We start from the raw sequence: 42,637 nt of genomic DNA, 5'->3' as shown, positions 1-42,637 counted from the left end.
GATTTTCTACTGAGCCATAAATTCGGTTAGCCAAATAGCCGGTCCGCCCACAATTTGAATGGATAACAAGCACGAATCTTCTTTTACACATCACTTTCATGACGAACAGAACACAGAGTTTGCCCCAACTGCGAGCCTGCATTGATATTCGGTGGAAGCCAATCCTTCACTGAACTTATCCCTAACGCACAATCTGCTCCGACAAGTCGCATCCAATTGTTGCAATCCCACCCCGCCACGGGGACAAATGTATTCATTTTATTATAGAGACCTTTGCGTGAGATTGCAAACAAAACGGATGTGAAACCGATGGTATAAACCGCTCGTTTCCACACTTTCGACATCCATCTAAAAAACTTATTGATTTACAGCGACTTACAAAGCCATTTTAAAAGCTTAGGTATTGCATCCCAAAAGCTAAGCTTTTGCATCCTAAAAGCTAAGCTTTTGCAACGTGAAAGCTAAGCTTTTGCAAATCAACAGTCCATTCATCAAATTCACATTCTGTTTTCATGCCCGAAAACGACATCATTATGACATATCATCACAGAACAACTGCATAGGGTTTTCGTGTCAGCACATATCACTTTAGCCGTTTCTTACATCTACTTTTCATCATGGCAAATCATTTCATGAATCCAATCCGGCGTTTCTTCTTTGCCGGATTATTTTCCTTCAACTCACCCCAAAAAGAACATGAACAGCCTCACAAGTTCGAGAAACGCCCACATCATCAACCAAATGTTGTGTTTCTCTGAACGTGAATGGGCATTTTGTACTGTTATTAATTCTTGATTTATTTCCATAATCCAACGAAATTTCGTATCTTTGCCTATCATTATTTGAATAGAAAAATGGCAGACACTTTAGAAAAAAATAATAATTATTCCGCCAGTAACATCCAAGTCTTGGAAGGACTTGAAGCAGTACGCAAACGCCCCGCGATGTATATTGGCGACATAAGTGAGAAAGGACTTCATCACCTCATCAACGAAACTGTTGACAACTCCATTGACGAAGCAATGGCAGGCTATTGCAGCCATATAGAAGTAACTATCAACCAAGACAACTCCATCACCGTTGAGGACGATGGGCGCGGCATCCCCGTAGATGAACACGAGAAGCTGCACAAAAGTGCATTGGAAGTGGTCATGACAGTGCTCCACGCCGGAGGAAAGTTTGACAAAGGTTCCTATAAAGTCAGCGGTGGTCTGCATGGTGTGGGTGTGAGTTGCGTGAATGCCTTGTCGTCTCACATGAAATCACAGGTTTTCCGCGGGGGCAAGATTTATCAACAGGAATACGAAAAAGGCAAGCCCCTCTATCCGGTAAAAATCATTGGCGAAACCGACAAGACCGGTACTCGTCAACAATTCTGGCCCGACAGTTCCATCTTCACCACCACCGTCTTCCAGTGGGACATCGTGGCGCGTCGCATGAGAGAGCTGGCCTTTCTGAACGCAGGCATTAAAATCACGCTGACCGACCTACGCCCCAACGAAGAGGGCAAAACACGCTGTGAAGTATTCCATGCCAAAGAGGGATTAAAGGAATTTGTGAGATATGTCGATCGCCATCGCACCCATCTTTTCGACGATGTCATTTACCTGAAAACAGAGAAGCAGGGTACTCCCATCGAGGTGGCAATCATGTATAACACCGATTACAACGAGAACATACATTCCTACGTTAATAACATCAACACCATAGAGGGAGGAACACACCTCACCGGATTTCGCACAGCACTAACGCGAACATTGAAGGCATACGCCGACAACGAACCGCAGATATCGAAACAGATTGAAAAAGCAAAGATAGAAATCACCGGCGAAGACTTCCGCGAAGGTTTGACCGCCGTTATCTCAATCAAAGTGGCAGAACCTCAGTTTGAAGGTCAGACCAAGACCAAACTGGGCAATAGCGAAGTGTCCGGAGCAGTACAGCAAGCGGTTGGAGAGGCTCTCTCCTATTATTTGGAAGAAAACCCCAACGAAGCAAAACTCATTTGCGACAAAGTTATATTGGCTGCAACAGCACGCATCGCGGCCCGCAAAGCGCGAGAGAGTGTTCAGCGAAAGAATGTCATGACCGGCGGAGGTTTGCCGGGAAAATTGGCAGACTGTTCCAACAGAGACCCAAAGGAATGTGAGATTTTCTTGGTGGAGGGCGACTCCGCCGGTGGTTCCGCCAAACAAGGTCGCGATCGCTATTCACAAGCTATCCTGCCATTGCGCGGAAAAATCCTGAATGTAGAGAAAGTACAACGCCATCGGGTATTCGAAGCAGAGTCAGTTATGAACATCATTCAATCCATCGGCGTGCGCTTTGGCGTGGAAGGAGAAGGCGATTTCGAAGCAAATACCGACAAATTGCGCTACGACAAGATTATCATCATGACCGATGCCGATGTCGATGGTTCACACATCGACACGCTCATCATGACACTTTTCTTCCGGTACATGCCCAAAGTCATAGAAGAAGGACATCTGTATATAGCCACACCCCCACTCTATAAATGCACTTTCAAGAAAGTCAGCGAATATTGCTACACGGAACAACAACGACTGCAGTTCATAGAGAAATATGCCGGGGGCGATGAGGATGCAAAATCACTTCACACACAGCGATATAAAGGTTTGGGAGAAATGAATCCGGAACAACTTTGGGAAACAACCATGAACCCACAGACTCGACTGCTGAAGCAAGTGACCATAGAAAGTGCCACCGAGGCTGACGAGATTTTCTCCATGCTGATGGGAGATGATGTTGAACCACGTCGCGAATTCATTGAAGAGAATGCTACCTACGCAAACATTGACGCGTAACCTCTTACAGCAGAACTTTCATAGGCTGAAACAACGACTCCTCTTTTGGAAAGAAGCAATCTTTCTTATAGAATAATACGCGACAAGGTGCAACATTCTGCTCTTCTTCCGAAAGAGAAGTCTTTTACCGAATGTTAATCATCTAAATTGGCAAAAAACTTTGGTTATTATAAAAATATCCGTATTTTTGCATTTAAACGCAATATCATTGGGTTAGGATATGAGAGAAATTAATGTGAAGCAAGTAGAACAGGAGTTTTCAGCCATATACAACGTGGACAACGAACTCCTGCTGTATGACAGCACTACGGGAGTGCCCCATCTGCTGGAAACATCTCGATTGAACTGCTTGGTGCTCGGTATCTGCACAAAAGGAAACATCAGTTATACCGATGACACTGAACAGCACACATTGGGTTCGGGAGATGTTTTCATACTTCCGAAAGGACAAGTCTTGGGAGATATTAAGACAGCATGCAACGCTGAGATGGTGGTTTTGGTCTTATCTTATAACTACCTTCAGGAAATAGTAAGCGGTGTTAGTTTACTGTCCACCTTATTCTTGTTTGCACGCCAACATCCGGTCTTTCACTTGGAGGATAAGCAGGCCAAACAGCTTTTGTCCTATGTCAGAATCTTAAAGCTGAAGATAAAAGACACCACACATCATTACAGACGCGACCTGATTGCTTCTATCTTAAAAGTACTAATCTATGACTTGCTAAACATCGTCTATCACATGCAACAGGTAGAAACCGGAGGGAAAAACAGAGCGGAGGTAATCTTTTCTGATTTTATCACATTGGTAGAGAAGAACTTTCGTAAAGAGCGCAGACTGGGATGGTATGCAGAACAGCTTTGCATAACACCAAAATATCTTTCTGAAACGGTAAAAGCTGCCAGTAAACGCACTCCGGGAAGCTGGATTGACTATTATGTGATGCGTGAAATTCGCGTATTATTGAAAAATAGCAAGAAAAGTATCAAGCAAATTGCCGAAACTCTTAACTTTCCGAACCAAAGTGCATTTGGAAAGTACTTCAAGGAACACTATGGTGAAAGCCCATCAGGATACAGAAAGAACTGAACCGTAGGACTTTCACCTTATCCTAAACGGCCGGAGCGAAGTCGGAATCCGGAGATGGCTCTGAGGAATGTAACATCTGTTCTGCAACTTCTTCAAGTTCTTGATACCATTCCATACCAAACCGCCTGATTAATGGTTCGCGCAAGAACTTGTATATAGGGAGTCCCAAAGCCTTTCCCTTCTCTACGGCAGCCTTGCAAACATCCCAGCGATGGTAATTTATACCTATCAAACCTGTGTCGAACTCTTTTAAGCGAATGGGATAAAGAGCACATGAGATGGGCTTTACAAACTTACTTCTCCCCATTCGGTATGAACGTTCCAACGCACACAGACAACAGCCGTTCTCATAGCATGTAAACACGCAATCCTTTCCACTCACGATGCTTGTCACCAAGTCGCCTTCACCATCAGTGTAAGCAACACCCTGCCTGTCGATAACCGATTGAGCAGAAGCCGACAAGTCGTCCCAAACACTATCAACCATATTCTCTATCGCGCCAATTTCCTCAAGAGAAACCGGTGCGCCGGCATCTCCCTCAACACAGCAGATGCCTTTGCAGACATCCAAATCGCAACAAAACATCTCCGTAATGATGTCGGGAGAAACAAGTACATTGCCTATCTGCAATATAGGCATCATGGACATTCTACTCATCGGCGTAACTTTATGTTGAAATCCGAGATAAATGATTTATTTTTTCGGCTGCAAAGTTACAACAATGAGATAAGAAACACGATTATTATCGTGTTTTTCTAAACAAAAAAAACATTACCAAACAATGGGTTCAATGCCCTTTGACATCAAATAATCATTGCAGCGGGAAAATTGATGCTGACCAAACCAGCCTCCTCTATTGGCAGATAATGGCGAAGGATGAACCGATTCCAAGATGAAATGTCGCGAAGCATCGATAAGATACTTCTTGGAACGAGCAAAACCACCCCACAGCATGAAGACAATGTTTTCCCGATGTTCGCTTAAAGCCTTGATAGCTGCGTCCGTAAAGTTAGCCCACCCCAACCGTTGATGACTATTCGCAAGATGAGCGCGAACCGTCAGAGTGGCATTGAGCAGCAAAATGCCTTGTTTTGCCCAGCGTGTCAAGTCGCCGGTCTTGACTACGGGCTTTCCCATATCTAATTCTATCTCCTTGTATATGTTAATGAGTGAGGGGGGTAACATCGTCCCTTCCGGAACGGAAAAGCTCAAACCCATCGCCTGACCGGGTTCATGATAAGGGTCTTGTCCGAGAATAACCACTTTCACGTCATCAAACGGACAAAGATTGAAAGCGTTAAAAATCAATTTTCCGGGAGGATAACAAGTTGTTTCCCTATATTCTCGGTGAATATTTTCGGTCAGTTGCAGGAAATAAGGCTTGCTAAATTCTTTTTGCAGTGCCTCTTTCCATGACTTTTCGATAGAAACCATTTTTGAATAAAATAACGCAGCCCCATCCATCAAACATGGAAGATAGGGCTGACCATCATACTAAACTTATTTATCTTCTATCAAACACTCACCGGTCATCTCCTCAGGCTGTTCCAATCCCATGATATGCAGGATGGAAGGAGCCACGTCTGCCAAGCGTCCCGGCTTAACTTTCGCGGAATTGTTATCCGTTACATAGATAAACGGAACCGGATTCAATGAGTGAGCCGTATTGGGTGAACCGTCGCCATTCAACGCATTGTCGGCATTTCCATGGTCGGCAATGATGATAGCTTCATAGTCGTTGGCTTTGGCTGCCTCAATAACCTCTCTCACACAGTTATCCACAGCGTGAACAGCTTTGGCTATGGCGTTTATTACACCTGTATGACCCACCATGTCGCCATTGGCAAAGTTCACAACGATAAAGTCATACTTACTCGTGTTGATTGCTTCCACCAATTTATCCTTTACTTCATACGCGCTCATTTCCGGTTTGAGGTCGTAGGTAGCCACTTTGGGTGAAGCCACGAGTATCCTATCCTCGCCCTCAAAAGGCTCTTCACGTCCACCATTGAAGAAGAATGTAACGTGTGCATACTTCTCTGTTTCAGCAGTGTGCAATTGTTTCTTGCCCAAAGAACTGAGATGCTCTGCCAAAGTGTTGGAAACATTTTCCTTCGGGAACAAGATGTGAACACCCGTGAAGCTCGCGTCGTATGGTGTCATGCAATAATATTGCAAATCCTTAATGGTCTTCATGCCTTCCCCGGGCATATCCTTTTGCGTAAGAACTGTTGTCAGTTCTTTGGCTCGGTCGTTGCGGAAATTGAAGAAGATAACCACATCTCCTTCCGCTATCGTTCCATTCACCGTGGAGTTATGAATCGGCAATATAAACTCATCGGTTACGTCGTTTGCATAACTTTCCTCTATGGCTTTCACCATATCCGCAGCTTGTTTTCCTTTTCCTTCAACAAGCAAGTCGTATGCCTCCTTGACTCTGTTCCACCGTTTATCCCTGTCCATGGCGTAGAAGCGACCGATAACAGATGCGATATGGGCATTATTGGCATTGCAGACTTTTTGTACGTCGGCAATGAAGCCCGCTCCACTCTTCGGGTCTGTATCGCGTCCATCCATAAAACAGTGAACAAACACATCCCTCAGGTCGTATTCTTTTCCTATTTCTATCAACTTACAAAGGTGCTCCAAGGAAGAATGGACACCGCCGTTGGACGTCAAACCCATCAAGTGGAGTTTCTTCCCGGTTTTCTTTGCATAGCTGTAGGCATTAACAATTTCAGGGTTCTTTAGGATTTCTCCACTTGTACATGCTTTGTTAATCTTCACGAGGTCCTGATAAACCACTCTTCCGGCACCGATATTAAGGTGTCCCACTTCCGAATTGCCCATCTGTCCGTCAGGTAAACCTACGTTTTCGCCTGAAGCCAACAAGTAAGAGTGGGAGGATATTGCGTTCAAGTAATCAAGATAAGGTGTCGGGGTGTTATAGATTACATCTCCTTTACCATGTTCTCCGATTCCCCATCCATCGAGAATCATCAGAAGTGCTTTTTTTGCCATAATTTATCTTTTTCTTATTGAATACCTATTTATCATTTGCAAAGATACGGAAAAAGAGCCAATCAACAAAGAAAAGGGGCGCATTAAGCCGGCAGGCAAGGCGAATTATTCCGTCAAATGAAACAAATTCCCACTTGATGATTATCGTTATTTCGTTTCAACTATTACAATGGGCTAAATCAGCACATAGAGCAGATAAATCCAATGTGCGACAAGTGCCGCTGCCAAACCACCGATAGTATGCGAGAGGATGGCTTTCGATGTCAGTTCGCGATACCCTATCGTGTCGAGCATGGCAGTATGGGTGCTGAGAAATCCACTCCAACACATGCCAATCCCCGTAAACACGGCAATGGCATTACCATCAATCCAGCCCTGTGCCACAAAATTGGGAACTAAACTCAATGCGGCACCCACGGCTCCAAGAGCGGTAATGGGGAAGGCGACCTGATGTGGGTCAGAGAATCCAAACAGTGGCTCAAGCAACCAATTGAGCTTGTTGGCCACCTCTGGCAAAATGGCAATTCCCTCATAGGCCTTTCCCGTGAAACTACCATCGGCACTCGGTCCGAAAGTAAGAATCATAACGAGCGTGGAGATTATCAGCACTCCGGGAATGATAGATACTCCTACTTCCACTCCTGACTTTCCGCCATCGAGTAGGGAATTCAGTGTACGCAAAAACACCGATTTTTCCTCTTCGTGTACAGGTCGTTCCACCTGTTTTTCAAAACATTCAGAGCTCAACGCATTCTCCGTGGCATACTGTGGATAAGACTTCAGCACAAAATATTGCATACATCGCGTGGAAACAATACATCCTATGCAGGCACCGCAAAAGCCGATGAACGGTTCCACGAAGTAGCCATGACCGAGCATAAACACGATAACGATAAGTCCCATTCCAAAAGCAGTTCCAAAATTGGTCAGGGAGATATATTGAAACTTCTTGAAATATCCACTAAAGTGCTTATCATGAGCAAGCGTAATAATGGCGGGATTGTCGGAAAGGAAGGTCAAAACTGCACCCAAAGAAGCTACGCCGGGCAAATGAAACAAAGGACGCATGAGCGGACGAAGCAACTTCTCTATCAAATCCACTACCCCAAACTCAACAAAGAGTTTGCCCAGCGCTCCCGTGAGCACACAGATGGCCATCAGATAAAAACATGTGTTGAGCAACAGGTCGTGAGCTGTGTGCATGATGGTGTTCAACATCGGGGCGACACCCATTTTCCATCCTATCCCACCGAACAAGAAAAGAATAATCAGCAAACACATCACGCCATTGGGCAGGGTTCGTTTTCTCACGGTAGAAGATTTTTTATCGTTTTGTTTTTCCATTTATGTATGGCTTATTAAGCTACAAATTGAAATCAGGCGATAAAATTAGTTGTTTTTCTCGATATACACAATAAATACCTAAGATTTTTAATCGAAACTATGATTTTCTTTGTGCTTTTGATATATTATCACAAAAAAAATCGTAAATTAGCAACTGATATTTTATAGATTGCTCATTTACAATTCAAAAACCATGAATAAAAAATCCACACTGAGAGTATTGGCTGCGACAACGCTACTTCTTGTCGCGGGTATGTGTCCGTCAATCGGTTTTGCCCAAACAAATTACGAGCTGTTCATCGCAGGAACGCAAATCACATCGGAGAATGTGGAAAACCTTACGGGCGAATGGCTAAAATCGGGAGAAGTGTCTTTTGACAATACCACAAACACGCTGACCCTGAAAGATGCCGTCATTGAGGCGAAAGAAGATGACAATGGAATAAAAAGCGGAATGAAGAATCTGACCATCCGGCTCGAAGGGAACAACTCCATAAAATCTGTCCATGGAATCGGTATCTATAACGATGCAAACGGAAACATGACGATTACCGGCGACTCCTTAAAAGTGGAAACGGAACAACAAAGCGCAATGTTTACGGGGTACGACAGCAAACTCACCATCACCAATTGCAGAATAGGTGCAAAGGGACTGTGGGGAATTACGGGGGTAACCGGCATGAAAAACGAGCAACTAATCATTAAAAACGCTGCCGTAAACGCCTATGGGAAGTACCTCACCATTGGCGAGCTTGCAAACGTTGAGTTGGACAATTCATTGCTTATCGCTCCAAAGAACGCTAAATGGAACAGTGAGTATCATTCGTTCTGCATACAAAACGAGCCAATAGGAAAGCGAACGATAGTGATTAAGCCCGACATCGACAATGGAATTGCACAACTCAACACCCCCGAACAAACAACCACAAAGGAGATATACGATTTATCCGGTAGAAAAATAAAGAAACTGAAGCGTGGAATTAATATCGTTAGAAGCAGCAATGGAAAAACCAACAAAACAATCCTACGCTGAAAACTTATACGTCCAACAACTCAGCCTCTTGGAAAGACGTTAAGTTTGTCAGCACAACGATGATGCGAACCCACAATCAGCAAGCCCAAGCCACTATAAGTGCAACGGTCTGAACAGTGCGTCCGCAAAAAAGACCCATCACTCGTTTCCAACCTGTGAATTGTATCTTCAGTGCAAGGACAAACATAACGACTGTTCCCATCACCGATACCTTAGAAGTGATGGACAAGTGGTTCATTTCATTGCGCTTTTTTGCCCGAGAAAGTAAACGAAACGAATGTAAAACCGACAGTAAAAACCATGCTTTTTCACAGCCTTCATAACCAACAACTATCTCTCTAATTTCCAGCCACTTACAAAGTCGTTTGCAAAAGCTAACCTTTTACAATGCAAAAGCTAACCTTTTACAAAGCGAAAGCTAACCTTTTACAATGCGAAAGCTAACCTTTTGCAAATCAATAGTCCATTGGGCAAAATCCTTACCCGATTTTACCCCAACCATTCTGAAAAAACAATGAAGGCTCCATAGGCATCAAAAAAAAGAGGTCGGCTGTCACCAGCCAACCTCTACATTCGAGAGAGAAAATACATGGATAAAAAATATTTTTACACATGCGTTTTCATCGTAGGTTCTCAAAGGTTTGTTCTAAATCTTATTCATGATGTCATCAGACCGCATATTCTTACTTCACGAATTTCTTTCCATTAACGATATAAACACCATGAGGAAGTTTCGTGATGTCTGTGCCCATAAAGACACCATTCAATGAATAAATGCGATTATTGTAAGATTGGCGACCTACATTCACATCATTAACTGCCTTAATTCCGTCATCTACTTTTTTGGCAATTTTCACTTCATCAAGGAAAAGATAAGATGAAGAAGACTTGAACTTAATCTTAAATTTCCCCGAAGCCTTTATCTTTGCTTTACACTCGTTGAACTGATTTGCAGCAATATTGAATGATGTTGGATTGACAGAAGCATTGCCCAAAATTTCTATCGAAAGCGTTGCATCCTGCGAACCAAAAGGACCACTGAAAAATGACAAATCATAATCGCCGGACAAATCTATTTCAGGACTTGTAACTTCGGATGCGAACAAGCCACACTGAGAGGCTCCACCAGTCTTGGTACTTGACCAACCTTCAACATCAGGATGGAAATGTGCCGTTGCACCCATCTGATTGATCAAGCCCATCCAAGCACCATCGTTACCACCCTTTCCGGAGCATTTGTTAAAAGACTCGTAGAATGCCACATTGTCGCCTACCGATCCGGACTCGTACAAACCAAAGGAGAAAGATACTGTCTGATCATCGTTCTGGGTGATGTTTTGTATCAATACATTCATTTTATGCGTACCATCGGAATTTGGATTGTAGAGATCCTGACCGGGATAATTAGTATTATTCGTTAAACTATTTGCAGAACCCTGAGGAAAAGCCATTGTCCGATAGTCAGATATACTGCCACCGGCCGGAATGGGTACCAAACGTTGGTGATCATTATTCTTGGTTCCTGAGTTGGTCCAATATGGACCTGTGGTATTGGGTTTGTTATTTGCCCAAATATAAGCATCAAAATCCATGTGCCAAATGAGTAGTCCACGCCCGGGCAGACCGGAATCCCATTTAATTGGTTGGCGGTTCTCCAATAAGAAGAACTCTAAATCGTGTGCCTTGTTTAACACCGCATAAGCTTCCCCTTTTTGGGACAAAGGCTTTAAGTTCTCTATCTTCTGCGTAGCAGACAACTCTATTGGTTCTAACCAACCGGCAGACATTTTTTCATAACTTGAATAACCGGCAGGGCAGAATCCGTTCTTATTATGATTTCCATTATCCATCAAATCCCAACCTCCTGCACCGGGATTTCTACCATTTTTGTCGTAATCTATATCATATAAGTCGGGAAAACCTAAACAATGAGAGAACTCATGACAAATTGTTCCTATACCTGCCAAGGTTGTTTCGGTCAACATCTCGTTGGAACAAGCATAGACAGCAACTTCTTTACCATCAAAATGCAAGGTCATGTCATTTGAACCTTGACGTTTAAGGGTACTTTTGTGAGGCCAAACCGTATCGGGATCTCCACCACTGGCTTCGCCACGACCTGCATAAATAACATAAACCTGTTCTACTTTGCCATCACCATCCCAATCATAATCAGCCCAATGCAACTTGTCTGGAAACAAATCATTTGCCTTTTGACAAGCTAACTGAATCATTAGAGCAGGGTTGGCATCACTTCCATCAACATTAGCACCGTAAGTAGCATAAGAACCTAAGGTAACCGGACCCACAACATCATATTCCAAGTTAAATTTACCGTCACTTTGATCATGGAAATAATCATGAACGCTACCATACGATCCACCATCGCTAAAACCAGGCTCGTTTGCCATGCGATTATAATACTCCTGAGGATTAGATAATGAGAATGATTTATCGGAGAACTGAGCCAATATAATCAAGCCTTTCTTTTTACCCTCAAATCTACCGGCTTTACGTGCAGACTTAAGAGAGCGGGTACGACGATAGGTGGCTTCATCGAAAGCAGATACTCTTGTACCTGCAAGAGACAAACTACGTCTTGCATTGGCAATCAGCAGATCCATGTCTGCCTTTTCAGCAATGTTGTTGGAATTCAAAACATATTTTGTTCCGTCTTCAGACTGCCAATAATGCATGTGCTCATCGCCTTTCAGCTCAACCTTTATGAGCTTTCCGTTCTGAAGTTTCACTGTACGCCAAAGCCCGGACCATGCGGGTTCGGCAAATGAAGATACAGAAAATAGCAGAGCGAACAATAAAGAAAATAAATATTTCATAAAAAACGTTAGTTAAGCAATGTTTATAATCTAAATTAGGGAGAACAAGCAAATGTTCTCCCTAAATCTTAGAAAGATAAAATTATTTCTTACCGACAACCCTTGTCAGAGACTCGAACTTATATAAAGCCCATGCACCGGGATCGTTAGCTGAAATTTCACCTCCGTAGAGATAAATCACTTGACTTCCATCCAATGTAATCGTATTGGGTAGTTTATTATCAGAAGTGAGCTTCCAGGTATCGGTGAAGTCATTCTGACATAAGAACACCCAAGAAAACTTGTTATTGAAATTAGAAACCTCTTTACCTTGAACAAGAGACAACGTTCCGGTTTTCTTACTCTTATCAAAGGTGTAAGCATATTTCCAAGTGAAGTTCAAATCAGCACCAAGATTTAAGAAAGCCGGAGCAGAAACTGTCAAGTACTTATTATATTCTGGATCAGATTCATCAGCTGGTCCGGAAATAGTAACTTCTCTTTCAAATGGTACATATTCACCTTTTGGTGTATTAGCTGACTGCTCCATTCCCTTGAGTATCCATTTACCAAAGAACTTCTCATAGAAGGAAGCATCATTGTCTCGAATAATTACGTGAAGGGTTTTGATGGAAAGCGTGCCACCCTGTATTGAGGTGATGGTCATGTCAAATTCACGATCATCATTGATAACTTCGTCATCCAACAATTCCAACTCAATATTTAGTTTTGCCTGTGCTGTTGTATCATTGGCAGCCAACATAGTCAGGGTCTTATCAACTATACGATAATGCTCGCCTTCTTTAGCCGGATTCTGTCCGGATTCAGCTGTTGCAATTTCCACAGAAACACGACCATTGATTCTTCCTGTAATTGCTATAGGCACTTTTACTGTACCCATATTCTCTTTTACAATCAGTTCGGACTTCTCAAAACCGACTGTAATATCAGATGTGTTAACTGATTCTTCGTCATCTGAGCAGGCTGCAAAACAGCCTACCAGAGCGACTAATAAAAATAATTTCAGATATTTCATATTTTATTACTCTATTTGGAATAAAAACTTTATTTAATAGCCAGGATTCTGCTGACTTCTTAACTGTGGATTAGCATCCAACTCTGCTTTCGGGATAGGCCATGTATAGCGATAATCATCAATTGCGTAAGTAACTGACTTCGTATTATTAACTACGACACCATCCAACTTAGAATTTTCCTCGTGTGAAGCATAACGCTTAAATCCTCTGTGCAAGCGTTTCAAATCGTAGAATCTAAAGCCCTCACCAAATAATTCTTTTGCACGCTCTTCATAAATATAATTGAGCAATGTTTCTCCAACACTTGATGTCAAGTCGTAATTTTTGATTCTTGAATAACGAATTGAATTCAAATAATGGTTGGCTTCTGCTTCGTTACCTGTTTTGGCGGCAGCTTCCGCTGCAATCAAGAATATTTCACCTAAACGGAAAGGCTTGGACATATTCACATAATTATTTTTTGTTGTTGTCCAAAGGTTCTTGTTACCCGGATACTTATTCAAGACAAATGCGGCGTATTTAGCACCTTCAATATCCAAATTCCATTGGTCGAAATAAGCTGCGAAGCGAACATCGCCTTCTCCATAACGAGCCAAAACCTCATAAGTAGGAATGTAATCCGCACTGGATTTATTATCACCACTGATATATGGAACAGCAGTTGATGAACCTAACTCATCTTTACTTCTGAATGGACGGAATATTATTTCCGTAGAGTTATCTTCAGTCCAAAGCGATTTCACATTATCCGGTTTGGTCAGCTTATATTTCTCAGAAGAAATAATCTCTTTAGATTTAGCTAAAGCCGTTGGATAATCGCCTTTGTAAAGAGCAACACGAGCCTGAAGAGCTGCTACTGCGTAGCTGGAGAGTTCTACTGCCATCGGTTTAACCTGATCGGCGTTCACCTGTTCATAGGCTTTAAGACCATCGTAAGCGATCTTCAAATCTTCTTCTATCAATTTATAGGTTTCATCCATTGAGCTACGAGCCGGATAAGATGCAACATCACCTGTAGGGTTAAACTTTGTCACAATAGGCAAACCTAACGCTTTGCTATTCTCTGCATAAGGCTGACAGAAGTGCTCTGCAAGGAAGAAATAGCAATATGCACGAAGGAAATGAGCCTCTGAATCATACTTTTTCAAAGTAACCTTATCAGCTTCTGTAAGTCCTTCAATTTTAGAAACATCTTCTACCTTTTGCATAATGTAGTTAGCATTTCCTATTTCTGAATAGGATGACGCGAAGAAGCCTTCAATATCTCGGTTTGAAGCCAAAATCTGTCCGGCAGAAACCTGTCCGTTTCTATTTCCATTGCTAATCAAGCCATGGAACTCATCCATCTGAAGATCCTGATAATAAATCCAGCCTCCACTTGTCAAACTTCTCAAAGCCGTGTAGATACCTAATCGCAATCGACCGATATCCTGCATACTCTGAATTGCGGTCTTTTCATTCAAAGCACCATAGGGCTCCTTGTCCATTGAGCAGGATGTAAACATACCTGCACAAAGGAGCATTATTGAAAATAATATTTTCTTCATTGTTATAATCTTCATTTTAATTTATTAGAAAGTAGCTTCTACACCCAATACAAACTGACGTGTATTCGGATAGTTAAATCTCACAAGGTTGATATCAGGTTCCGGATCATATCCAGAGAACTGAGTAATCGTAAAGAGGTTACGAGCTATACCAAAGATCTTAGCTGATTTCAAGATACGAGTTCCGTTTATCCACTTCTGTGGCAATACGTATTGGATTGTCAGATTCTTCAAACGAAGGAAGGAAGCGTTTTCCAACAGACGTGTATCAAATTCAGATCCGTAACCCGTTGCAGGGATATCGGTAATCTGTCCAGGTTTCGTCCATACGTTCAACATATCGGTAGATTGGTTCCAACGATTGGCAAAGCGTACATTCTTAATAAAGAAGTTATCGTTATTAATCATATACTTATCAGCCTGCCAAGCAAAATCTGCTGAAATTGAAAGGTTTTTGTATTGGAAAGAAGTTCCAAAACCTCCACTCCAAGGAGCATAACGCTGTTTTCCGGTGAATACGGCATCTTCAACTTCATTAAACTCTTTCGTTAAATTGCCGTTTGCGTCAAGCCACATCGGATGACCGTCAGCTGGATCTACGCCTGCATTTCTAACATAGAAGAACTCACCATAAGGCTTACCAACTTGAAGTTTTACACCTGTTCCATTGATTACATAAGAATCACGACCGGCAAAAAGTTCAGTAATCTCATTCTTATTGTAGTTCACATTAGCTTTGAATGTCCAAAGAATATCCTTAGTCTTCATGAGGTCAAGGGTGAAGTCAAAATCAAATCCGGTATTTTTCATTGAACCGATATTACCGGGTCCATCACCAAATCCTGTTGTATAAGAATAAGGAATGCTCATCAGCATGTCGGAAGTCTTCTTATGATAGACATCGAAGCCCAAAGAAAGGCGATTGAATACTCTTGCAGAGAAGCCACCATTAAGTTCGGCAACTTTTTCCCATGTCAGAGCATAGTTGCTTGGAGTTGAAATACCTAAAGAGGACTGACCGTTATACAATGCTCCTGTTCCCAAAAGACCGAAGTAATCGTAACTTCCGGCACCGGAAGCATTACCCGTAGTACCATAACTGATACGGAGTTCCAATGCGTCAAGCCAGCTTACTTTATTCAAGAAACTTTCTTTCTTGGCATTCCACATTGCACCTAAAGAATAGAAATGTCCCCAGCGTGTATCGGGAGCGAAGCGAGAGCTACCATCAGCACGGTAAGAGAAGTTAAGATAATATTTCTCTGCATAATTGTAATCAAGAGTTCCAAACAAAGAGTTGAAAACTTCCTCAGCACGAGAATCTCTAAGATTACTTGGTTTAACACTCGTTGCATCGGTGAGGCGGAGCTGACGTGCGTCTGTTTGACCTTTCGTGAAAACTCCAAAGCCTTTGCTCTTTGACAAGATAGTTTCTTCACCAAGCAAAACAGTAAGTCCGTGCAAGCCGAAGTTGTGTTTGTATTCTGCCGTATGAGACAAAGTAAATGAATAGTAACGAGAGAAGCTTTCCTGTGAAGAACCTTCCTGCTTATCGACCGGACTTCCCATCGGTGTTGTGAAAGCATCGTAAGGTTGCCATTGGTTAGACAATGTATAGTCGTAAGCATCCAAAGCCTGTTGTGCACGCAAGGTTAAGCCCTTAATAGGAGTGAGTTGTTCGTAGATATTGAAGTTAGCAGTTACACGCATACGCTTAGTGCTACGATATCTGTTTACGAAGTCGGGAGTCCAGTTGTCGCCATATTTCAAGACATCAGCAGGTCCGTCCCATACCAATTTGCCATCGGTGTCGAAATGATAATAGTTTGGCACGTCAAAAGGAAATGCCTGACGTGAGAACACCATTGGGTTCGTACCATAAATACCATCTGAACCGGCTTCTGCGTTAGACTCCCAATGGTTAATACCAAAGTTTGACTGGAAGCCTACCTTGAACCAATCATTCAATCGAGCATCAATGTTTGCTCTTAATGACTCACGGCGCATGCCTGATTGAGCTACAATACCATCTTGACTATGATGATTGAATGACAAGTAATAAGAGAAAGTCTTACCACCACCGGTCATTGTAGCATCCAAAGTATATGTAGGTGCGCTGTTGTTAAAAATTTGGTCGCGCCAATTGGTGTTGAATCCATATTTATTAACCAAGTTCTTAATTTCATCAGAAACCGGCTGTCCTATCTTGTCGCGGAACTCAACGTATTGCTGAGAATTCATCATCTCAATTTTATCAGCAATCGGGCTTGAAATACCGTATTGTGCGCGAAGCGTCAAGTTAGCTTTTTCGTCATACTTTCCTCTGCGGCTGGTAATCACGATAACGCCATTGGCAGCACGCGAACCGTAAATAGCAGTTGAAGAAGCATCTTTCAAGACTGTGATATTTGCAATATCCGAAGGGTTCAATGTATTGAACATTGACGAAGAAATAGGTGCACCGTCAAGAATGAACAACGGAGTGTTACTTGAATTGATTGAATTCACACCACGAAGACGAATCGTTGCAGATGCAGAAGGTTCTCCGGTAGCCGACAAGACAGAAAGTCCTGAAACTTGTCCGGACAAAGCATCGGTAAAGTTAGGTGTAACGGATTTTTGAAGTTTTTCATTACTTACCGTTGCTACTGCACCAACGACTGAACCCAACTTCTTGGCAGAACCATAACCCGTAACCACTACTTCTTCAAGTGCCGAATGATCCGGCTCAAGAACAATTTTCATGTTTGCGGAAGCATTCAGCGTTTTAGGTTTCATACCGATGTAAGACACGGTAATCTTAGAGCCTGCAGGAGCTGACAAGGTGAACTTACCATCCATGTCGGTCGCTGTTCCGTTTTTCGTTCCTTCCACCATAACAGATGCACCGATTATAGGCAATCCGTCTTCCGAAGAAACCACGGTACCGCTAATCTGTGTTTGAGCCATTGCCATTCCTAAGCTCAGGAATAGGCAGGCGAGAAACATTGTTAGTCTTTTTTCCATAAAATCTCTCTCTTTTTTAATTAATGTTAGTTGTTATAATTTTCCACAGTCATACGAGCCCCAAAGGTATTGCCCGGATTATCTCATAGTTTGGTAAAAAGAATGAAAGTGCATTTCATCTTTTAACATACGTGCAAAGATAATACATCAATTTTAACGAAACAAATAAATTTAAGGAAACAAGGTGTCTTTTTACATACATTAACAAATAGAACTTGTTTATGGTTTTGAAGCGCTATTTTAATGGTTATGAAATTCCATTAGCACACTGTCAGCTTTCGAAGACTATTTTTTCGTTCCGGGTGTTGAGGTTGCCGAACCTATTTCACCTTATTATATAAGTAGGTTTTATCCCAAATCGGTCGTCTAAATATTTTTTAGCTCTCACGCAAGGTTTCCACAAAATCATTTAGGACACCATTGGGAAACGCTAATGATTTGCTCACTTCCATACAACATCGAAAATTCCTAATGACCGATTTGGACTAAATTGTATTTTTCTGATGTCTGATTGGAGGTAAATCATAAAAAACGGGAAGAAAAGCGTATAAACTTTTCTTCCCATTTTCTTTATTGTTTTTTACAAAGAACAGGATTCTCGTTGAGAAATCCCATGTTCTTTATGGTATTCGTGTTATTTTGCCGGAGTCATTACGACCTCAGATTGGTTTCCGGTAGCCAGCAAGTCTTTCAGGAATGCAGCGATCTTCTCTGTGGTAAGAGATTGAACGGCTGTCTTATAACCTGTTTGCAAGTCAATCCCTGTCCATACGTATTCACCAATGACGTTGAGCCAGTGCCCATTGCTCTTGGCATCGATGTCAGCCTGCTTGAGCATGAAGTCCTTCACCTTCTGCAGTTTGTCGGCATCCACTTTTACGGAGTTCTCCTGAATACCTTCGTTGAGGAGTTTCACAGCAAGATCTGCCTTGTTCGGATCCATCGGACAGTAAGCCTGAATGAGTGCCATGGCCTTATCGCCGCGACGAGTTACGCCGCCACTTGCGCCTACAGAATAGGCTGCCCCCTCATCCTCACGGATGTTTTTCAAGTAAACCATGGAAAGAACCTGCGCGGCAGCATCCACAATCACGTTGTTTTCCACATTGTAAGGCATGGGTTGATGCCACAGTTCGAAAGCGATTGCCTTTGGTACTTCAGATTTGCGGGTGAACTTGTTGGTGTTTTTACCATCTGCAAAGCTGGGCACATCAGTCCAATTCTCAGCCTTTCCCTTTGGCAGACAGCCGATGTATTTCATGATTAGCGGACGAAGTGTTGCTTCATCGAAATTCCCCACGAAAGTATAGACAAATTGTCCCGGATTGGCGAAACGCTCTTTCCAGATTTGCAGGATACGGTCGTAGTTCACACCTTTTAGTGTCTTCACCGACAAGGGTGCGTAACGAGGATTATGTCCATAGATGGTCAGGGTGAGCGAGTCGGAGAATACGCTTTCCGGAGAAAGATCTTTGTTCTTCAGAGCCTGCTCATACTGAGTCATCATGGCATTGTAAGACTCTTGGTCTTTGGCAACATTAGTAAAGTTGAGGTAAACCAATTGCAGCATGGTTTCAATATCCTTTGGTACGGCGTGACCGCTGACCGTCTGATAATAAGAACCGAGGCTGAGCTGTGCACTTACCTGCTTTCCATAGAGTGCTTTCTCCAATTCCTGATTAGAGAAGTTGCCCAATCCGCTACTTGCAATTACCGAGTTGAAGAGTTGCAAGTTGTCATAATCGGCTTTCCCATAAGAACCGGATCCGCCTTTGGCAGCAGCCTCAAAGCGAATTTCGTTCTCCTTGTAATCGGTCTTTTTCAAGATGACGCGCGCACCGTTGCTCAAGGTAAGTTCTTTGTAACCAAGTGCCTTGTTCTCCGTTTCTTTAACAATCTTTCCTGCCTTTGGAAGTTTCTTTTCGTCCACGAGTGGCTCGTTCTTTGTATTGTCAACGTAAGCCTCTATCTTTTCTCCGCGCACGGCTTTAATGGTCTGTGCCATTTTGTCCTCGGTAGGATAAACCTTGCCCTCTTTCTCCTGTGCGTAGATGTAAGCCACGAAGTTACTGTCTGTGTTTGTGATCAATTCCTTGACGTATTCGTTTACAACTTGCACATTGAGCGCCGGAATTTCGATGAGTTGTTTCATGATTTGATATTCATCTTCCTTGCTTGGGATTGGCTCATTCTCAAGGAAGTGGTCGCGAAGCTCATCACCATATTGATTATTCTTAATCTTGTTTCGGTTCTGATATTGCGACTCCAACTGTGACAGATACTCTGCCTTCATGCGGTCGAACTCGCCCGGAGCAAAGCCATATTGGCGTACGCGTTGTGCCTCGCGATAGAGTGCCGCGAGAGTTTCCAAATCCTTTCCTTCCTTTGCGGTGGCTCCGAGTTGGAATGCGTCCTTGGTGCTGGACAGGATGTAATTGGCATCATAGCTGTATGCACCGAGAAATGGGCAGTCGGGCTTTTTCGACATTTCGCTCAAACGCTGGTTGAGCATCATGGAAATCATTTCCTTCAGATAGCTGTCCACATAGTATGCCTGACTGTTCTTCATCTCTTTCGGGAATACATCGTGTTTCATGGCAATGCCAACAGTCGAGCGTTGCATTTCCTTGTCTTTGTCGAACACGTAGATGGGTTGTGCGTTATCGGGCACTTCCACCTTTTCCACTTGTGGTGCGTTATCGGGAACGGTTACATTTGCCCAAAGCTTTTTGATGACAGCTTCCGTGTGATCGACATCTACGTCGCCCACAACGATGATGCACTGATTGTCCGGACGATACCATTTGTGATAATAGTCGCGCAAAGCCTGATACTTGAAGTTGTCCACTACGCTCATCAATCCGATGGGAAGACGCTTTCCATATTTGGCATTGGGATAGAGTTTCGGGAGGCTGCGTTCATAGATGCGCATGATCGGACTTTGTCCCATTTGCCACTCCTGATGAATCACGCCACGCTCCTTGTCAATCTCCTTGTCGGCGAGTGTCAGTCCGTTCGACCAGTCCTTCATGATGAGCAGACAAGAGTCGAGTGCGCTCTGACGCTGTGTGGGAACGTTACAAACGCGGTAAACGGTTTCTTCAATTGAAGTATATGCATTCAGATCGCTACCGAATTCAACACCAAGCGAACGAGTAAATTCCAATAGCGCGGAGTCGGGGAAATTCTCCGAACCGTTAAACGCCATGTGTTCAAGGAAGTGAGCCAAACCGCGCTGGTTTTCTTCTTCCTGAATGGAACCTACTCGCTGTGCGATGTAGAAGTTTGCCACTTTCTCCGGCCACTTATTCTGCAGAATGTAATAAGTCAGCCCGTTACTTAGTTTACCTTGCCTTACGTTTTTGTTCACAGGAATGGTTCCCATCATTTGGGCGGAAGCCATACCGGTAACAAAAAGAAAAGCAACTAAAAGCAAATGTTTAAGTTTCATTTTCTTACAGGTTAAAAAATATAATGTTTACTCATTTGGGACAAAGGTACATAATTTCCTCAAAGTTATTTACTTTTTTATGAAGTTTTTTCTATCTTTTATACGATTATCATGCTTTTTTCATAATCCCTTTCTAAAAGAATCCACAGGAATGATGAAACTTATAGTAGTTTATCATGGAACATGATGTTTCTGGGGTGATGCTCCAAGATTTCTTGTCGTAAAGCTGATGTGTCAATGTGTGTATAGATTTCGGTCGTTCCGATGCTTTCGTGTCCGAGCATCGCTTGTATGGCGCGTAGGTTGGCACCCCCCTCAAGCAAGGCGGTGGCAAAGGAGTGTCGAAGCGTATGGGGCGAGATGGTCTTGGCAATGCCTGCGTCTTTTGCATATTGCTTTATCATGATGAGTATCATTGTGCGAGTGAGGTGCGCACCACGCCGATTGAGAAACACGTAGTCTTCTTCTCCGGGCTTTATCTTCATTGCATCCCTATCCACAAACCATTTCTCGAGTTCTTCCAATGCTCGTTCCGATATTGGGACAAGGCGTTCTTTGGCACCTTTCCCCAATACGCGGATAAACTTTTCTTCCTTATATAAATTGGAGAGCCGCAGGTGGGTCAGCTCTGAGACACGTAAACCACACGAGAAAAGCACTTCGATGATGGCTTTATTGCGCTGCCCTTCCCATTTTTCCAAGTCGATGGCAGCTTCCAGCTTATCGACTTCCGCCGTTGAGAGTACCTCCGGAAGATGCCGTGATTGTTTTGGGGAGTCAAGTAGTTCTGTTGGATCGTTCTCAATATATCCGTCAAGCACGAGATAACGATAGAACCGGCGCACCCCGCAGAGGATTCTCGCCAACGACCTTGAGCCGATGCCGAGTTCCCAGACGGCTCCTGCAAAGAGTTCGATGTCTTCCAAACGAGCTTCCAACGGGCTGATGCCTTCTCCATTCAAATAATCGAGAAGTTTATCCACGTCGTGCAGATAGGCATCCTGCGTGTTTTCGGAATAGCCTCGTTCCAACTTCAAATAGCGTTGGAACTTGCGTCGAAGATATGAAGATGAATTTTTGTCGGTTTCCATTTTATGTTGTATTTTTGCAAAGTTAAGAAAAAACAATGTAATGATGAAGCTAATTATTATTAATGGTCCTAATCTTAACCTCTTGGGCACACGCGAACCGAAGATTTACGGCAAGGAAACGATGGAGGACTGCCTGATGAGGCTGCGCCGGAAATACCTCGACACGGAACTTGATTACTTCCAAAGCAACATCGAGGGCGAACTCATCGATAAGTTGCAGCAGGTGGGTTTCTCGTTCGATGGTATCATTCTCAATGCCGGCGCATACACCCATACAAGCATTGCTCTGCATGATTGCATTCGTGCCATCACCACTCCCGTGGTGGAGGTGCACATTAGCAACGTGAACGACAGGGAAGACTATCGTCGCCGCTCCATGATTGCGCCTGCCTGCGCCGGAACGATACAGGGTTTTGGCATAGACAGCTATCGTTTGGCGTTGGAGGCTCTTTTGGAATTGCGCAAGGCGGAAGACGAAAAATAATCCGGACGGTGTGAAGTCATGAATATCGAGTTAGAAAATTACATCCATTCGCACATCGATTCCGAAGGTGATTATCTCTATCGACTTTATCGTGCCACCAATCTTCATACCATTCATGGCAGGATGATTAGCGGCCACACACAAGGCAGGTTGCTGAAAATGTTCGTTGAGATGGCACAACCCAAGAATGTGTTGGAAGTGGGTACGTTCAGTGGTTACTCCGCGCTTTGCATGGCCGAGGGATTGGGAGAGGACGGAAAGCTATATACCTTCGAAATCAACGATGAAATGGAGGATTTTACGCGTCCGTGGATTGAGGGTTCGGCAGTTGCCGACAAGATAGACTTCCGCATAGGCGATGCAAATATTGAGGCTCCGAAACTCGGTATCGTGTTCGATATGGCTTTCCTCGATGGCGATAAGCGAACCTATGTGGAGACCTATGAAACGGTGCTTTCCATTCTGCGTCCCGGAGGGTTTATCCTTGCCGACAACACGCTGTGGGATGGACACATTGTCGATTCCGCCTACGACCGCGACCACCAAACAAGAGGAATCCGAAAATTCAACGATTTCATCGCCAACGATGACCGGGTGGAGAAAGTTATCCTGCCCATTCGCGACGGTTTGACCATCATTCGTAAAAAATAAGTTTTCGTATCTCGCAAAGAATATCTATCTTTGCAACTGTAACAGCGTTCCCGAAAAGAAAATCACGCTTAGCAAAGCCATCTTCAGGAAACCCATAAAGAAAATAAATATCATGCAGGAAACAAGACAAAACCGTATAGCACGATTGCTACAAAAAGAACTGGCAAGCATTTTTCAAAGTCAGACGCGCGATATGCACGGAGTATTGGTGAGCGTAACGCGCGCGAAAGTAAGTCCCGACCTCAGTGTCTGCACTGCCTATCTGAGTATTTTTCCATCGGAGCGCGCAGAAGAACTGCTAAAAAACATCAATGCCAACGAGAAAACCATTCGGTATGACCTTGGGCAACGCGTGCGCAACCAACTGCGTATCATCCCGGAACTTCGTTTCTTCATTGATGACTCCTTGGATTACATCGAGCGAATTGATGAGCTTCTGAAGAAATAAACCCGACGGAACGACAGGCTAAAATCTGCATTTCAATGAATTTTCCTTTTTACATTGCTCGGCGTTATCTGTTCTCCAAGAAGAGTACGCACGCCATTAACGTCATCAGCTTGATATCGGTCATTGGCGTGGCAGTGGCAACAACCGCCCTCGTGGTGGTGATGAGTGGATTCAATGGGTTCTCCGACCTCGTGGCTTCGTTTTTTACCAATTTCGATCCACAACTGAAGGTGGAAGCCGCGAAAGGGAAAACCATTCCTGCCGATGACCCCACACTTGCCAAAATCAAGGCATTGCCAAGTGTCAAGGTGGCTACGGAATGTATAACGGAACAAGCCCTTGCTGCCTATCACGGCAAACAAACAACCGTGATGGTGAAAGGAGTGGAAGATAACTTCGATTCGCTCACACACATCAGCGATATCCTCGTTGGCGATGGCGATTTTCGTCTTCACGTTGCCAACTTGGAATATGGAATCATTGGAATCGGTGTGGCAGAGACGCTCAACACAACGGTGGCTTGGGACGACTATTTGCATATCTACGCGCCGCAGCGAAAGGGACAATACGATATGGCAAATCCGGTCAATGCCTTTGTTACCGACTCAATTTTGTCGCCGGGAGTCGTGTTTCAAGTGAAACAAAACAAATATGACCGAAATTACATCATAACTTCCATTGACTTCGCTCGCCGCCTATTTGGCAGACAGGGAGAAATCACCTCTTTGGAACTGAGAATGGGAGCCGGGGTTGATATTGACGCGACGAAAAAGAAGATAGAGCAACTGGCAGGCGACAAGTTCGTGGTGAAAGATCGCTACGAACAACAAGCTGACACGTTCAACATCATGCGCATAGAGAAACTGTTTGCTTACATCTTCCTCTCTTTTATATTAATGGTGGCTTGCTTCAATATCATCGGGTCGCTCTCAATGTTGATGATAGACAAGAAACAAGACATTCAGACCTTGCGCAATTTAGGTGCGACCGACAAACAAATCAATCGTGTTTTTCTTTTTGAGGGAAGAATGATATCCGTGGCAGGTGCGGTCATCGGCATCGGCATCGGGCTCTTCCTTTGCTGGTTGCAACAAACTTATGGCATCGTACATTTGGGCAGTCAGGCAGGTAACTTCGTGGTGAGTGCCTATCCCATCAGTGTTCATCCTTGGGACATCGTGGCAATTTTCTTCACCGTGATTGTCGTCGGGTGGCTCGCTGTCTGGTATCCGGTAAGGTATATGAGCAGAAAGCTTACGAAATGACCGGTCGCTCCTTCGCTACTTCCAAATGGACAAAAGAAACACCATGTGGCGAAAAAACACGAAATATTTTTACAAGTACAGGTAAAATCCATGTTTTCGCAACTCGTTAATTTTCAGCAAAATACAATTTAGCTTTCAAAAGCTTAGCTTTTGGCGTGCAAAAGCTAAGCTTTTACCATGCAATACCTCATCTTTTGCAATGCAATCGTTGAGCTTTTGCGATTGAATGGAGATTTTTCTTTACAACAATTCCCATAACTCCTTCTCTTTTCGGAAAGCGTAGATACGATAAAAGCAGGTGGAATATATTACGAAAAATTCGTAATAACGTGATAAATAATAGGAAAACGTGTAGAATTAACATATTTTAATTTGTAAAATTTGCAACCTCTACGAACTTTTCGTAGATTTGCCGAAAATCAATAAATGATTATTGAAAATGGAAGAATTGACAAAACAAGAAGAAGAAGTGATGTTGCACGTTTGGAAGTTCAAGAGCTGCACCATTAAACAGGTGCGGGAAGTAATGCCGGAGCCCAAACCGCCTTACACCACCTTGGCTTCTGTCATCAACAAACTGAAGCGCAAACAATTCCTCTCGGCGAAACAGGAAGGCATTACGTATGTTTACGCCCCGAAAGTAAAAAAGAGCGAATACAAGAAGGCGTATATGTCGAAATTTGTTGACGATTATTTCAAAAACTCTTTCCGAGAAATGGTGTCTTTTTTCGCAAAGGAACAAAAAATCAGTCCGAAGGAATTAAAAGACATAATTAAGGAGATAGAAAAAGGAAAAAAATAAATATTAATAAAAAATGACAGCCGTATGATTTATCTTGTAAAAATCAACATCGCCATCATCGTCCTCTTCGGCTTCTACAAGCTGATTTTCTCGAACGATACGTTCTTTGCTTGGAGACGGGCAACACTGTTTGGCATCTATCTGACGGCAATACTGATACCGGGACTGGACTTCTCCCATTGGGTAAGTTCCAATACCGACATGACTTTCATGGCAGACGCCTATGCCGAAAATGTTTTGCCGGAGGTTTCTGTTTCCCCGAGAGCTTCCGACGGATGGAACGTTCTCACTTGGCTCGCGTGGACATACGGCGCAGTTGTGGCATTGCTCATGCTTAGGTTTGTTCGTCAGTTGCTATCCATTGCCAAACTGAAGAAAGATTGTGCAACATTCGAGCTGAACGGCATTCGCATTCACAAACTGACCAAAGATGAAGGACCTTTCTCGTTTTTCAATTTGATATTCGTAAATCCGGAAAAACACAAACCGAATGAACTCGAAGAGATACTCATGCACGAACAAACACACTGCCGGCAATGGCACTCCGCAGACATTCTCTTCACCGAACTTTTTGCCATCGCCTTTTGGATTAACCCATTCGCATGGCTGCTCAAACGCGAGGTGCGAATCAACCTTGAGTTTATCGCCGACAATCGAACACTGGCAACAGGCTTCGACAGTAAGCAATACCAGTATCACTTGCTCGGCCTCACATACAAAAAGAACGTAGCTACAATTTCAAATAACTTTAATGTTTCACCTCTTAAAAAGCGTATAAAAATGATGAACAAAAAAAGAACAAAGGGAATCGGGAAAGCGCGATATGCACTTTTCGTTCCATTGATAGCAGCTCTCTTGCTTGTCAGCAACATCGAGACTGTGGCAAGAGAAATGACGAGAACAGTAAATAACATTCCGGAACTTTCCGATTTAACACAAAAAGTGTCCAACGTATTCAAAAAGGTTCAAACGGAAATAAACACCACAAACGCCACGAAGACTGTGGCACCCCTGCCAACCGATAACACAACGGAAGCAATGAAAAAAGCTGATGAAGAGGCTCCCGGAAAGCCGAAAAAGGCGTTTTACTGTCCAGAAGTGATGCCCACGTTCCCTGGGAATATCAACGTATGGATTATGAAGAACATGACATATCCTGAACAAGCTGTCAAGCAAAAACAACAGGGACGCGTTATCGTGAAATTCATCGTTAGCGAAACAGGAGAAATCAACAACCCTGAGATAATACGTGGGGTATCTCCCTTGCTCGATGCAGAGGCCTTGCGTGTGGTAAAAGCCATGCCTAAATGGAACCCGGGCAAACAAAACGGGAAGGCTGTCAGGACATATTACGCTGTGCCCATAACGTTTAGGCTGGAGGGTGGCGAGCAGGCAAAAGAGAACACTGCCATGCCGGCAAAGAAAAATATTCTTTACGTCATTGATGGGAAAGAATATGCTCCCGGAGAATACGACATCAACAAACTTGATCCGAATCAAATCGAGAGCGTGACCGTGCTGAAAGGACAACAAGCTGTGGACAAGTATGGTGATCGTGCCAAGGATGGGGCACTTGTCTTGCAACTAAAGAAATAAATCCTCTCATGGTGGGCAGTATCAAGACCAACATTATGAAAGGTGCTTGATACTGCTTCTTGGTTTTTCATATTTCAAAGCATCTCAGAATGAACATCAAGACGCTTCGTGAGTCATAAATTGTTTAATCGCTTTGGAACCAGTGCAAACATTGGTTTGTGGTTAGGATAAAACATAAAACACTGGCATTAGACAAAGAAGCACAGCGAGTTGTTGTCTCTATGCCTAAATGGATTTGTCGCAATTAAAAGCAATTGACACAGCTCTTGCTACAAGTGGACGGTCCAACTATTCAGATATTACGTATGAAAAAGTTATCACTCATCCTTTTAATAAGCATGGCAATGAATGTCTATGCTCAAAACCGGCAGCAGCTTGTAGCGCTCGGCGACAGTTGTATGCGTGAATACGACTTCTTTCACGCCATCCAACACTATCAGCAGGCACAGCAAATACGGACAGAGAACAAAGTCAGGCTGAAGCTGGCCGAATGCTTCTATCAGCGAAACGATTATCATGGATGCTCCGATGTGCTGGACAAGGTGCCGTCAGACAGCCTTAACCACAATGCCCTCCGGCAACTCTATTATTCCAATAGTGCGATGAAGAACACGTCGGAACAACTTTATTGGGGCACGTATATCAAAATAAGGTATCCGATGGACAGCAAGATTATCGCCGACGTCATGGGACTTCTCGTCAGCGACAGTTACGACAAGCCTGAGGTAGCCGTTAGTTACGGGCAAGATTACTGTCTGATAGATTCCACTAACATAGAGGTGAACCGCGCTTTGGGCGAAGCCTACTTCCTGAACAAGGACTATGAGAGATGTGTTGCCACCTACCGAAGGCTCTTTGCTGAGAAAGACACCACCTATAACTCACTTTATTATATGGGAGGAGCATTCGAATACTTGAATCAGCTCGACTCTGCGGCCTTCTATTTCACACGAGCCGTGGAGCGGGCGCCCAAGATGGCGGTGGGAAACTATAGGTTGGGAGTGGTCGAGAACCAACTGGGGCATTACGAGAATGCGCTGAAATATCTTCACAACGCAGCCACGCTCTACGAACCCAGCAAGTTCATCATGTTTATCATCTATAAAAACATGGGCGACGCTAAGTTCAATCTGAAAGATATCAAAGGCGCCGACTTGTATTGGGGGTACGCTCTGGCCTACAGAGACGACCCGGAGCTTGCCAAAAGACGGCAAGCACTGAAATAAAGGCAACGTATCGATAACAAAACATCAAGTGCGCCATCATGCAGAAGCCTCATCTGGGAGAACGGAGAATGGCAAAACAGACAAAAAATCATCTCAACCTGTTGCGGCATTCCTCCAGTATCGTCAGCAAATCATCCATCTTTGTGGCGCGCAGCATGGAGATTCTTGTCTGTTTGAAGTCGGGAATCCCCTTGAAAATGGGCGATGCAGCGAGATGCCTACGGGTGTGTAGGATGCCACGGTACTCGTCAATGCGCTCGACATTGATACGGAGCATCTCTTCAAGCACGTCGATTTTGTCATCAACCGACAACGAATTGCCTTGCGATGGCTGGCTGAAAATCCACGGACAGCCAAAGGTTGCCCTTCCAATCATCACCGCATCCACGCCATAGCGGTCGAAACGCTCGCTGGCCTCTTCCCTGCTCGCAACATCGCCATTGCCAATGATTGGGATATGTATGCGAGGATTTTGCTTAACGGCACCTATCAGCGTCCAGTCGGCTTCCCCTGTGTACATCTGCGCCCGCGTCCGGCCATGGATTGTCAGGGCCTTTATGCCGCAGTCTTGCAGCTGTTCCGCCAATTCGATGATGATGAGATTGTTGGCATCCCAGCCTAAGCGGGTCTTTACGGTAACCGGTGTTTTCACAGCCTTAACGACCTCTCGCGTTATCTCAAGCAACAGGGGAATGTTCCTCAGCATTCCCGATCCGGCTCCTTTGTTCGCGACTTTCTTCACTGGGCAACCGAAATTTATATCTATCACGTCGGGGTGCACTTGCTCAACAATCTTGGCAGCTTCGACCATCGATTCCACGTCTTTCCCATATATCTGTATGCCGACAGGGCGCTCTTCGTCGTCAATCACAATCTTGTTCAATGTTGATTTGATGCTGCGAATAACGGCGTCAGCCGACACGAATTCCGTATAGACCATTGCCGCGCCAAACCGTTTGCACATCTTGCGGAATCCGATATCCGTCACATCTTCCATCGGAGCAAGGAATAACGGCCGTTCTCCCAAATCTATTGTTCCTATTTTCATGACTGCAAAGGTATGTACTTTTTCCCGGATAACAACATGGAAGACAGCTCTTGTCTGAAAAATATTTTTGAGTGGCAACTTTGTTCTCCATCTCCTCCAAACAGTTCTCCACGAGACTCCCCATTATTCGCCCACGCAGCAATTCAAAAGACCGGCATATTCTCTTTGTTTGGCGGGGGTATTGAAAAAGCGAAAATCCCTTTCGATGAGATGGAAAGGATTTTCGCTTTTTCAACGGATACGGAGGAGCTGCTGTCGGGTCATTCCTTTTTAATGCGATGGTTCATTTCCTCTAACCGGCTCGCTATATATTTCCGGAAGGAATCTCCCTCAAGAATTTCTATGTCGTTGAAAAGTCCGAGCACGAAGCGTCCCAATCCACGTGGGTTGCAGATGGGAATGTTGAGCAGCCAGTGGGTCTCATCAGCCGGTGTCAGATATTTCGCTCCTTGGGGATATTCTTCAAGAAAAAGATTGTGGGAGAGTTGCCCCAAGAGCAGTTTTACCTGAGAGATTGTCTCTCCGGCGAACATGAAGATATCGGTGAAGACCTGCCGGTGCTTATCTTCCGATATCCATGGAGTTTGCAACACCTCAATTTGTCCAATGCGATTGATGCGAAACGTTTTGTTGGTACCCGATCGCAGTTCATGGCAACGCACATCGTCATTGTTGTTCATCAACAGGAAAGGTTCCACGATTCGGTCGGAAACGGTGTGGCTGTGCGGACTGGAATAGTCGATGAGACGCACCATGTGTTTGGTGTCGATGGCACGTCGCAGTTCGCTTACCATATTATTAATGTGGCGACGGACGGGTGTGTTCATATATACCGAGAAATTATAAGCCCTGTCTATCTTGTTCCGGAGCTGATTAATCGTTTCGCTCGTGCCTCCTGCCATTTGCAGGAGGTTGTATATGGCGAGCATCTCCTTATCGGAGAATTGGATATTGGTTTGCAGCCGGGCGAAAAATGGTGAGCGGGGGTCGATGTGGTAGCACTGTCGCTGCTTGAAAAGTATCATTCCGGCTTGTTTCAGAAAATCGAGCAGATAATAGATGTTCCTGCGTGAAAGTTCAAGTTTCTCGCACAATTGGGCAACGGTGTAACCTTGTGGTTCGGATAACAACAAGATTAGTTCAAGTTGGGTACGGAGTTTGTCGAAACGCATAAGATATTGAAGATAAGAAGTGAGGAAACAAGGGCGAAACAGCAACTTAGAAATCGAAAGAAAGTTCCTCCTGAGGAAGCAACGTAAAGGAACGACGATGATAAGGTGTGATGCCATGTGTCCGAATGGCGGCACGATGTCTTTGGGTGGGATAGCCCTTGTTGGAGTTCCAGTCGTACATGGGATATTCCCGACTTAACTCTTTCATGTAATCGTCGCGAAACGTTTTCGCAAGAATTGAGGCGGCGGCTATGGAGAGATATTTCCCATCTCCTTTTACGATGGTGGTAGCAGGCAAATCGCGATAAGGCTTGAAACGATTGCCATCGACAATGACCGCTTCGGGACGAACAACAAGCGCATCGAGTGCGCGGTGCATCGCCAATATGCTGGCATTGAGAATGTTTATCTTGTCGATTTCCGCGGGAGTTACCACGCCTATTGCCCACGCAAGTGCGTCACGCTCGACAATGGCACGCAAGGCATATCGCTTCTTGGCGGAGAGCTGCTTGGAATCGTTGAGCATTTCATTGGTGTAATCGGACGGAAAAATTACCGCAGCCGCATAGACACTGCCCGCCAGGCAACCCCTTCCGGCTTCATCGCATCCGGCTTCCACAAGGTTTTCATAATATCTACTTTTCAACATGACATTATTATATGAGTTGCTTATCGCTATTTATTAACATAATACAACATTATTATTTTTTAAATCGAACTCATTGTGCACACATGTATCCTAACTTTGCCATCGCAAACGAAAACAATAAGATAACTTCATAAAAACAGACGACATGAAAAAAGAAATGACCCTATCTGCCACCGGCAACGGAACCACCTCTGCTTCGGAACGATGGAACATTGATTTGAAAGAAATCAAAGCTTGGGCGAAGACTCCCTCCGAATGGTTAAGGAAGTATTACAGCTCAATTTTTGAACGAGAGATTGACCGTTGCCAAGCGGCTGCCGTTACACAAGCACAGATTGCTTTCCTATCGGCGTTATTCACGAGCACGGATGTTTTTTTTCTAAAAGCCGGGTTTGCCGTATGGTTTGCCGTTAGCGTTTACAGATGCAAAAAATTGTTGGCGTAACGCGAGCCGATCAGAACATTTTGATGACACGCCGAACGCCCTCAACAAACGATTCAACCTCCTCCTTCGTGTTATAGAGCGCGAAAGATGCCCTGACCGTGCCAAGGATTCCGAAGCGTTCCATGAGCGGTTGGGCGCAGTGATGTCCCGTACGCACGGCAATGCCCAAGCGGTCGAGCAGCGTACCGAGGTCCATGGGGTGAATGTCGCCCACAAGGAAACTGACCACGGCATCGTGATGATTTTCCCCAGACACCTGTGCGGCATTGGGAACACCAAAGAAGCGAAGGTCGGGAATATCGCGCATGAGCCGCACGGCGTAATCGGTGAGTTCCCGCTCATGACGACTTATGTTGTCCATACCCAATCGGGAGACATAGTCGATGGCGGTTGCCAATCCATGGGTAGCGATGTAATCGGGCGTACCGGCTTCGAACTTCAACGGTGGGCGTTCGAAGGTAGTCCCACTGAAGCTCACGGACGCAATCATTTCGCCTCCCCCCTGATAAGGCGGTAGTTTGTCGAGCCACTCTTCCTTACCATAGAGTACACCAACGCCGGTGGGCCCATAAACCTTGTGTCCACTGAAGGCGAGGAACTCGCAATCCAAGTCGCGCACATCCACCTTGAAATGAGGAACGCTCTGCGCTCCATCAATCATCACGGGGATGTCTTGTTCATGAGCAAGACGCGTAATCTCCTTCACCGGATTGATAACGCCAAGCACGTTGCTGACATGGGCAATGCTCACGAGTTTCGTTTTTGGGGTGAGCAGTCTCTGAAAAGCTTCCATATCAAGAATGCCCTCATCGGAAATGGGGATTACTTTCAGTACGATTCCCTTCCTACTTGCCAGAATTTGCCAAGGCACGATGTTGGAATGGTGCTCCATGTTGGAGACAAGAACCTCATCTCCGGGTTGCATAAAGCCCTCTACGAAACTCGATGCCACAAGGTTCAGACTTTCCGTGGTGCCTCGGGTGAACACGATTTCCGAAGTGGAGCGAGCGTTCAGGAACTTACGCACGGTTTCGCGGGCAGCTTCGTGGAGGTCGGTGGCTTGTTGCGACATCCAATGAATGCCTCGGTGCACGTTGGCATTGACATTCAAGTATTCTTCGCGCATGGCATCGAGCACGCAGAGCGGTTTCTGAGTGGTCGCGGCGTTATCAAGATAAACCAGTGGTTTATCATAAATCTTACGGGAGAGGATGGGAAAATCCTCGCGCACTTTATTAATATCGTACATAACTCAAGACTTTATCGACACAAACTGCAACCCTGACACTTCGCCAGCTCTCCACGAAATCGTTTTTCCACCAAGTGATGAAGCCGGTCGCGCAAGGGAATGAGCTGCATCTTATCGATCACTTCATTGACAAAAGCAAATTCCAAAAGGAGTTTAGCCTCGCGTTCGTCTATTCCACGCTGACGCATATAGAACATGGCGGCATCGTTGAGTTGTCCGACCGTGGAACCATGATTACATTGAACATCATCGGCATAGATTTCCAACATGGGCTGCGAATACATGTGCGCCGTCTTGGAAGCACATAGGTTTTGGTTCACCTCATGGGAAAAGCTCTTCTGTGCATCTTTTGCCACATAGATAAGACCTGCAAACGCACCGACGGCTTTATCGTCCAACACATATTTATAAAGTTGGTCGCTGGTACAATGTCCCGCATCGTGGCGAATGACCGTGTTGTTATCAACGTGTTGTTCCTTGTCGGCAATGACGCAACCATTGCAAGAACACTCTCCGCCCTCACCCTTAAAGACAAGGTCGAGCTTGTTGCGAGTAACGCCGTTGTGCAAGGTTATCACATTGTGATTGACACTGCTGTTGCGTTGTTGCTCAATGTAAACATTCGAAAGGCGAACGTTCTTCGCGTGGGTTTCTTCCAAACAGTTCAACTCAAGCCGGGCATTATCGCCCACGTAAGCTTCGATGACCTGTGTGGTTAGGAAGTTGAGGTCGTCAGCTGTATCATCACAAAAGAGCATGTCGGCTTCTGCACCTTTTTCCAAGATGATGAGCACACGTCGATTAACCATTAAGTCCACGTCCGCTCTCAGAATATTGATTACCTGAATGGTGCGACCCGCCTTTACGTTCTCGGGAATGTAAATAAACAATCCGTCTTGAGCCAACATTGTGTTGAGTGCCGTTACGGTGTCTTTCCCTGTTTCGGCTATCTTGGCGTAATGTTTCGCAATAAGCTCCGGTTGGGTTTGTGCTGCATGGCTCAGGCTATCGACAATAATGCCACCGGTGAGTTGTGCCTTGGGCAACTGTTTATCGTAAAACCGGTCGTTCACCACAAAATACAAGGAAGTGCTGAGGTTGGGCACTCCGCATTGAAAGGTCTTGGCAGGATTTACGGGGATGTCGAGTCGTTGCAGGTTCAGTCCGTAATTGGGTGCGAAAAGCCGGGGAATATTCGTATATTTATAGCGTTCCACTTTTTTTGTGGGGAAGCCCTGCGACTTGAAATCCTCAAAAGCCTTATCGCGAACCCTATTCAAAACATCGGCAGAATGTTTCATAATCATCTCCCGATTCTCGCTATATAGGTCGATATATTGTTTTTCGCTTTGCATTGTAACTAATTGTTTTAGAAGATGTTCTCAATGAAGAATACCGGAAAAGCCTCCAATGAGAGGCTCGCCGGAAGATAATCGGATTCACGATTCTATTTTCCGTCCACTTCTTCTCTTATCCAGTCGTAGCCTCTTTTCTCTATTTCCCGGGCAAGCTCGTGTCCCCCGGTCTTCACAATCCTGCCCTGATAGAGTACATGCACTACATCGGGCTTTATCATTTCCAAGAGCCGTTCATAGTGGGTGATGACAATGGTTGAAGTTTGAGACGTGTGCATCTTGTTCACTCCTTCCGCCACGATGCGCATAGCATCGACATCAAGTCCTGAGTCGGTCTCATCGAGGATGCTCAACTTAGGCTCCAACATTGCCATTTGGAAGATTTCGTTGCGCTTTTTCTCACCGCCCGAGAAGCCTTCATTGACGCTGCGGTGAGAGAGTTTTGAGTCGAGTCCCACCAAGTCGCGTTTCTCGCGCATGAGTTTCAGGAACTCAGCAGCCTTTAAAGGCTCCAGTCCCTCATATTGTCGCTTGGCATTGATAGCTGCCTTCATGAAGTTTATCATGCTCACGCCCGGAATTTCCACCGGATATTGAAAAGAAAGGAAAAGCCCTTCATGAGCTCTGTCTTCCGGTTTCATCTCTAAGAGATTTTTACCATTGAAAAAAGCCGTACCCCCGGTAACCTCATAGAGAGGATTTCCGGTGAGAACGGCACTTAAAGTTGATTTTCCGGAACCATTCGGTCCCATGATAGCATGCACCTCGCCATCATTGACGGTAAGATTGATGCCTCGCAATATTTCTTTTTCTGCAATAGTTGCATGCAGGTCTTTTACTTCTAACATAATGTTTTTTATATTTCTTTATTTATTCAAACAGCACTTGTAGCACACCGTTCAGTATATCGCAGACCAAATCCGTGGTATGATATCCGTCGCGCTCAATACGCCTCCACCTCTCCGCCTCATCCTGCGCTTCAAACAGTGATGGTGGGTCGGGCATATAATAAGGTCCACAACGGAAGGGGCGGGTGTCAATTCTTCGCGTGCTTACATTCTTTGGGCACATGATAGACGAAAGCTGCGGAATAGTGTCTTTCCGTACATTCAATTCAATAAGATATTGCTGCCAAGCCTTAGGCTGCCAACTTTGCGCAGAAGCAACGGAAGCGAGCAAGACAAACAAGAAGATTACCACTTTCCTTAACATATACTACCCTTTATTTCATTCTTATCGTTGTTTTTCCACATGAAAGAGCCATCACTATCCCACCGTTCCTTCCAAAGTAACGGAGAGAAGTTTCTGGGCTTCCACGGCGAACTCCATCGGCAGCTTATTCAACACATCTTTCGCATAACCATTGACGATTAATCCGATTGCATCTTCAGTGGGAATACCTCGCTGATTGCAATAAAAGAGCTGTTCTTCGCTAATCTTGGAAGTAGTAGCTTCGTGTTCCATGATAGCTGTGTCATTGTGAATATCCAAGTATGGAAACGTATGAGCTCCACATTTAGAACCTAAAAGCAGCGAGTCGCACGAGCTATAGTTGCGTGCGTTGTCCGCATTCGGTGTGGCACGCACAAGTCCGCGATAAGAGTTTTGACTGTGTCCGGCGGATATACCCTTAGAGATAATGGTACTCTTGGTGTTCTTTCCCATGTGAATCATCTTCGTACCTGTGTCCGCTTCCTGATAATTGTTTGTAACAGCGACTGAATAAAACTCAGCTTGTGAATTATCACCGCGAAGGATGCACGATGGATATTTCCATGTTATGGCAGACCCTGTTTCCACTTGTGTCCATGACAACTTGGAATTTACGCCACGAAGGTCGCCACGCTTTGTTACAAGATTTAGCACGCCACCTTTTCCGTTCTCATCTCCGGGATACCAATTCTGTACGGTAGAATATTTCACTTCCGCATTATTCAATACAACAATCTCCACGATGGCGGCATGAAGCTGGTTTTCATCGCGCATCGGTGCGGTACATCCCTCAAGATAGCTCACGTAAGAATTATCATCAGCTATGATTAGAGTGCGTTCGAACTGTCCGGTATTGATGGCATTGATACGAAAATAAGAGCTTAATTCCATTGGGCAGCGTACTCCCTTTGGAATATAAACGAACGACCCATCACTAAAAACAGCTGAATTTAGAGCCGCCGTGAAGTTATCCTTGTAAGGAACAACCGTGCCAAGATATTGTTTCACCAAATCAGGGTATTCTTTTACTGCCTCACCAATGGAGCAAAAAATAATTCCCTTTTCAGCCAATTGCTTCTTGAAAGTGGTCTTCACCGACACAGAATCCATGATGGCATCTACTGCCGTACCGCTCAGGGCGAGTCTTTCTTCCAAAGGAATGCCTAACTTATCGAAAGTTTTTTCCAACTCCGGGTCTATCTCCTTGTTTTTGGGTTTCTTTGCCAATGGATCGGCATAATAAGAGATGGCTTGATAGTCAATCTCAGGCAGTTGTAAATGAGCCCATGTTGGCATTTTCAGCGTTTGCCAATAACGAAACGCCTTTAAACGAAAATCGAGAAGCCACTCCGGCTCCCCTTTCTTTTGAGAAATAAGCCTGACAACATCTTCGTTCAGACCTTTCGGAATAATATCCGTATGTACATCGGTTGTAAATCCGAACTCGTATTTCTGTTCGGCAACCTTCTTTACATACTCGTTGCTATTTTTTTCTGACATTACTTTTTACCTATTATGACAGCATCAGACTAATCTTCCACTGTCTTTACACATATTTCCCGGAAACAAATAGCATGCCAAACGACATAGTTGCCACAAATGACAAACCGTCTTTCTTTCGTTTGCAGAGAAGAAAGACGGCTGACACACTATAGCTTCTGTTCTACTTCTATCTCGGTGAACGTTTCAATCACGTCGCCGGCTTGTATATCATTGTAATTAACGAGCGAAACACCACACTCCAATCCCGTGGCCACTTCTTTCACATCATCCTTATAACGTTTCAAAGCACTAATGGGAGCTGTATGAATAACGATGCCATCACGTATGACGCGACATTTGTCCTTATTATGTACCTTACCTTCTGTAACAAGACCGCCGGCTACGGTACCCACCTTTGATATCTTAAATACCTGCTGAACGTCAATCTGTCCGGTAACGACCTCTTTCTTCACCTTATCGAGCATACCAACCATGGCTGAAGTAACATCATCAATGGCATCATAGATTACCGAATAGGTATTGATTTCCACTCCATCTCGTTCCGCCAACTTACGAGCGTCTGCCGATGGGCGAACTTGGAAGCCTACGATGATGGCATCAGATGCGGCGGCAAGCATCACATCGTTTTCGGAAATCTGTCCCACTGCCTTGTTGATTACGTTTACATTCACTTTTTCCGTGGAAAGTTTGATGAACGAATCGGACAACGCTTCAATGGAACCATCCGTATCTCCCTTCACGATGATGTTCAATTCATGGAACTCGCCACGAGCGATACGATGAGAAATATCGGAGAGTGTCAAGCGAGTCTGTGTTCGCAAGCCTTGCTCTCGTTGCAATTGTTCGCGTTTGTTGGCAATTTCCCTTGCCTCCTGCTCGGTTTCCATTACATGGAAAGTATCGCCCGCCGTGGGAGCACCGTTCAATCCGAGAATGATTGCCGGCTCTGCCGGAGCAGCCTCCTCTATGCGCTGATTGCGCTCGTTGAACATGGCTTTGATTCGTCCCCATGAAGTTCCGGCAATAACGATATCACCCACTTTCAACGTACCGTTGGAAACGAGCACCGTACTGACATAGCCACGTCCCTTGTCCAAGGAAGATTCGATGATGGTTCCCGTAGCCTTGCGATTTGGGTTTGCTTTCAAGTCGAGCATCTCTGCTTCCAGCAACACTTTTTCCAGCAACTCTGACACGCCGATACCTTTCTTGGCACTGATTTCCTGACACTGGAATTTTCCGCCCCACTCTTCTACGAGCAAATTCATTTGGCTTAAATCCTCACGTATCTTATCCGGGTTGGCTCCCGGTTTATCAATCTTATTGATGGCGAACACCATCGGAACTCCGGCGGCTTGTGCGTGAGCAATCGCCTCTTTTGTGGTGGGCATCACGGAGTCGTCTGCCGCAATGATGATGATCGCAATATCAGTAACCTGAGTACCGCGTGCACGCATGGCGGTGAAAGCCTCGTGTCCCGGCGTATCAAGGAAAGTTACCTTTCTTCCGCTCGGCAAGGTTACGCCGTAAGCACCAATATGTTGAGTGATACCGCCTGCCTCTCCTGCAATTACGTTCGTACTGCGAATATGGTCGAGCAAGGAAGTCTTACCATGATCAACATGTCCCATCACTGTAACAATGGGGGCACGCGATACCAAGTCGTTCTCATCGTCCACTTCTTCGCTTACTGCCTCTTGTACCTCGGCACTGACGTATTCGGTCTTAAATCCGAATTCATCAGCCACCAAATTAATGGTTTCGGCATCCAAACGTTGATTGATAGAGACCATGATGCCCACAGACATCAAGGTAGAGATGACATTTGTTACCGGTACATTCATCATCGTTGCCAATTCCGATACGGTAACAAACTCCGTTAATTTCAGTATTTTGCTTTCCTTGCGTTCCGCTTTTGCCTCTGCACTCAAACGTTCCTGAACAGCATCGCGTTTTTCTCTACGATATTTGGCTCCCTTTTTATTCTGGCTTTTACTGGTAAGTCGTGCCAACGTCTCTTTTACCTGACGTGCCACAGCCTCATCATCCACCTCCAGCGGACGTTGGTTGCGGTTGCCGCGTGAACGTTTCGAGCCACCGGCGTTATTATTCTTTTTACCAAAGTTCTGCTTTCCACCTTGTTGGTTGGCAGCAGCATTGATGTCCACGCGTTCCTTATTTATTCTTACGCGTTTCTTTTTTCCTCGTCCGCTTTGAGCATTCTTCTCCTCGCGTTCCTTGCGGCGTTCCTCCTTTGTTTTCTTCTTGGGTCTTGTACTTTGGTTGATGGTACTTAGGTCTATCTTACCCAACACATTCACTTTCGGCTGATTGAGCATCTTCTTTTCATTCTGTGTTTGGAAGATGCCGTTGTTGTCAGACTCCATCTTCTTTTCGTTCTTTTGAACCTCTTCGTTCGTCTGCTTTGCCGTTGTTTCCGACCGGGTAACATCCGACTTGGGTTTATTGTTTTTTATGTTTTCGGTCTTCGTTACTTCCGTCACGGGCTGTTTTATGATTTTCGTTGGTTTTTCCACCTTTTCCGGTTCCGGTTTTTCTGATGATTTTTCAACTTTCCCTTCCTCCTTCACATTCTCTTTCGGGCTTACGGCAGTCCCCTTGGTTTTAGGTTCGGAAGGTTTCTGAGCAGCAGACTTTGCCACGGGGTTGTTCAATTGGTCGAGATCAATCTTTCCAATTGGCTTGAATTGTGGTCGTTTTGCTTTCAGCAGTGTCTCCGCCTTGTGCGAGGAAGTCTTCTGCGCATGAATCTTTTCCTTTTGTTTATTTTGGAAGATTTTTTCCGCATCGTTCTTGATATCCTTGTCGCCCTTAAACTCTTTCACCAACGCCTGATATTGTTTATCGTTGAGTTTGAAGCTAAGGTCGTTTTTCACTTCACCCAAGTCGTTTCTTCGTTCCAAGAACTCCACTGCCGTTTGGAGTCCTATGTTCAGTTCTCGAATTGCTTTGTTTAATCTGATGCTCATTAATATTTTTCTTTCTTTTTGAATGTTGGGTAAGAGAGAAGTCTCTTATCCCTCAAATTCTGCTCTTAAAATGTTCAATACGTTATCTACTGTTTCCTCTTCAAGGTCGGCTTTCTCTATCAGCATCTCGCGTGGTGCGTTCAACACCTGTTTGGCCGTATCCAGTCCGATGCTCTTGATGGCATCGATGACCCACTTGTCGATTTCGTCGGCGAACTCATCCAAATAGATATCCTCCTCTGTTTCTTGGTCGTTGAGTTCACGGAACACGTCGATGGTGTAACCGGTCAGCATACTTGCCAACTTGATGTTCATTCCGCCTCGTCCGATTGCCAGACTCACCTCTTCGGGTTGCAGATAAACTTCCGCTTTCTTATTTTCCTCATCAATGGTCAGGCTGCTCACCTTTGCCGGCGACAGCGCACGTTGGATAAAAAGTTTTGTATTGTCTGTCCAATTGATGACATCGATATTCTCGTTACAGAGTTCGCGCACGATGCCATGAACTCTACTTCCGCGAACGCCCACGCAGGCTCCGACGGGGTCGATACGATCATCGTAACTCTCCACAGCTATCTTTGCTCGTTCTCCGGGCATTCTCGCGATGCGTTTGATTGCAATCAGACCGTCGCTGATTTCCGGCACTTCCGCCTCGAGCAACCGTTCCAAGAACTCCGGTGCCGTGCGTGAAAGGATAATTTTCGGATTGTTGTTCTCATTGTCCACGCGAAAGATGACGGCACGAATGGTTTCGCCTTTTCTGTATTGGTCGCGTGGAATTTGTTCTCCTTTTGGTAAAATCAGTTCATTGTTATCTTCATCGACAAGCAGCACTTCGCGTTTCCAAGTTTGGTAAACCTCGCCTGAGATAATCTGTCCCACCCTGTCTTTGTACTTGTTATAAATGGAATCGTGCTCCAGTTCCAACACTTTTGAAGCCAAAGTCTGACGAAGGTTCAGAATGGCTCTGCGGCCGAACTTTGCGAAATCGACCGGTTCGGAAACATCCTCTCCCACTTCGTAATCGGGTTCTATCTTGCGTGCCTCTGTCAGGCTAATCTCCTTATTTTCGTCCTGCACTTCGCCGTCAGCCACTACGACGCGGTTACGATAGATTTCAAAGTCGCCCTTATCCGGATTGACGATAACATCAAAGTTCTCGTCCGAACCAAATTTCTTGGCAATTACGTTACGAAAGCTTTCTTCCAGAACGCTCACCAACGTCGTGCGATCGATATGCTTGTTAATTTTAAACTCGTTAAAAGTCTCGATCATATTCGGACGTTCTTCTTCTTTTCTTGCTGCCATAGCTTTACTTGAAACTTATTATATATTTTGTATATTTTACTTCATCCATCTTGAACGAATGGTCAACGTCCATCATCACGGGACGTTTTTTGCCTTCCACCTTTACCTTCTCATTGACAGCGACGACAAAGTCGTTCCCATGAACGCTCTTCAAGATTCCTCTTACTTTCTTGCGGTCTTTATCAAGCACCTCAACTTCTTTTCCGATGAAATTAATGTACTGCTGCGGAACTTTGAAAGGCTGTCCGAGTCCTGCCGAGCCTACTTCAAGCTCGTAGTCTTCCTCATCGCGAGAGAGATGGTCTTCTATATATCTGCTCAACTCCACACAATCCTCAATCCACACCCCGTCGGCGTGATCGATTTCCACAATAATCTTGCTATCGGGACTTAACTGAACATCAACAAGGAAATAGTCTTTTCCTGCTAACCACTCATCAACAATCTTCTTTACAACGTTTTTATCTATCATACGCGTTTTAATATGAAAAATGAGGGACTTGCGAAAAGCCCCTCATTCCTCTGAACGTTGCAAAGATACGAATAAAATTGGTAATATCAAAAAAAATATCTCACTTTTAAGAAAATATTAATATCCTATGGGGGAATTTGAGACTCATGAAAGGTTGTGCCCGCGTAAAACAAAAAGTGCTCGCGTGAAACTTATGGAACAAAACACCTTTCATCTGCAAACTTAAATCGACGACCGGCGTTCTTAAAAAACAATCATGCGAAAACCGGACTAAAAAAAATGTTTTATTTCCATATTCCGGTCAGAAAAATGATCTTCGTTTTCGCGACAAACCAAGCCACGACAAAGCCAATAAATTGCAATTTGCAACATACTGTAAATCAGATTATTACAAGCACTGTTTCAAAAGGTAAGCTTTTACATTCCAAAAGGTAAGCTTTTACATCGCAAAAGGTAAGCTTTTAAAACGCAATGGCTAAGCTATTGTCTTTTCCTGAATTCAC

The 42,637-nt window shown here is 44.6% G+C and carries 34 protein-coding genes; 11 read left to right on the top strand and 23 right to left on the bottom strand.

The genetic code is table 11. The features are described from left to right. Positions 1–83: 83 nt before the first annotated feature. Positions 84–257 carry a hypothetical protein gene (locus tag ETF27_RS11235; RefSeq protein WP_158635997.1) on the bottom strand — a complete coding sequence of 58 codons (174 nt, stop codon included), beginning with the start codon at positions 255–257 and terminating at the stop codon, positions 84–86. Between the two features lie 597 nt (positions 258–854). Between ETF27_RS11235 and gyrB the strand changes: the two genes are divergently transcribed. Both gyrB and ETF27_RS10900 read left to right on the top strand, forming a co-directional pair. After that, positions 855–2,825: a DNA topoisomerase (ATP-hydrolyzing) subunit B gene (gene gyrB / locus ETF27_RS10905; RefSeq protein WP_130830232.1), complete on the top strand. Its 1,971-nt coding sequence runs from the start codon at positions 855–857 to the stop codon at positions 2,823–2,825. 220 nt (positions 2,826–3,045) lie between these two features. Then, on the top strand, positions 3,046–3,912 hold the full coding sequence (locus tag ETF27_RS10900; protein WP_130830233.1) for a helix-turn-helix domain-containing protein: 867 nt from the start codon (positions 3,046–3,048) through the stop codon (positions 3,910–3,912). A 22-nt stretch (positions 3,913–3,934) separates the two neighbouring features. Here ETF27_RS10900 and ETF27_RS10895 read toward each other — a convergent pair whose 3' ends face one another. The 4 genes from ETF27_RS10895 to ETF27_RS10880 form a co-directional block, all read right to left on the bottom strand. Then, entirely contained in the window at positions 3,935–4,570 is a 636-nt protein-coding gene (locus ETF27_RS10895; RefSeq protein WP_130830234.1) for a DUF3109 family protein, read from the bottom strand. A gap of 114 nt (positions 4,571–4,684) precedes the next feature. After that, a complete protein-coding gene (ung, locus tag ETF27_RS10890) occupies positions 4,685–5,347 on the bottom strand; it encodes a uracil-DNA glycosylase (protein ID WP_130830235.1) in 663 nt (220 codons plus the stop codon). A 66-nt stretch (positions 5,348–5,413) separates the two neighbouring features. Further along, the gene (gene gpmI, locus ETF27_RS10885; RefSeq protein WP_130830236.1) at positions 5,414–6,934 is read right to left on the bottom strand and encodes a 2,3-bisphosphoglycerate-independent phosphoglycerate mutase; all 1,521 of its coding nucleotides are present in this window, start codon (positions 6,932–6,934) and stop codon (positions 5,414–5,416) included. A 174-nt stretch (positions 6,935–7,108) separates the two neighbouring features. After that, a complete protein-coding gene (locus tag ETF27_RS10880) occupies positions 7,109–8,278 on the bottom strand; it encodes a nucleoside recognition domain-containing protein (RefSeq protein WP_130830237.1) in 1,170 nt (389 codons plus the stop codon). A gap of 193 nt (positions 8,279–8,471) precedes the next feature. Here ETF27_RS10880 and ETF27_RS10875 point away from each other — a divergent pair, with 193 nt between their 5' ends. Further along, positions 8,472–9,311, top strand: a complete 840-nt coding sequence (locus ETF27_RS10875) for a hypothetical protein (protein WP_130830238.1) — start codon at positions 8,472–8,474, stop codon at positions 9,309–9,311. A 76-nt stretch (positions 9,312–9,387) separates the two neighbouring features. Here ETF27_RS10875 and ETF27_RS11230 read toward each other — a convergent pair whose 3' ends face one another. From ETF27_RS11230 to xerA, 7 genes are all read right to left on the bottom strand, one after another. Further along, positions 9,388–9,549, bottom strand: coding sequence for a hypothetical protein (locus ETF27_RS11230; protein WP_158635996.1), 162 nt, complete (start codon positions 9,547–9,549; stop codon positions 9,388–9,390). 445 nt (positions 9,550–9,994) lie between these two features. Further along, entirely contained in the window at positions 9,995–12,148 is a 2,154-nt protein-coding gene (locus ETF27_RS10870; protein WP_130830239.1) for a M6 family metalloprotease domain-containing protein, read from the bottom strand. 82 nt (positions 12,149–12,230) lie between these two features. Further along, positions 12,231–13,163, bottom strand: a complete 933-nt coding sequence (locus tag ETF27_RS10865) for a Calx-beta domain-containing protein (RefSeq protein ID WP_130830240.1) — start codon at positions 13,161–13,163, stop codon at positions 12,231–12,233. Positions 13,164–13,196: 33 nt separating this feature from the next. Further along, positions 13,197–14,711 carry a RagB/SusD family nutrient uptake outer membrane protein gene (locus ETF27_RS10860; protein WP_240048184.1) on the bottom strand — a complete coding sequence of 505 codons (1,515 nt, stop codon included), beginning with the start codon at positions 14,709–14,711 and terminating at the stop codon, positions 13,197–13,199. A 24-nt stretch (positions 14,712–14,735) separates the two neighbouring features. Further along, a complete protein-coding gene (locus tag ETF27_RS10855; RefSeq protein ID WP_130830241.1) occupies positions 14,736–17,717 on the bottom strand; it encodes a SusC/RagA family TonB-linked outer membrane protein in 2,982 nt (993 codons plus the stop codon). Positions 17,718–18,351: 634 nt separating this feature from the next. Beyond that, positions 18,352–21,168 (bottom strand): M16 family metallopeptidase, encoded by a 2,817-nt coding sequence (locus ETF27_RS10850; protein WP_130830242.1) that lies wholly within the window; start codon positions 21,166–21,168, stop codon positions 18,352–18,354. A 161-nt stretch (positions 21,169–21,329) separates the two neighbouring features. Continuing rightward, positions 21,330–22,259 (bottom strand): site-specific tyrosine recombinase/integron integrase, encoded by a 930-nt coding sequence (gene xerA, locus ETF27_RS10845; protein ID WP_147785825.1) that lies wholly within the window; start codon positions 22,257–22,259, stop codon positions 21,330–21,332. 43 nt (positions 22,260–22,302) lie between these two features. Between xerA and aroQ the strand changes: the two genes are divergently transcribed. From aroQ to ETF27_RS10810, 7 genes are all read left to right on the top strand, one after another. Next, positions 22,303–22,743: a type II 3-dehydroquinate dehydratase gene (gene aroQ / locus ETF27_RS10840; protein ID WP_147785826.1), complete on the top strand. Its 441-nt coding sequence runs from the start codon at positions 22,303–22,305 to the stop codon at positions 22,741–22,743. A gap of 18 nt (positions 22,744–22,761) precedes the next feature. Further along, positions 22,762–23,394, top strand: coding sequence for an O-methyltransferase (locus ETF27_RS10835; protein ID WP_147785824.1), 633 nt, complete (start codon positions 22,762–22,764; stop codon positions 23,392–23,394). Positions 23,395–23,506: 112 nt separating this feature from the next. Continuing rightward, positions 23,507–23,842, top strand: coding sequence for a 30S ribosome-binding factor RbfA (gene rbfA, locus ETF27_RS10830; RefSeq protein ID WP_130830245.1), 336 nt, complete (start codon positions 23,507–23,509; stop codon positions 23,840–23,842). Between the two features lie 35 nt (positions 23,843–23,877). Beyond that, positions 23,878–25,107, top strand: coding sequence for an FtsX-like permease family protein (locus ETF27_RS10825; RefSeq protein ID WP_130830246.1), 1,230 nt, complete (start codon positions 23,878–23,880; stop codon positions 25,105–25,107). Positions 25,108–25,546: 439 nt separating this feature from the next. After that, positions 25,547–25,909: a BlaI/MecI/CopY family transcriptional regulator gene (locus tag ETF27_RS10820; protein ID WP_147785823.1), complete on the top strand. Its 363-nt coding sequence runs from the start codon at positions 25,547–25,549 to the stop codon at positions 25,907–25,909. A gap of 24 nt (positions 25,910–25,933) precedes the next feature. Next, complete coding sequence (locus tag ETF27_RS10815; protein WP_147785822.1) at positions 25,934–27,505, top strand: M56 family metallopeptidase; 1,572 nt, start codon at positions 25,934–25,936, stop codon at positions 27,503–27,505. 305 nt (positions 27,506–27,810) lie between these two features. After that, positions 27,811–28,731 (top strand): tetratricopeptide repeat protein, encoded by a 921-nt coding sequence (locus ETF27_RS10810; RefSeq protein ID WP_028901590.1) that lies wholly within the window; start codon positions 27,811–27,813, stop codon positions 28,729–28,731. 88 nt (positions 28,732–28,819) lie between these two features. Here the strand turns inward: ETF27_RS10810 and dusB are convergent, their stop codons facing one another. The 3 genes from dusB to ETF27_RS10795 form a co-directional block, all read right to left on the bottom strand. Continuing rightward, positions 28,820–29,779, bottom strand: a complete 960-nt coding sequence (gene dusB, locus ETF27_RS10805) for a tRNA dihydrouridine synthase DusB (RefSeq protein WP_147785821.1) — start codon at positions 29,777–29,779, stop codon at positions 28,820–28,822. 260 nt (positions 29,780–30,039) lie between these two features. After that, positions 30,040–30,951, bottom strand: coding sequence for a helix-turn-helix transcriptional regulator (locus tag ETF27_RS10800; protein WP_130830250.1), 912 nt, complete (start codon positions 30,949–30,951; stop codon positions 30,040–30,042). 46 nt (positions 30,952–30,997) lie between these two features. Further along, positions 30,998–31,600: a ribonuclease HII gene (locus tag ETF27_RS10795; protein ID WP_147785820.1), complete on the bottom strand. Its 603-nt coding sequence runs from the start codon at positions 31,598–31,600 to the stop codon at positions 30,998–31,000. A 145-nt stretch (positions 31,601–31,745) separates the two neighbouring features. Here ETF27_RS10795 and ETF27_RS10790 point away from each other — a divergent pair, with 145 nt between their 5' ends. Beyond that, on the top strand, positions 31,746–32,045 hold the full coding sequence (locus ETF27_RS10790) for a hypothetical protein (protein WP_130830252.1): 300 nt from the start codon (positions 31,746–31,748) through the stop codon (positions 32,043–32,045). 10 nt (positions 32,046–32,055) lie between these two features. On the opposite strand, the gene ETF27_RS10785 is transcribed toward ETF27_RS10790, so the two are convergent. From ETF27_RS10785 to rimP, 8 genes are all read right to left on the bottom strand, one after another. Then, on the bottom strand, positions 32,056–33,294 hold the full coding sequence (locus tag ETF27_RS10785) for an aminotransferase class V-fold PLP-dependent enzyme (RefSeq protein WP_130830253.1): 1,239 nt from the start codon (positions 33,292–33,294) through the stop codon (positions 32,056–32,058). A gap of 11 nt (positions 33,295–33,305) precedes the next feature. Further along, positions 33,306–34,649 carry a Fe-S cluster assembly protein SufD gene (gene sufD / locus ETF27_RS10780; protein WP_130830254.1) on the bottom strand — a complete coding sequence of 448 codons (1,344 nt, stop codon included), beginning with the start codon at positions 34,647–34,649 and terminating at the stop codon, positions 33,306–33,308. A 92-nt stretch (positions 34,650–34,741) separates the two neighbouring features. After that, positions 34,742–35,497: a Fe-S cluster assembly ATPase SufC gene (sufC, locus tag ETF27_RS10775; RefSeq protein ID WP_130830255.1), complete on the bottom strand. Its 756-nt coding sequence runs from the start codon at positions 35,495–35,497 to the stop codon at positions 34,742–34,744. 22 nt (positions 35,498–35,519) lie between these two features. Further along, a complete protein-coding gene (locus ETF27_RS10770; RefSeq protein WP_130830256.1) occupies positions 35,520–35,861 on the bottom strand; it encodes a hypothetical protein in 342 nt (113 codons plus the stop codon). Positions 35,862–35,915: 54 nt separating this feature from the next. Further along, entirely contained in the window at positions 35,916–37,361 is a 1,446-nt protein-coding gene (gene sufB, locus ETF27_RS10765; protein WP_130830257.1) for a Fe-S cluster assembly protein SufB, read from the bottom strand. Between the two features lie 149 nt (positions 37,362–37,510). Then, the gene (gene infB / locus ETF27_RS10760) at positions 37,511–40,354 is read right to left on the bottom strand and encodes a translation initiation factor IF-2 (protein ID WP_130830258.1); all 2,844 of its coding nucleotides are present in this window, start codon (positions 40,352–40,354) and stop codon (positions 37,511–37,513) included. A gap of 45 nt (positions 40,355–40,399) precedes the next feature. Then, on the bottom strand, positions 40,400–41,662 hold the full coding sequence (nusA, locus tag ETF27_RS10755) for a transcription termination factor NusA (protein ID WP_130830259.1): 1,263 nt from the start codon (positions 41,660–41,662) through the stop codon (positions 40,400–40,402). Between the two features lie 4 nt (positions 41,663–41,666). Then, positions 41,667–42,134 carry a ribosome assembly cofactor RimP gene (gene rimP / locus ETF27_RS10750; RefSeq protein ID WP_147785819.1) on the bottom strand — a complete coding sequence of 156 codons (468 nt, stop codon included), beginning with the start codon at positions 42,132–42,134 and terminating at the stop codon, positions 41,667–41,669. Positions 42,135–42,637 lie beyond the last annotated feature (503 nt).

It is taken from the genome of Prevotella brunnea, assembly GCF_008016795.1.
Classification (GTDB): Bacteria; Bacteroidota; Bacteroidia; order Bacteroidales; family Bacteroidaceae; genus Prevotella; species Prevotella brunnea.
This window is presented reverse-complemented; position numbering and strand designations above follow the sequence as displayed.

Excerpts from the sequence above, each read along its gene's own strand:
- ETF27_RS11235 (WP_158635997.1), bottom strand. The coding sequence starts at position 257 with ATGAATACATTTGTCCCCGTGGCGGGGTGGGATTGCAACAATTGGATG.
- gyrB (WP_130830232.1), top strand. The coding sequence starts at position 855 with ATGGCAGACACTTTAGAAAAAAATAATAATTATTCCGCCAGTAACATC.
- ETF27_RS10900 (WP_130830233.1), top strand. The coding sequence starts at position 3,046 with ATGAGAGAAATTAATGTGAAGCAAGTAGAACAGGAGTTTTCAGCCATA.
- ETF27_RS10895 (WP_130830234.1), bottom strand. The coding sequence starts at position 4,570 with ATGAGTAGAATGTCCATGATGCCTATATTGCAGATAGGCAATGTACTT.
- ung (WP_130830235.1), bottom strand. The coding sequence starts at position 5,347 with ATGGTTTCTATCGAAAAGTCATGGAAAGAGGCACTGCAAAAAGAATTT.
- gpmI (WP_130830236.1), bottom strand. The coding sequence starts at position 6,934 with ATGGCAAAAAAAGCACTTCTGATGATTCTCGATGGATGGGGAATCGGA.
- ETF27_RS10880 (WP_130830237.1), bottom strand. The coding sequence starts at position 8,278 with ATGGAAAAACAAAACGATAAAAAATCTTCTACCGTGAGAAAACGAACC.
- ETF27_RS10875 (WP_130830238.1), top strand. The coding sequence starts at position 8,472 with ATGAATAAAAAATCCACACTGAGAGTATTGGCTGCGACAACGCTACTT.
- ETF27_RS11230 (WP_158635996.1), bottom strand. The coding sequence starts at position 9,549 with ATGAACCACTTGTCCATCACTTCTAAGGTATCGGTGATGGGAACAGTC.
- ETF27_RS10870 (WP_130830239.1), bottom strand. The coding sequence starts at position 12,148 with ATGAAATATTTATTTTCTTTATTGTTCGCTCTGCTATTTTCTGTATCT.
- ETF27_RS10865 (WP_130830240.1), bottom strand. The coding sequence starts at position 13,163 with ATGAAATATCTGAAATTATTTTTATTAGTCGCTCTGGTAGGCTGTTTT.
- ETF27_RS10860 (WP_240048184.1), bottom strand. The coding sequence starts at position 14,711 with ATGAAGAAAATATTATTTTCAATAATGCTCCTTTGTGCAGGTATGTTT.
- ETF27_RS10855 (WP_130830241.1), bottom strand. The coding sequence starts at position 17,717 with ATGGAAAAAAGACTAACAATGTTTCTCGCCTGCCTATTCCTGAGCTTA.
- ETF27_RS10850 (WP_130830242.1), bottom strand. The coding sequence starts at position 21,168 with ATGAAACTTAAACATTTGCTTTTAGTTGCTTTTCTTTTTGTTACCGGT.
- xerA (WP_147785825.1), bottom strand. The coding sequence starts at position 22,259 with ATGGAAACCGACAAAAATTCATCTTCATATCTTCGACGCAAGTTCCAA.
- aroQ (WP_147785826.1), top strand. The coding sequence starts at position 22,303 with ATGAAGCTAATTATTATTAATGGTCCTAATCTTAACCTCTTGGGCACA.
- ETF27_RS10835 (WP_147785824.1), top strand. The coding sequence starts at position 22,762 with ATGAATATCGAGTTAGAAAATTACATCCATTCGCACATCGATTCCGAA.
- rbfA (WP_130830245.1), top strand. The coding sequence starts at position 23,507 with ATGCAGGAAACAAGACAAAACCGTATAGCACGATTGCTACAAAAAGAA.
- ETF27_RS10825 (WP_130830246.1), top strand. The coding sequence starts at position 23,878 with ATGAATTTTCCTTTTTACATTGCTCGGCGTTATCTGTTCTCCAAGAAG.
- ETF27_RS10820 (WP_147785823.1), top strand. The coding sequence starts at position 25,547 with ATGGAAGAATTGACAAAACAAGAAGAAGAAGTGATGTTGCACGTTTGG.
- ETF27_RS10815 (WP_147785822.1), top strand. The coding sequence starts at position 25,934 with ATGATTTATCTTGTAAAAATCAACATCGCCATCATCGTCCTCTTCGGC.
- ETF27_RS10810 (WP_028901590.1), top strand. The coding sequence starts at position 27,811 with ATGAAAAAGTTATCACTCATCCTTTTAATAAGCATGGCAATGAATGTC.
- dusB (WP_147785821.1), bottom strand. The coding sequence starts at position 29,779 with ATGAAAATAGGAACAATAGATTTGGGAGAACGGCCGTTATTCCTTGCT.
- ETF27_RS10800 (WP_130830250.1), bottom strand. The coding sequence starts at position 30,951 with ATGCGTTTCGACAAACTCCGTACCCAACTTGAACTAATCTTGTTGTTA.
- ETF27_RS10795 (WP_147785820.1), bottom strand. The coding sequence starts at position 31,600 with ATGTTGAAAAGTAGATATTATGAAAACCTTGTGGAAGCCGGATGCGAT.
- ETF27_RS10790 (WP_130830252.1), top strand. The coding sequence starts at position 31,746 with ATGAAAAAAGAAATGACCCTATCTGCCACCGGCAACGGAACCACCTCT.
- ETF27_RS10785 (WP_130830253.1), bottom strand. The coding sequence starts at position 33,294 with ATGTACGATATTAATAAAGTGCGCGAGGATTTTCCCATCCTCTCCCGT.
- sufD (WP_130830254.1), bottom strand. The coding sequence starts at position 34,649 with ATGCAAAGCGAAAAACAATATATCGACCTATATAGCGAGAATCGGGAG.
- sufC (WP_130830255.1), bottom strand. The coding sequence starts at position 35,497 with ATGTTAGAAGTAAAAGACCTGCATGCAACTATTGCAGAAAAAGAAATA.
- ETF27_RS10770 (WP_130830256.1), bottom strand. The coding sequence starts at position 35,861 with ATGTTAAGGAAAGTGGTAATCTTCTTGTTTGTCTTGCTCGCTTCCGTT.
- sufB (WP_130830257.1), bottom strand. The coding sequence starts at position 37,361 with ATGTCAGAAAAAAATAGCAACGAGTATGTAAAGAAGGTTGCCGAACAG.
- infB (WP_130830258.1), bottom strand. The coding sequence starts at position 40,354 with ATGAGCATCAGATTAAACAAAGCAATTCGAGAACTGAACATAGGACTC.
- nusA (WP_130830259.1), bottom strand. The coding sequence starts at position 41,662 with ATGGCAGCAAGAAAAGAAGAAGAACGTCCGAATATGATCGAGACTTTT.
- rimP (WP_147785819.1), bottom strand. The coding sequence starts at position 42,134 with ATGATAGATAAAAACGTTGTAAAGAAGATTGTTGATGAGTGGTTAGCA.